Below are 57,671 nucleotides of genomic sequence, written 5' to 3' on the forward strand. Positions count from 1 at the left end.
GTCCTCGTGCCGTCGTTCGCTCCCCTACCTCCTCTCCGACGCCGACGACTTCCCCGAGATCTACGGGCCGGCGACGGTGCATCAGCGCATCATCCCCTTTACGGTCACCTCGCCCGCCGGGGAACTCGCGCAGCGACGCGCCGCGCTCTATTCGGGTCTTTCGATCGGCGGCAAGGTCAAGTCGGCCGACAACATTTGCCTGCAGCGCATCCTCGACTCCGAGTGGGGTCGGGACATGCAGGACTTCCTCACGAAGGTGGAAGGCAGCGCCATGCGCTACTTCATTACCGAACCCAAACTCATTCGCGACCTCATGTTCGAAATGGACGAGCAGTTCGGCGTGCAGAGCACTCTGATCGAAGCCACGCGCATCAAGAACCGCGTGCCCGACAACGGCGCGAAGAAGGATGCGCTCATCGCGAGCTTCGGCCTTTTCCACGACCCGCTCATCGGCTACGCCGAACTGCGCACGGCCTTCGCGCTCAAGTCCGCCCCGAACACGCTCTGGGGCGGCTCCCAGGTGACCATCGGCAACCCGGATCACATCGTCGAAAGTGCCGAGGACATCGTGGACTTTCTGAAGGAAGCTCTCCCCGTCTTCGGCATCGAGGTGCCGCGCTTTGACACGTACTTCCGTCCGGAAGAGCCCTTCATGGCCGAGCCCAACGACACCGATCGCCTCTACTGCACGTCGACGGGCAAGGTGACGACGATTACGGGCGCGAACGCCCCCGCCTTTTTCGACCGCGGGAACTTCACCCTCAACTGAAGTTGTGCGAAGGACGGCGCTTTCCCGAGGAGCGGAGAGCGCCGGAACCGCCTCCCTCGAACACCCGAAAAAAATCCCCGCGGTTTCCCGCGGGTTTTTTTGTGGGCGTTCGGTGCGCGCGATTACATCCCGGCGTGGGGGTTCGAGCTCTGGATCGCTTCCTGACGCACCGGCACTTCCTTTTCACCGAAGAGGAGGTCGGGACGCGTTTCCTTCAGGATCGCTTCGGAGGGAGCGCCCGCCGACTGCATCGAGCAGAAGATCATCGTCTTGTCTTCATAGGGAGCGACGTGGAAGACGCGCTCGATCATGCCGAGTTCGGGCATGGTGTAATTCTGTTCGCGCTGATAGGGCTTCCATTCCTTGTCGTGGTTGGAGCGCTGCATGCGGTTACCGTGCGCGGACTTGTGGTTCGTGTCGACCGCTTCCCAGTCGATCTGGATCTTGTCGACGACCGACTTCCAGTCTTCCTTCACGAGGAGACCCCAGAAGTGCGTGTGCATGTCGGGGGTGCCGAGGTAGCGGATCACTTCGTCGTTGAAGATGTAGCCCGTCACGGTGAGGCCGTCCTGCTTGAAGGGCTTTTCAAAGAGCACCACGTCGAGGGGCACCTTTTCGATTTTCAGATAAGCCATGTCGCCGTCGCGGACTTTGAGGCTTTCGGGAATGTTCTTGTCGGCCGCGACCGCCTTGAAGAAATCGGCGTTGCAGGCCTGGATCGCCTTCACGACGGACGTCTCGGCCGCGTGGGCCGCGGGCATCGCGAGCACGGCGGCCGCAGCCAGGGCCGCAAAGAGGGTCTTCTTCACTTCACTTCTCCTTCGAGTGAACGGGGTTGAATAGCAGCTATTGTCACCCCGCGCCCTTTTCCTTCCCTTAACGCCTCGTCAAAGGGTCGGAAGCGAAGACGGCAAAAACGGCGAAGGCCGCCCGGGGAACTTGGTCCCCGAACGGCCTTCGGACATGAGGAGGTTGGGCGCGTGTTAAGAGGCGTTCGCTTCCGCCTTCTTCACGTTGAAGGTGAAGCGCTTCGTGGGCGCATCCACCACGACCGTGTCGCCGATCGCCGCACGCCCTTCGAGAAGAAGGCGGGCGATCTCGTTTTCGATCTTGTCCTGAATGGCGCGCTTCAGAGGACGCGCACCGAAGTGCGGATCGAACCCTTCGTCGGCGATTTCCGCAACGGCCGCGGGCGTCACCTCAAGGCCGATCTGCTGCTCGGCCATGCGGTCGCGCAACTTCTGCAGCTGAATTTCGGCGATGCGACCGATCTGGTCCTTGCCGAGCGCGTTGAAGACAACGATTTCGTCGATGCGGTTGACGAACTCGGGGCGGAAGTGCTCGCGCACTTCGTCCATGACGGCCTTCTTCACCTTTTCCTGCGGCTCGCCGATCATGTCCTGAATTTCGGACGCGCCGAGGTTCGAGGTCATGACGATCACGGTGTTCTTGAAGTCGACCGTGCGACCCTGACCGTCCGTCATGCGCCCGTCGTCAAGCACCTGCAGAAGGACGTTGAAGACGTCGGGATGAGCCTTTTCGACTTCGTCGAGCAGAATCACCGAGTAGGGTTTGCGGCGAACGGCTTCCGTCAAGTAGCCGCCCTCTTCGTAACCCACGTACCCCGGAGGCGCACCGATCAGACGCGCGACGCTGTGCTTTTCCATGAATTCGCTCATGTCGATGCGCACCATCGCATCGTCCGAGTCGAAGAGGAATTCGGCGAGCGCCTTCGTGAGTTCGGTCTTGCCGACACCCGTGGGGCCGAGGAAGAGGAAGCTGCCGTAAGGACGGTTCGGGTCCGAAAGCCCCGCGCGGCTGCGAAGAATCGTTTCCGCCACGCGCTTCACGGCTTCGTCCTGGCCGACGACGCGCTTTTCGATCGCTTCGCCCATGTGGAGGAGCTTCGCGCGTTCGCCTTCCATCATCTTCGAGACAGGAATGCCCGTAGCGCGGCTCACGACTTCGGCGATTTCTTCAGCACCGACCGAGGTGCGCAGAAGCTTCGGACGACGCGCGGGCTGCTGACCGGCCTCTTCGGCTTCGGCCTTCTTCAGGCGTTCTTCAAGCTTCGGCAGGACGGCGTACTGGAGTTCGGCGAGCTTTTCGTACTGCGCCGTACGACGGTACTCTTCCATCTGGTGACGCACGCGGTCGATTTCGTCGCGCACGCTCTTCGCGCCGAGCGCTTCGCTCTTTTCCTTCTTCCAGACTTCTTCGAGGTCGGAGTATTCGCGCGAGAGCTTCTCGATTTCGTCTTCGAGCGCTTCGAGACGCTTCTTCGAGGCGTCGTCCGTTTCCTTCTTCATCGCTTCGCGCTCGATCTTCAACTGGATGAGGCGACGGTCGAGTCGGTCGAGCGCTTCGGGCTTCGAGTCGATTTCCATCTTCACGCGGGCGGCGGCTTCGTCGATCAGGTCGATCGCCTTGTCGGGGAGGAACCGGTCCGTGATGTAGCGGTGCGAGAGTTCGGCCGCGGCGACGATCGCGGGGTCGGTGATTTCGACGCCGTGATGCGCTTCGTACTTTTCCTGCAGGCCGCGCAGAATCGCGATCGTATCCTCAACGCTCGGCTCGTCGATCATGACCTTCTGGAAACGACGTTCGAGGGCCGCGTCTTTTTCGACGTACTTGCGGTATTCGTCGAGCGTCGTCGCGCCGATCACGTGGAGTTCGCCGCGGGCGAGCGCGGGCTTCAACATGTTGCCCGCATCCATGCTGCCTTCGGTTTTGCCGGCACCGACGACCGTGTGCAGTTCGTCGATGAAGAGAATGATGCGCCCTTCCTGAGCGACCACTTCTTCAAGGAGCTTCTTCAAGCGTTCTTCGAATTCGCCGCGGTACTTGGCGCCCGCGATGAGGCCCGCCATGTCAAGGGACAGCACGCGCTTTCCCTTCAACGAGTCGGGCACTTCGCCGTTCACGATGCGCTGCGCGAGCCCTTCGACGACGGCGGTCTTCCCCACACCGGGTTCCCCGATCAGCACGGGGTTGTTCTTCGAGCGGCGCTGCAGAATCTGCATCGTGCGGCGGATTTCGTCGTCGCGCCCGATCACGGGGTCGAGCTTCCCTTCAAGCGCACGGGCCGTGAGGTCGATCGTGTACTTCTTCAGAGCTTCGCGCTGGTTTTCCGAGTCGGGGTTGTCGACGGGGTCCTTGCCGCGCACGGCGGTGATGGCCGCTTCGAGTTCGGCGCGGCGCAAACCGGCCGCACGGGCGATGCGACCCGCGTCGCTACGGTCGTCCGTAAGGGCAAGCAGAAACATCTCGGTCGAAACGTAGGCGTCCGAGCGCTTCATCGCTTCCTTTTCCGTGAGGTTCAAAACGCTCACGAGATCGCGCGACACCTGAATGTCGCCGCCGTTGCCGGTCACCTTGGGAAGGCGATCGATTGCGGCCTTCGTTTCGCGCGTGAGTTCCGCGACGTTGACGCCTGCGCGCTCAAGGAGGCTGCGACTCGAGCCTTCGTTGTCGGCGAGCACCGCCGCGAGAAGGTGCACGGGCTCGATGTACTGATTGTCGTGTGCCAGGGCCTGCGACTGAGCTTCGCCGAGCGCTTCCTGGAATTTGGTGGTGAGTTTGTCTTGACGCATAAGGGTCTCCCGCGTCGGGTGCGTGCGGAGGACCTGCGGGCCCCGTCCGCCGGAGGCCTTCCGACCCCCGATCGAGCACCTCGACGAATTTCATTTCGTGTTGATATTCATATGGGGGTGTACCTCGCGTTTTCAAGTCGGGAAGACGAAGCGGGGAAACGGCAATATCGACAAATTGTTTCCGGTCGAGGCACGAAAAGCCCGCTCCAGAAACAACCGAACGACCCCGTCGGAAAGAAGAAAACCCCGTGAAATTCACGGGGTTGAGTCATTGAAGATCAAAAATTGATCCTTCGATTTCCGAGGATCAACTTTTGATCCTCAAAAAAAATCCCTCAGTGGAGGAGGCGCCACGTGAAGAGCCCGAGCGCCGTCGCCGCGAAACTTCCCGCGACGTGAAGGGTCGCGTGCGCAAGCGCCCGCCCCGTTTCGCCCGCAAGGAGCATCGAGACGTTCTCGCCCGAGAAGGTCGAGAAAGTCGTTAAGCCCCCCAAGAACCCCGTGATGAGGAAGAGCCTTGCGGCGGGCGGAATCTCGGGGTGCGCGCTCGTCCAGGCGAGCGCGAGCCCGATGAGATACCCCCCGAGGAGGTTGGCGGCCAAGGTGCCGAGCGGTAGCAAATCCGTGCGGGGGTTGAGCGCGTAGGCGAGGAACCAGCGGCCGAGTGCGCCCAGAGCCGCCCCCGAACCCACCGCCAGCACCACGAGCCCGATCGGTCCGTCTTTCGTCACGAACGCGTCCCCCAACGGTCGCGGGCGAGGTCGTCGCTTTCGCGGGCGTCGACCCAGCGTTCGCCCTCGGGCGTCTTTTCCTTCTTCCAGAAGGGCGCTTCGGTCTTCAACCAATCCATGATGAATTCGCACGCCTCGAACGCTTCGCGGCGGTGCGCGGAGGAAACGAGCGCGAGCACGATCTGGTCGCCCACCGCCAGGTCGCCCACGCGGTGAATTACCGTCACGTCGTCGATCGACCACCGGGCGCGGGCCGACTCGATGATGGCACCGAGCGCCTTTTCGGTCATGCCCGGGTAGTGTTCGAGCGACATCGCCGCCACGTCGGAGCCGTCGTTCTTGTTGCGAACGACCCCGACGAAACTCACGATCGCGCCCGACTGCGGATTCGCCGCGCGGATGCGGGCGGTTTCCTCCGAGAGGTCGAAGTCTTCGGGACTCACCCGAATGAACGTCTGCCCGCTCACGATCAGCCTCCCGTCACGGGCGGGAAAAAGGCCACTTCGTCGCCGTCCTTCACGGGATCGGCGTCTTCGGCCATTTCCTGATTCACGGCGCCGCGCACGCGCTTGAGGTTGCCGAAGGCGCTCGCCCAGGGTTCGCCTCGGGCGACGAGCGCCGCGCGCACTTCACCCAGGGTCGAGGCGTCGGCCTCCAGTTCCACGGTTTCGCTTCGGCGCCCCATGGCGTCGCGAAGGCCGGCAAAGTAAAGAACCTCGATTTTCATAAACACACCAAAAAATGTACTGGTAAGAACTGTCGGTTACCGGTACGTACCAGTAATAACTAGTAAGTACTTGCTCTCAGGCAAAGAACTGGCAGAAGGGGTAGTAGGCGACGAGGTCGCCCTTCTTCACGACGGCGCCCGCGGGAATGTCCGCCAGACCGTCCGCCCAGGCGCAGCTCGAGAGCACCTGCGAATTCTGCGTGTGGAAGAGATCGAGCCCGCCCGCATCGTTGCGGCGCACGCGCACGAATTCTTCACGATCCCCCGCCTTCGTCCACTCGAAGTCGGCGCGGATCTGCTGCGGCTTCATGTCGATGTCGGTCATGCCCATGCGGCGCAGGAGATAGGGGCGCGCCATCATGAGGAAAACGACGAAGCCCGAAACGGGGTTGCCGGGGAGCCCGATATAGGGAACGCCGCGCACGTTGCCGAACGCCAGGGGCTTGCCGGGCTTCAACTTCACGCGCCAAACGTCAAGGGCGCCGAGCGCTTCGACGGCGGGCTTCAGGTGGTCTTCTTCGCCGACCGACATGCCGCCCGTCGTCAGGATGACGTCCGCCGTTTCGCTCGCGTGCTCCAGAGCGCGCACGGTCGCTTCGAACGTGTCGGGAATGCTCCCGAGGTCGAACGCTTCGCAGCCGAGCGTCTGCAGAAGGCTGCGGATCATGTAGCGGTTCGAGTTGTAGACCCCGCCCGGGGGCAAGGGTTCGCCCGGCTGTACGAGCTCGTTCCCGGAGAAGAAAATCCCGACGCGCAGCTTCCGATAGACGGTCACGTACGCGCGACCGATCGAGGCCACCGTGCCGATCGCGGCGGGGGTGAGGCGGTCGCCCGCGCGCAGAATCGTCGAACCGACGGCGATGTCGGAGCCGAGGCGCCGCACCCAGGCCCCTTCCTTCGGAGCCTTCGTGAAGCGAACGCCCGCTTCGGTCACCGTCACCTCTTCCTGCGGCACCACCGTATCGGCCCCTTCGGGCACGGGGGCGCCCGTGAAGATGCGGGCGCACGTGCCCGCTTCGACGGGCTTGCCGACCGAGCCCGCGATGATGCGCTCGGCAACGGGGAGCAGGACGGGGTTCGCTTCGGACGCGGCCGCCAAGTCCGCCGCACGCACGGCGTAGCCGTCCATCTGGGAATTGTCCCAGCCCGGCACCGCCATCGGGCTCACGACGTCCTGCGCGAGCACGCGATTGGTCGAATACATAAGAGGAATCGTCTCCACCTCGGCCACGGGCCGGGCGTGGGCGATAATTTTCGCGAGCGCTTCGCTGTAAGTAAGCATCTCCATCCACCTCATCGGGCTTCGCGCGCCGCGCGAAGCTTCAAACAATAGTCGGCGACGGCCTGAGGGTCGTTCGCGTCGAGAACGTCGACCGCTTCGCGCACGGGCGTGAAGGGACGGTCGACGGCAACGGCGACGATGCGCTCGTCCGTCGGATATAGGGGCGTCCTTCGGCCGGAAGCGACCGCGTCGGCCGCCTCCCCGCGAAGGAGCTCGATTTTCGGAAAGTCGCCTTCGTGCTTGAACCCTTCGACGACGACCATGTCCGCGTCGGGCCGCACCCGCGCGAGGAGTTCGTCGAGCGACACGGTTTCGGGGGTCTCGACGAGAATCGCATAGCGTTCGGCCGTACGAAGGATCACTTCCGCCGCACCCGCTTCGCGGTAGCGGTACGTGTCCTTGCCGGGCTTGTCGAGATCGACCCCGTGGTGCGCGTCCTTGAGGGCGGAAACCTTCAGACCGCGCGCCGCGAGGATCGACGCCACGCGGGTGGCGAGCGTCGTTTTGCCCGCCCCCGAAAAACCGACGAACCCCACGGCAAAGGGCGGGGTTCGCGGGGCGCAACGCGTGACCGTCTTAAGGTCGGCACTCTGCGTCATGGTTCTCTTCGATCAGAAGGGTTTGTCGGCAAACTCGGCCACGAACGCCTTGACCGCGTCGAAATCGTTCGGCATGTAGGTCTTCCGGGCGGGTTTCCCCCGCGGATCTTCGAAGCCTTCCGGCACGGGCACGTCGTGCCCCGTCGCCTGACGGATGATCTTCGGGAATTTCGCCGGATCCACGGTCTCAAGGCACAACGTGCGAACGCCCACGGGGTGCAGATAAATGCCGCTGTAGATGGCGTCGGCCGTGTGCGGGTCGACGTACGTGCCGTATTCGACGTAGAGGTGCTCGGTGATTTCGAGGCGGTTCGCGTGGTTCGACGTACCCGACGCAAGGCCCGAACGGCGCACGCGGGCGAATTCCCCGGGCGTGAGTTCGAAAGAGCCCTTCGTTTCGAGTTCCTTCATGAGTTCGGCCGTACGGCGCGCGTTCCGGTCGAGCATTTCATAAAGGAAACGTTCGAAATTCGCCGCACGCGAAATGTCCATCGAGGGCGAGCTCGTCGCGAGCGTTTCGCTCGCGGGACGCGGCGCGTAGACGCCCGTCCGAAGGAAGCGGTCCATCGCGTCGTTTTCGTTCGTGGCGACGATGAGGCGCAGGATGGGAAGGCCCATCTGCTTTGCGGCCCAGCCCGCGAAGGCGTTGCCGAAATTGCCCCCGGGAACGACGAACACCACCTCTTCGCCGACGTTTTCGACGGCCTGAAGGTACGCGTAGAAGTAGTAGACGATCTGCGCGGCGATACGAGCCCAGAGCACCGAATTGACGGCGCCGAGACCGTGCTTCTTCGCGAATTCGCGATCGGAGAGCATGCGCTCGACCATGTCCTGGCAGTCGTCGAACGTGCCGTCGACGGCGAGATTGACGCTGTTGGCGGGCGTGTTGGCGTAGAGCTGCGCGGCCTGCCAGTCGCTCATGCGACCCTGGGGCGAGAGCATCGCGACGCGCGCATTGGGAATCCCCGCGAACGCGTGTTCCGCGGCCGCCCCCATGTCGCCCGTCGTCGCGCCGAGGAAGGTCATCGTGGCGGGCGTCTCGCCCAAGCCGCGCGCGAAGATGTTCGCAAGGAGCGAGAGCGAAATGTCGTCAAAGGAAAGCGTCGGGCCGTTCGAGAGCTCCAGAAGCCCCACGTCGTCGTGCAACCACGTGATCGGCGTCACTTCGCGGGTCGCGATGCGATCGCGCCCGTACGGATAGAACTCCGGCTGGTACGTGTCGCGGCAGAGCTTCCAGAGCGTCGAGCGCTCGAGCTCGGGCCAGAAGAGGTGCATCACCTCCAGCGCCAGCCCCGCGTAGTCGAGACCGCGCATCATGCGGATCTGCTCGAGCGTGAGGCGCGGGAACGCCGCAGGCACGTAAAGGCCGCCGTCCTCGGCACGGCCTTCGAAAAGAATGTCCGAAAAGCGCTTCGGCGACTGTTCGCCGCGCGTCGAAATGTACTGCATGAAATACCCTCCGTCGTTGTTTCTGGCGGATGCCGGCAAGCCGGGCCGCGGCCGCTCGCCCCGTATTCGAAGCGTCGGCGCAGCGTGCGCGCCCGGGTCTTTTCCGCCCATGCTACCCGAAATTTTCCCCAATTCCGACCGGTCCTCCTTCAAAAAGTACCCGCCCCCTCCCTTTGACCGAGAAAAGACGCCCGAAGTCCCCTCCTTTCGAGGGAGGCTTGCCCCAATCCCGAAAGAAACCCGTCTCGACGGGTCGTGCGACCCCCGCGCTTTTCCCGCGGACTCGTAGAATGTTTGACAACGCGAACGGCTCCGGCCGTTTCTCCCCGCACACCGCCAACCATCTTTCGAGGTGTCTATGCCGCTTCCCAAAGCGCCCTCTCAGCCGGCCGATCTTCTCGCCGATTACGGCGAACCCGCCAAACCCGGCAAGCGTCACACGAGAACCGCGACGAAACGCGTCGCCCGCTCCCGCAGTACGGCCGTCGAACCGACGCCCGATACCGCCAAGGCGCTTGACGCGGCAGCGCAGGCGTCCTCTGCCCTTGAAAAAGTCGAGGCTCCCAGGACGGTCGAGCCCGTGAAGTCCGTCGCCGCCGAAGCCGCCGAAGCCGCTCCTCAAACGCCCGCGAAGCGCCGCCGCACGACGAAGGCGCAAAAGGCTGCGACCGGGGCGGTCGAACCGACCGCCGCGAAGGTTGCCGCGAAGGCTCCCGCAAAGGCTCCCGAAACCAAGGCCGAAAAGAACGCTCCGAAGGTCGAAGCGAAGTCGGCCGAGAAGCCCGCCGAGAAGCCTGCCGCGAAGACGGCCGCAAAACCCGTCCCCGCGAAGAAGTCCCGCACCCGCAAGGCGGCCGCCTCCGCCGCGGGCAAGCAAGGCGAGATGCTTGACGTGACGACCGCGCTTTTCGGCACGCCGAGCTTCGTCCAAGCGGATGCCGAGGTCGAAACCCCGGCCGACCCCGTCGTTGCGCCCGTCGAAGAAGCTGCTGCGGCTCCGGTTGTCGCTCCCGCTTCCGCTCCCATGCGAGCCCGCCGTCCGGCGAGCACCCGCAAGGGGCGCGCGCTCATGCCCGAGGACAAACCGAAGCTCTTCGTCCTCGACACGAACGTCCTCATGCACGACCCGCTCTCGCTTTTCCGTTTTGCCGAGCACGACGTCTTCCTGCCGATGACGACGCTCGAAGAGCTCGACAGCCACAAGAAGGGCCTCACCGACGTCGCGCGCAACGCGCGTACCGTGAGCCGCAGTCTCGACGCCCTGATCGAAGCCAACAACGGGAACCTGCACGACGGCGTTCCTCTTGCGCTTCTCGGCAACACGGAAGCCAAGGGGCGCCTCTGGTTCGAAACGAAGGTCATGGCCGCGCCCCTTCCGGAAGCGCTTCCCGCCTTCAAGGGCGACAACTCGATCCTTGCCACCGTGAAGGGGCTCGAAGCCGCCTTCCCCGACCGTGCGGTCGTGCTGGTGTCGAAAGACATCAACATGCGCATCAAGGCAACGACGCTCGGCATTCCCGCCGAGGACTACTTCAACGACAAGGTGCTCGACGACTCCGACATGCTCTACACGGGGAAGATCGAGCTCGAAGCGGACTTCTGGGAGTCGATCGGCGAGGGGCTGCGCTCCTGGCAGGAAAACGACGCCACGAACTACGCCTTCGAAACGGATCATCCCGAGCGCTTCGTCGTGAACGCCTGCCTTACGGTGAAGGGCGACGACAACTTCATGGCGCTCGTGACGGGCATCAAGGGGCGCGAAGTGACGATGCGCCTCATGCGCGACTTCCGCAAGAGCGGCCGCTTCAAGGTCTGGGGCATCAACGCCCGCAACCGCGAACAGAACATGGCGCTCAACCTGCTCATGGACCCCGAAATCGACTTCGTGACGATTCTCGGGCAGGCGGGCACGGGCAAAACGCTCATGACGCTTGCGGCCGCCCTCACGCAGACGATCGACGCACGGCGCTATTCCGAAATCATCATGACGCGTGCCACGGTGAGTCTCGGCGAAGACATCGGGTTCCTGCCCGGGACGGAAGAGGAAAAGATGGCTCCCTGGATGGGGGCGCTTGAAGACAACCTCGAAGTTCTTCACAAGTCCGACGCGGGCGGCGAATGGGGGCGTCAGGCCTCGATGGACATCATCCGCAACCGCGTGCGCGTCAAGTCGATGAGCTTCATGCGCGGGCGCACGTTCCTTCAGAAGTTCGTCATCATCGACGAAGCGCAGAACCTCTCGCCCAAGCAGATGAAGACCCTCATCACGCGTGCGGGTCCGGGCACGAAGATCGTGTGCCTGGGCAACATCGCGCAGATCGATACCCCGTACCTTACCGAAGGGAGCTCGGGTCTTACCTACGTGGTGGAACGCTTCCAGGGGTGGGAGCACGCGGCGACGATCACGCTCACGCGCGGCGAACGCTCGCGTCTCGCGGAATTTGCGGCCGAAGCACTCTGACGACGTAATAACTCGCAAGCCGACCGAGCATACGACCTCCCGAACGGGCCTCCCGTCGGGAGGTTTTTCGTTGTTCGGGCTACGGTCGTGCGGCCGGGACGGTCCATGAAAAACCCCTCCGACGGTCGCGATCCGACGGAGGGGTTTGTTCGTTTTTGCTTCGCTTCTCACACGGAGCGCATGTCGTGCAACCCATGCGCTCCTTGCAAACTCGAAGCCTGCGCCGTTCATCCCGAAGGCGAACGACTCAAGTTCTTGAATTAGAACTTGTGGACGAGGCCGGCCATGACTTCAACCGTGGAGGGGTTGGAGCCCGTCGCAGCCACGGTCTGGTACTGATCCGAAACGTCGTCGCGCGTGTAGGCGGCGGCCGTGTAGACCATCGTGCGCTTCGAGAGGTTGTAGTCGTAGCCCGCAGCAAGGCTCCAGCGCGAAACGTTCATGTCGCTGTCGCGCGTGGATTCGGCATCCATGTAGGCGATCTGAGCCTTGGCCGTGCCGCCGAACGCGGGAACGCCCACGCCGACGTTGAGGCCCCAGCCTTCGGCGCCTTCAAGACCGGAGAAGTCGTAGCCGCCGGTGATGGCGCCCGTTTCCGTGGCGCGCTTCTGGCCGACGCCCTTCGCGTTGTCGAAGTACTGGCCCGAAGCGTAGAGCTTCGCGACGCCGAAGTCGTAGGCACCGCCGAGGGTAACGGCGAGCTGGTCGTCGAGGCTGCGGCCGGCGTCACCAACCTGCGTACCCCAGTTCATCGAATCGACGATACCGACGAGGTAGAGGTTGTTGTTCGTGTAGGTCGCACCGACGCCGTAGTAGCGGTCAACCGAGGACTTGCCTTCCGTACCCTTTTCCGCGCTCGAATTCTGGAACGAATACTGAGCGTGGACCTTGAGGCCCGCAAATTCCGGCGTCACATAGGTGACGGTGTTGTCGAAGCGGGCGAAGCCGTTCGCAAACACGAACTTCTGGCCGACGGAATCCTGCCAGCCGCCCGAGAACGGGGAGGCGCCGCCCATGAGGCCGAACGAGCCGTTCGCGCTCGCCATCTGACCGACGCGGCCGAAGGAGACCGTACCGAAGGCGCCGGAGAGATAGAGCTGGGATTCACGGCCGAAAATCTTGTCGTCGCCGTTGCTGTCGAAGGAGCCGTCGTCGGCATCGAAACCGTTTTCAAGGACGAAGCCCACCTGGAGGCCGTTGCCGAGGTCTTCCTGAGCCTTGAGGCCGAAGCGCGAACCGGAGTTCTGGCCGGACATCATGCGGAAGGAGTCGGAGGCGTCCGTGTTGGCGGCGTCCGTGTCGACATGCTGATAGTTGAAGCCGTAGTCGATGACGCCGTAGAGCGTAACGTCAGCGGCGAAAGCGGAACCGGCAAAAGCGCCGAGAACGGCGGCGGCAGCAAGAGTCTTCTTAAACATAATTCGTTTCCTGAAGAAGTTGGGGACGTATCCCCGTTGTCCGACGGGCGCCTGCGTGCAATAAAGCACCCCTCGAACCGTGCGGCCATCGCGGCAACGAAGCCGCAAGGCCGAAATGTGACCGGAGATCGCTGCGATCGCCGGCATCCGTGTATCGCATCCGCAACGGGGCGACAGGGACATTATTGACAGCGATTTCAAGAGAAGCCGAACAAATGCAAGCTCCGATCGTTCATTTTTCCTGCGTCTTATAGTAATTCCCTGAAAACAAAGGACCCCTACCATTTCCACGAAAAATCCCAATCCCAAACACGAAAAGCCGAAGCGTTGCAAAAATGCAACACATTCGGCTTTTCCAGGGTTTTCCCCCATGCCGAAGACTGCGGGCGCTCGGAATTAGCGTTTGTGCCTCACCGTCCCTCACCGCACTTCGGTCGAACGGACCCGCTCCTCAAGGCGCTGCGCGAGTCCCCCGACGCGCGCCGTACGGCTTGCGACCGCCGTGCGAAGCGTGCGTTCGGAGCCGAAAATCGTCACGGTCCCCTTCGTTCGCGTCACTCCCGTGTACAAAAGTTCCCGCGTCGCAAGACCCGAATCGGGCTTTTCGGGGAGAAACACCGCCACGTGTTCGAATTCCGACCCCTGCGACTGATGGATCGTGATCGCAAACGCCGTTTCGTGCGCGGGAAGAAGCGACGGAGCGATGCGCTTTCCCGTGTCGCCGAAAATCACCGTGCGGCGGGGGCGCGCCGTGAGGGGATCCTCGTCGGGCCCGAAGGGAAGCGGTACGACAATCCCCACGTCCCCGTTGAAGACGCCGAGCACGTCGTCGTTTTTGCGCACGATGACGACGCGCCCCGGGTACACCTCGTCGTCGAAGCGTTCGTCGTAGGCGCCGATTTCGACGAGTTTTGCCTTGACGCGGCTTTCCATGACGCGGTTGAGCGCTTCGACGCTCTGAGGGCCGCGGCGCTGCGCCGCGAGCGGACGAAAGCGCGCGAGCGCCTTCCAAAGGCGCGTCCAGGCTTCTTCCATTTCCGCGTCGCCGACCCCCGGTCGACGCTCGGCCTCGACGTACGCGGCGAGCGCCTCCAGGTAAGGCTGCGATTCGCGCTCGAGCCATTCGAGCGCCGCGCTCGAGAGCCCCGTATCGGGCTGCGGCGCTTCGTCGAACCAGACGGCGGGACGAATGTCGCCCTCGGCCGAGGGTTCCGTGAGGTTCGCGCGCAGGAGTCGCACCACGTCGTCGGGCGCGTCCTTAGCGGCCACACCTTCGTGGTTCACGGCGCGCGCGAGCGACCAGATGACGGTTTTTTCCTTAAAGCGCCGGCTCGTCTTCAATTCCGCGACGTGGCGCGCCAGAGCCCCCGTTGAGGAAGAAATGTCCGCGAACACCGCCCCCGGCCCCACGGCCGCCAACTGGAATTTGTCCCCGAGCACGATCACCCGGGTTTTCGGGGAGACGGCTTCGAAAAGGCGCGCCGCGAGGTGAATGTCCACCATGGACGCTTCGTCGATCACGAGGACGTCGCAGGGCAAGGGGTTCGTCTTCGAGGGACGTTCCCCGGAAGCGGTTTTCGTGACGAGCCACTTGTGAAGCGTTCGTCCTTCGACCACGGCGTCGCTCTTTCCCGCGAGCACCGCCCCCATGCGCGGGAGCAAATGAACAAGCCGGTCCGAAGCGACGCTTTCCTGAATGGACTGCGCCATGCGACTCGTGGCTTTCCCCGTCGGGGCCGCCAGGTAGATGCGCAGATTCGGCTTTTCCGCAAGGAGGCACTCCAGCATCAGAACGACGCTCGTCGTTTTCCCTGTCCCGGGGCCGCCGCAAATCACGGCGAGGTTTTCGTCGAGCGCCTTGCGAACGGCCCCCGCCTGGTGTTCGTCGGCGTGAATCGCGTCCGTGAGGCGGCGCATTTCGGAGAGCACCGCCTCGGAGGGCTTATCGGGCGTTTGGGAGGCAATCCGAACGAGTGCGTCTGCAAGGCTTGCTTCCTGCGCGAAGTAGCGCGCCGCGTAGATGCGCTCGCCGTCTTCGACCCAGGGCGCAACCAGCGTTTCGGGCGCTGTGGCGCACTCGCGTCTGAGGAGCAACCCGAGCGCTTCGAGTTCGTCGAAGAGGCGCTCGAGCCGCTCGTTGGCGGTGTCGCGATCGAAGAGCTCGGGCATCGTCTCGGCGAGCGCTGCCAAAAGGTCTTGGCGGCGTACGCACACGCTCCCTTTGTGCGAGGCCTCGGCAAAGGCGCGCATCAGCGCGTCCGCCGCCAGAGCCGCCTCGTCGGAAAGCGCTCGCCCCGCGCGGCGTTCGGCCATACGCAAAAAGGCCGCCCCGAGAGGGAGGAGTTCGTCCTGCAGAGCACTCGTCGTCGATTCGTTCAACGCTTCTTCCGTCATTTCTTTCGTCTTCGATTCCGTCATAACACGCTCCCTTCTCAATTCGAGCGCGCCCCGGAGCGCCCGATTTCGGCTTCAGCCTTCCGGACCGTTTCTTCCGACCACCCGTTGGCAAAGAGTTCGTCGAGGCACCAAAGAACGGCGGGATGCACTTCGTCGACGACAACGCCTGGGCGTCGTCCGTCGGCGTCGAGCTCGTCCTCGGCCGAGAGCCCGCGCAGAAAGACGTAAATCGCCCCTCCGATCATCGACTCGCGGAATTCGTCGCCCAAGCGCGCCCTGAGGCACCGCCTCAGAGCCACGCCGTAAAGGAGGTACTGAAGGCGGTAATGATGGCGGGTCATTTCGACCGCCATCGCTTCTTCGGTAAAGCCCTCGCGCTCGTCGGCAATGGCGTTGCTCTTCCAGTCGAGAATCCAGAAGCGCCCGCCCGCGCCGAACGCCAAGTCGATGAAGCCCGTGAGGTAACCCGTGAGCGACGCCTCCGTCAAACCCGGCACCGCGTAACGGGGGTCGAGCCTCGCGAGCGCTTCGCCCAAGCGGGCGGCCGTCAAGTTCGACGGCATCGAAAGGAGAAACTCCATTTCGGCCGTGCGCGCTTCGGGCGGGACGTCGCGCAACCGAACCCCGGGCAGAAGCTCCGAATTGAGGACGTCGCCGATCATGCGCGCAACGGCCGCGGCAGCCAAAGGCTTTTCCGCTTCGGAAAATTCCAGCGTCTCCCCGATGACGCGCTCGGCGTGCGCCGTGCGCATCGCGCGAACCGCCTCGGTTTCGGGCGCCATCGCTTGAAAGTCCGCCGTTTCCAAAACGCGATGCAACGCGTCGCCCGCTCGGGGGCCGCGCGGGAAGGTGAGAATCCGATCGGAGAGTTCCAAACGCTTTCTCGGAGCGAAGTGCGCCGCCGCGGGTTCGTCGTCGCCGAGCGTACGGGTAAGGCCCGTGAAGCTCGCCGTACGCCACGCAGCCCAAACGTCGTGCGCGGGCGAGACACCGAAGTCGTCTTCGTCGGGCATCGGACGCGCGGCATCGTACCGTTCGACCTCACCCTGCGCCTTCGCGAGAACGTCGTCGGTTTCACGCCATCGGATACCCTCTGCGCCCGCCAGGTCTTCGATCGCCTGCAGTTCGCGAAGCGCCTCTACGACCCCCACCTGCGTCGGATCCCAGCTGCGGGTGAGCGACCAGAAGAAGGGATTCTTCAGGCGGTTCGCACGCCACTCGGCGCTCCGTTCGCTCTTGCGAATCATCGTCGCCCCGACCACGAGACGGGCCGAGGCGCGCGTGAGCGCGACGTAGCCGAGACGGGTGAGCTCTTCCATCCCCTCTTCGGCCAAGTCGTCCGCTTCGGTGACGGGAACAGGCGAGACTTCCAGTACGGCTTCGCCCGTCTTGGGATTCACCCGCCGGAAGGTGGCGGATTTCTGCTTGGAGTAACCCTTGTGCGCGTACGGCCAATAGACGATCGGGTACTCCAGGCCCTTGCTCGAATGAATGGTTTCCACCGTCACGAGGTTCGCGTCGCTCTCCAAGCGCATCTTCGCAGCTTCGTCGTCCTTCGTGTCGGTCATCTTGCGCTCGAACCAACTGATGAGACCCGCAGGCGTCTGGTAGCGGCGCCCCGCTTCGTGAAGGAGTTCGACGAGATGCGCGTAGTTCGCAAGGCGTCGCTCGCCGAGCCGCACCGGAAGGAGGCGCTCGGCCAAGTGTTCGCCCGTCGTCACGGATTCGACGGCCGCCGCGACCCCGCGCTGCATCCAGAGTTCCCGCGCCGCCTCGAGCCGCTCGCGCACGGCAATGCGGCGCGCTTCGTCGTCGGCGCGCACGTCGGCAAGCGTCTCGCCGAAAAGGCGCGTCGTGCGGACGGCCTTCATGAGGCGCTCGTCCGCGGGGGCCGAGACGGCGCGAAGCAAGAGGAGCAATTCCATCGCTTCGTCGGTCGCAAAGACGCTCTCCTGCGAGGAGATGCGAACGCGAATGCCTAGCTTTTGAAGTTCCGCAATGATGCCGCGGGCTTCGTCGCGGCTGCGAACGAGCACCGCCACGTCGCGCGCTTCAAGGGCGCGCATCGGGCGCGACTTCCCGTCGACATCAAGCGTCTCGCACACGAGCGACGCGTCGTCCTTCTCGTCTTCCCACGGAAGGAGCGCTTCACCCGCGCGCCCGCGTTCGACCCAAAGCTTGATGTCGAAGGCGACCGCCCGGTCGAGTTCGCCGTCGTTTTCGTCGGCGGATCCGAGGGGCTCGGTGCGGCCCCAGATTTCAAAGGGAAGCGCGGGAGAGAAGTCCCCGTTTTCTTTCACCCAAAGCCCCGCGCGACGTCCGCTCGCGTCGACGCTTCGGTATTCGAGCCCCGGTCGCATGAAGGGCGTCCCCGCCCCCGGACGCGAATAAAAGGCGTTGAGCGCTTCGACAAGCGGCTTCGACGAACGGAAGTTGGTCGAGAGCCGCGGCAGACGCCCGTCGGGCACTCCGCTCACGACGGCGCGCGCACGCAGGTAGGTGTTGAGGTCCGCCGAACGGAATCGGTAAATCGCCTGCTTCGGGTCGCCCACGAAAAAGAGCGACCGTCGAAGGCGCTCCTCGACGGAAAGGCCCGACAGAAAGAGCTTGTCGAAAATCGCAAACTGGATGGGGTCCGTATCCTGAAATTCGTCGATCAGAACGCCGCGGTAGGTGCGTCGGATCCCCGCCGTGAAGTGTCCGTCCGTGTCGGCCGCGATCGTCCGCCACATGCCCGTCAGCATGTCGTCGAACGTTTGAATGCCGCGACGGGCTTTCTCTTCGGCCACGCGCTCGGGCATTTCGGTCACGAACCGCTCGAAGGCCGCGTTCACGGCGGGCGACGTGTCGTCGTCCGCAGGGGCGGCCCGATGCCGCACGAGGTCGGCGGGCTGCCCGTCGAGCGCCCTCAGGATTCGCTCCCAGCTTTCCGTGCGCAGAAGCGCCCGTCGATCGCCCTCGTCGGGAAGGCGATCGAGTTCGCGCCGCAGGAAGTCTTCGACCGCGTCCGAAAAGACGTCGCCGTCGTCGTCCGACAGCTCTTCGGAGAGATTCCCCGACGCCGTAAAGGCGTGGTTCTTGAGCATCTTCTGGCAGAAGGCATGAATCGTGAGGATCGACGCGTTGTCAAATCCCGTGAGGCTTGCCCGCACGCGCGCGCACGCGGTCTCCCGATCGAGCCCCGCCGCCTCCCAGGTCCTCACCTGCCGTACGATCAGATCGTCCGTTTCCTCTTCGGTTTTTTCGCCGGAGAGGTAAGCGCTCGCTTGCGCCAAATGGTGCTGAATTCTTGCGGAGAGTTCCGCCGTAGCCGCGCGGGTGAAGCTCACGACGAGGAGCTTTTCGATCGAGAAATCGAGTTCCGCGACGAGTCGCAAAACGAGGTGCTTGATGGAGAAGGTCTTACCCGTGCCCGCAGACGCTTCCAAAAGGGTCGTACCGAGAAGCGGCGCCGACTCCACGTTGAAGACGTCGTCCGCGGGTCGAGCGGGCGCGTCGGCTGCAGGCTCCGGATCGGCCCCCGCCGCATACGCGCCCGTGAGGTCGATGTCGTCGACTTCCCCGTCGGAGCCCGCAAGCTCTTCGTCGGTGAGTCCCTCCCAGGCGCCGTCCATGAGTTCCCGAAAGTATTCGGGAGGCGCAATCGCCTCGTGCGCTGCCGAAGCACCGAGCGAAGCGTCGAACGACACTTCGGGCGGCATCTCCTCGATCGGCAGGTCTTCGATCGGCAAATCGTCAAGCGACAGCTCTTCGCAGGCCGAAGCTTCGAGCGAAGCCGCTTCGCAATCATCCCGAAACACGGGGGCCTTGGATTTCCGTTCCGTCATAGTTTTTCGGAACCGTTGAGGGCGTGAAGCGCCCTCAGCGGTCCCTCTCCTCCGTGATTTCAGTTCGTCGATTCGGGTTCTTCGTCGGCACCCGCACCGAGCGGAAGCCCCATGGCGGCGAGAAACGCCCCCAGGCGAGCGGCAACCTCCGCGGGGTCGTCCCCCGCGACCGCCAAGGATTTGAGGGCGTCGATTTCGTTTTCGCGACGCCGCTGCGCCTCCCCTGCGTCTTCGCCGCGCCAAAGAATGCGGGTGGCGGCGCCGCCCGCGACTTCTTCGATGCGCTTTGACTTCGCATCCAACCCGAAGACAAACGGCGCGTCGTCCGCTCCCTGAGCAGCCCGACGTTCGAGAGCGAGCAGGGGCGAAGCGAGCGCTTCTAGGAGAACCTTTGCCTCCGCGGGCGTGAAATTCGGCATTTTCAAAAGACCGTCCGCACCGGGCGGAGGCGCCTTCGGTTTCGAGCGCGTGGTTTTCGTGGGCTTTTTCTCCGCGGCGGGCGGGCAGACCACGACGGTATCGAGCTCCATCCCCGCCGCGCGGCAGATCGCATGGTCGATGAGGAGCTTGAAGAAAGCCCCCGACGTGATTTTTGCTTCCGAGACCGCGCGGCGCACGGCTTTGAGTCCGCCCTCTTTCGTACGGTAAAGGTCTCCCTGACGGTGTTCGATCGTGAGGCCCGAGGCGAGCTTCACCGACACCGCGGGGTCGTCCAGCTTTTCAAGACCCGAGACGGTCGTGCGCCAGCGCGAAGCAACGCTCTCCGCCGTATCGAGTTCGTCTTCGACCGACCACTCGCGGATCCCCGCGGCGCCGAACCGACCGTCAAGCGCCCAGCGTTCGCGAATCGATTCGAGCGTTTCACCCGCAAGGAGCGCGCCGAGCGCTTCGTCCTTGCGCTGCCACTTCGAGAGGCCGTCCGACGGCGTGAACATCGACAGGGGTTCCGTTTCGGAAAGCTTCGGGTACCGCACGTCGCACAAGGAAAGCGTCGTCGTCGCGGGCTTCGCCCACCAAGCCTTGAGAAGCGTCGAAGGCAACCCTTCGCGTCGCCACTCCCCGACGATCTCAAGCCCCGTGTCCGCAAAGGCCCGTTCGTCGGCACGGTATTCGCAGGCATCGGCCGCGCGGAGCGCCGCCAAAAGTGCCGCATCGTGGCTGCGCCAACCCGGACCGCGCGTGTCCGACGGCGCGAGGAACGCGTCCGGCGAATAGCGGTTGAGGGGAATTCGTTTCGTGAGCCTTGCGCTCAGGGTCTTGAGACGCTCGTCGTCCTCTTCGAGAGAAAGAATCCAGGCGCGCAGTTCCTCCGCAACGACGGAGGGCAGCCGCTCGGCCGTTCCCGTCCCCGCCACGTAGGAAACGTAAAAGCGCGATCGGGCGGCAAGCAGGAGATCGAGAAAAGCGTTTCGGTTGTCGATGCGCGAGTCGCGGTCGCCGCGCCGGGGCGCGGCCCCCATCAGGTCGAATTCTTCGCGTCGCGTCGTACCCGGGAAAGCGCAGTCGTCGTTCAAGCCCACGAGTGCGATCACCTTGTAGGGAAGCCCTCGCAGCGCCGTCATGCTCGTAAAGGTCACGCAATGGGTGGGCTTCCCCGCCGAGGCCGTCCCTTCGACGCGGCCCGCAAGCGCGGAGAGGAAAAGCTCGAACGAGACGCGAATCGGCTCGACTTCGTCGGCCGTTTCCATTTCGCCCGCCAACTGCACGATCGCCGTACGCAGGGGCGCAAAGAGCCCCGTCGCGTCACTCGGGAAAAAGACCGTGAGCGCATCCGTCATCCATTCGACCCACACGGCGGGCTCGTGTTCGCCCTCCGTACGGCGTCGGAACGCTTCGAGGTCCGCCGCCGCGCGCGCAAGCGCTTCGAGCAGTTCGGGGCGGTCCACCACCGACACCCAACCGTCCGCCTCCGACCCGCGCACCGGAATCACGTCGCCCCAGGGGCTCTTTGCGGCGTCCGGAAGGAAGTACCCGAGCGCAAGCCGCTCGACGGCGCGCGCGAGCGTCATGTCCTTCACCGTGCCGTAAGTCGCGGGGTCAATGGCCGCCAGGTGTTCGTCCGAGAGCCCGAAGCGGAAACCCGCGGCCTTGAGCCAATCGGAAAGGATCGAGAGGTCTTCGACCGCAAAGCCGTAGCGGCGCGCCACGAGCGGAAGCGACAGCCACGCAAGGAGCGCTTCGGAGCGCACGCGCCCCGTCAGCAAGCGACCGAGCTCAAGAAGCGTCTCGCCCGGCGAGTCCGCTTCCACGGCACGCATCCCCGTTGCGCGCCATTCGATGCGACGCCCCGCGGGAAGGCTCCCGAAGACGCGCTCCACGAGCGGCAACAGAGCCGAGATGTCGGGCGTCACAACGAGGACGTCGTCGGGAGTCAAGGGCTCATCGTCGTTGCGGGTCGATTCGAAGAGCGTCTGCAACCATTCGGCAAGGCCCTCCAATTCGCGCACGGCCGTGGGCGCGGCCGCAAACCGCACCGAGTCGTCGTCGGCCGCAAGGAGTTCGGGGAAGGCCTCCCCCGTCTTCGCGTCGTGCGTCACGCGCGTGGGATCGAGCAACAGGATCGAATCCTGAATGCGCCGCAGAAGCCTCGGGTCGTTCGCCTCGAGGTAGTAGCTCTGCATCTCGACGTCCGTTTCGACTTCGAGGTCCTGAGGACGACGGAAGTACCGCGCCATGAAGGCGTCGTACGTCGTTCGCGTGCGATCGATCGCACGGATGGTGTCGGGACCGCCCTCGTCCGCTGCCGAATCCTCGGCTTGCGCATTCCGGTCGTCCGACTGCGTGAAGCGCCACAGACGATCGATGTTCGCGCGGGTGCTTCGTCCGTTGTCGGCAAGAATCGGATGACCGATTTCGCGGTGCTCGTCGCCGCGCACGGCAAATAGCCGTCGCGGAACGAGGTCGAACCAGTATTCGCTCGACGGGTTGAGAAGGTAAAACCAGATTTCGCGACCCGACGTCGCATAGGCCTTCAGGATCGGGAGCATGAGGGGCGGAACGACGAAGGGGACGAAGACGTGCAACGCCCCCGGCATCGCCACCGCACGGCCGTCTTCGAACGTCAGACGCCGCTCGTCGGGGCGCACGTTTTCGATCCGCGCCAGAGTCCCCGGGAAGGCTTCGAGAAAGCGCCGTCCCTGCCAGCGGGGATTTTTCGAGAGTTCCCCCCAGAGGTCGCGCTGCCACGCCCAGTCGGGGTGCGCTTCGAGCGCGCGGTCTTCGCGCCGGCGGTTTTCGTCGCTCTCCACCCCCTTCATCGCTTCGGCATGAAGCCCCAACCACGAGAAGATCCAGTCGAGTCGATACGTGGCGTAGGAAACGAAGAGCCCCGAGATGCGACGCGCGAGCGCGTAGATGTCGCGGTCGGTCTTTCCCTTGAGGTAATTTTTCAGGCGTTCGTGCCCCGGGGCCTCCCGAAAGCTCTCCGGGCCCGTGCGACGCAGAATCGCCCAGATCATCCACTCGGCTTCGTTCCCAACGACGTTCGCAAGAGGCTCCTTCGAGAAAAAGCCCATCCAGGTCGAAAGCGTCATGAAGTCGAGCCCCGCACAGACGGCGTCCTTGCGGGCGACGGCGCGCTGCACGTCGAGCGCCACTCCGACCGAGGGCGTGATGATCGGCACGCGTTCGAACGCCCGCTCGAAGAGCGTCGAGGGATTTTTAGCCGGACCCACGGCGAGCGCTTCGATGTTGTGCAGAAGGACGGCGCGAAGCACCTCGTAGCTGTTACTGTAGACCGTATGAATCATGGAAGCTCGACGGGCGAAAAGTGAAAAAAGCGGCCGCACCCGACGGGAGCGACCGCTTGGCAGTCTGTGACGCTCGACCCGCCGGGGGATCGATCCATCATAGCGACACCCTGCGTCACACGGTGACGCAAAAAAACGCGCACTCAACCGAGCACGAGTTTGACGGCGAAAAAGTAAAAGACGAGACCGACGATCGTGTTGCCGATCCGCCCGAAGACCGGGCGGCGGCCGAAGAATTTCAGAAGCGGCTGCCCGATCTGCGCGAGGCTCGTCATGTAGCAGACGCTCCAGAACTGGAGGATCAGCGCGAGAACGAGAAAGGCGAGCGCCGGATGCCCCTTCGACGCGTCGATGAACGGCATGAAAAAGGAGAGGAAAAAGAGAATCGCCTTCGGGTTCGTGAGTGACAACGTGAGCGCCGTCCTAAAGGCTGCAACGCCCGTCAGCACGTCGCGCCACGGCGCTTCCTTTCCCGGCGTTTCCACGGCCACCCCCGCTTCGTGCGCGAAGACCGGGCGCCAGGTGCCCCAGAGAACGCGCGAGGCGAGGTACGCGAGGTAAGCCGCGCCCGCGAGCTTCACGGCGAAAAAGATCCCGGGGTTTGCGGCAATGACGGCCGCAACGCCGAGGTAGGTGGCAAGCATCAGGACGGTATCGCCGAGAAAGACACCGCACGCGCCCGCAAGCGCGACGCGCGGGCCCGACGTGATGCCCGTTTTAAGCACGAAGATGCTGTTGGGGCCGGGACAAAGAACGATGAGAAGCGAGCCGAGCGCGTACGTACCGACGTCGACGACACCGATCGATTCGAGCATGGTGAGGGAGAAGCGAGAAAGAAAAAAGGAAAATCGTCGGGAGGCTCTCTTTCGGAGCCTCTCCGAAGCCAAACACCGGACCGGCCGCGCGCCCTCAGGCGGTGAAATAGACGAGCAGCAGAACCCCCGTCATCGTGAAAGCGAGCGCGATCTTGAGGACGGTTCCCGCAATCATACCGATCCAGGTGGCCATACCAACGCGTCCCGCATGGAGAAGATCGCGTTTCGCCCAAAATTCACCGATCGCCGCACCGACAAGCGGCCCGAAAAGGAGCCCGAAAAGCCCGAGGAACATCCCGATCACCGTACCGATGATCGATCCCACGATCCCCGCGCGGCTTGCGCCCGCGCGCTGAGCGCCCGCCGTCTGCGCGAGCGAGTCGACCGCGACGCCGATCACGGCGAGCACCGCGAGAAAGGCGATCGTCTTCCAACCCACCTTCTCGAAGTCGTCCGCCCAACCGACGAGCCAGGCGCCTCCGGCGATCATCGGGAGCCCCGGAATGGCAGGAACGACCGTTCCGGCAAAACCCGCGGCGATGAGTACGAAAGCGCCCAGCCAGCAGGCGAGCGCAAACCAGTCGAACGTCGTCAGCCATTCCATGGAAATTCTCCTCTCGTTTGCTGTCGTCGGAAAGCGGCGGTCAGCTTTCGATGCCGCCCCAGTAACCCTCGTCGGCGGTGGGCTCGAACCGGGTGTTGCCGCCCATGAAAGTCATGCGCAACGTACCGATGGGGCCGTTACGTTGCTTAGCGATGATGATTTCGGCCGTGTTCTTGTCGGGGGTGTCCTTGTTGTAGACCACGTCGCGGTAAATGAACATGATGATGTCGGCGTCCTGCTCGATGGCGCCCGATTCGCGAAGGTCCGACATCATCGGACGGCGGTCCGAGCGGCTGTCGACGCTTCGGTTCAACTGCGAGAGGACGATGACCGGCACGGAAAGCTCCTTCGCGAGCCCCTTGAGACCGCGCGAAATTTCGGAGAGTTCCTGCGCGCGGTTGTCCGAATCGCGCCGGCCCTGCCCCTGCATGAGCTGAATGTAGTCGACCACGATGAGGCCGAGCGGCCCCGCCTGGTTGACGAGGCGTCGGGCGCGGCTCGAGAGTTCCGAAATCGTGAGCCCCGGCGTGTCGTCGATATAGACGGGCTTATTTTCCAACCGATGGACGGCCGCCGTGAATTTGTCCCATTCCTCGTCGCTCAGGTGGCCTTTCCTCAGGTTCTGTGCGTCGATGCGCCCGACCGACGAGATGAGACGCTGCGCGAGCTGTTCGCTCCCCATTTCCATGGAGAAGACGGCCACGGGCAGCTCCTGGTTGATCCCGACGTTCTCGGCGATGTTGAGCGCGAGCGAGGTTTTCCCCATCGAGGGTCGACCCGCGAGAATGATGAGGTCGCCCCGCTGCAGGCCCGCCGTCACGTTGTCAAGGTTGCGGTACCCGGTCGAGACCCCCGTCACGTCGGACGAAGACCGGTTGTTGTAGAGCTCGATGATGCGTTCCGACACGTCGCGCACGAGGTTCGACATCGAGCGAAAGCCCTTTTGCGTGCGGGAATTGCGCTCGTTGATGGCGAGCACATCCTTTTCCGCCTCGTCGAGAATGTCACGCGTTTCGCGGCCCTCGGGCGCGAGCGCGTTCGTCACCATCTTGTCGCCCACGACGATCAGCTGTCGGAGGACCGCCTTGTCGTGCACGATCTCGGCGTAGCGGCGGATGTTCGCGGCCGAGGTCGCATTGTTCGCGAGTTCGGCGAGGTACGCAAAGCCCCCCACTTCCGCGTCGAGCCCCGAGGACTTCAACGCCTCGAACACCGTCACGCAGTCGGCGGGCTGGCCGAGCTGCACGATCTTCATGATGTGCTCGTAGATGAGCTTGTGGTCGCGGCGGCAGAAGTCGTCGGGCGAAATGACGTCGACGATGCTGTCAAGGGCCGAATTTTCGATCATCAGGCCGCCGAGGATCGATTGTTCGCTCTGAATGCTCTGCGGAGGACGCCGTACAGCCGCGGCTTCGTCGTTAAAGTCGGACATGGTGAGAACCTATATGTGGGGTGCCCGAGCACGAGCATCCTAGGGAACGAGGGTTGAATTGTACTGCGCGCGCTCGAACGGGCTCGGGGCCCGTCGTTCGATTCTAGTCGGAACGCGAGCGCGAACGCCCTCGCAGGAGACCGACACGTGCGGCCGGCCCCAAAAGAAAAACGGCCCTCGCAAGGAGAGCCGTTTTTCATCGGTGTCGGAAATTCCGAAGCGATTAGGCTTCCGGAACGACCTTGACCGTCACGTCGGCCGTGATGTCGGTCATGAGACCGATCGTGATCACGTATTCGCCGGTCGCCTTGATGGCGCCGAGCGGCGTGCGAACCTGCGACTTCTTGATCTGGAAGCCGAGGGCGTCGACCGCTTCGGCGATGTCGGCGTTCGTGACCGAGCCGAAGAGGCGGCCGTCAACGCCGCACTTCGAGGCGATCGTGATTTCGGCGCCGTTGAGCTTGCCGGCCACTTCCTGAGCGGCGGCGATGCGTTCGGCCTGAGCCTTTTCAAGTTCGGCGCGGCGCGTTTCGAATTCGGCGATGGCAGCCTTCGTGGCGCGCTTGGCGTGGCCCTGGGGGATGAGGAAGTTACGGCCGTAGCCGTCCTTCACCTTGACGATGTCGCCAAGGTCGCCGAGGTGCGTGATCTTTTCGAGCAGAATGACTTGCATTTTGTTGACTCCTCAGCGCGGATTACTGGTTGTCCGTGTAGGGAAGGAGGGCGAGGAAGCGGGCGCGCTTGATCGCGGTTTCGAGCTGACGCTGGTAGTGCGCCTTCGTACCCGTGAGGCGAGCCGGCATGATCTTGCCGTTTTCCTGGATGAAGTCGCGAAGCGTTTCGACATCCTTGTAGTCGATCTGTTCGACGTGTTCGGCCGTGAAGCGGCAGAACTTCTTACGCTTGAAAAGCGAATTTTGCTGGTTCGAACGGCGAGGCTTGCCCTTGCCCTTAGCACCAAAAGCCATGTTGAGCTCCTTAAATGTATTCCGTTATGTGTACGATCAGTCGACGGGTCTTCAGCGAACGGGGGGCGAGAAAGCCCTTCACCGTAATTTCGGATCCGAGCGGCAAACGGTTGAGTTCGCTCGCACATTTCCCGAATGAAACGGCCGGAAAGTCGTATTCGAGCTTTCTCGGTCGATCCGCTTCGAACACCTCGCCGCGAAAATGAAATTCGCCTTCGAAGGCTTCAATCCCGGCGGGGGTGTAGCGGACTTCCTCGCGTGCAACAAGCGTTGCGCGTATTTCGAGTCGGTTCACTCGGTCGGAATCCTCTGAAGACCGTCTCAATTAGGCCTGGGCTTCCTGGGCCGCGGCGGTGGCGGCTTCGGCGGCAACCTTGCGGGCCTCTTCCTTCTCGACGACCTTCATCATCGGAGAGGGAGCCGTTTCGGCCTTCTTCGTCTTGACCGTGAGGTGGCGCAGGACGGCGTCGTTGAAACGGAAACCGTTCTCGATCTCAGCGAGCGTTTCGTGGCCGCATTCGATGTTGAGGAGAACGTAGTGAGCCTTCACGAGCTTTTCGATCGGGTAGGCGAGCTGACGACGGCCCCAGTCTTCGATGCGGTGGATCGTACCGCCCTGTTCGGCGACGAGGGTCTTGTAGCGTTCAATCATCGCGGGGACCTGTTCGCTCTGGTCGGGGTGCACGATGATGCAGATTTCGTAGTGACGCATTTAGCCTCCTTGCGGAAAAAGCCGCCCGGAGCGTCTATTCCGGTGCAGCAAGGACAGAAAGGACGCGATTGTAGCCGAAATTTTCAGGCGCCGCACGAAAAACCGTCGGTTTTTTCGCAGGGCGCCCGTTCGTCGGCTCCGATCGGCGTCCGTCAGAATTCGGGAGCGCTCGGGCCTTTCTTCCCCCAGCGGCCGATGCCGGCCGCGCGGCGCTGACGGGCGGATTCGAAAAGGCAGATCCCGGAAGCGACCGACACGTTGAGACTTTCGACGGCACCCGTCATCGGGATGCGCGCGAGGTCGTCGCAGCGCTTGCGGGTGAGCTGACGAAGCCCCTCGCCTTCGGCGCCGAGCACCCACGCAAAGGCCCCCGTCTGCACGAAGTCGTCGATCGTCTTTTCGGCTTCGCCCGCCGTACCCACGACGGTCACGCCCGCGTCGCGCAGTTCGACGATCGCCGACGCGAGGTTCGTCACCGTCACGACGGGCACCGTTTCGGCGGCCCCCGCGGCGGCCTTCGCAGCGGCGGGCGTCATGTGGGCCGAGCGGTCGCGCGGCACCACGACCGCCTGAACGCCCGCGGCGTCCGCCACGCGCAAGCACGCGCCGAAGTTGCGCGGGTCGGTGACGCCGTCAAGGATGAGGAGCAGCGTCTCGGGCGTGATCTCGTCCAAAAGATCCGCGAAATCGAGTTCCGCTTTCTTTTCTTCGGCAAGCGCCACGATCCCCTGGTGCGGCACGTCGGGGGCCATCCCCGTCAGGCGGCCGTCGTCGGCGTTCATCACGCGGATGCCCGCGGCGATGAGTTTTTCGCGCATTTCGCGCATGCGCTTGTCACGACGGGCGGGGTCGACATAAACGGCGGAAATCGATTCGGGATCCATTCGAAGGCGCGCGCCCACGGCGTGGAACCCGGCGAGAACGATACTGCTCACTGCGGATAAACCTATGAAAATTCGGGGTGGACCAAATGAAAAGCCGGCTTTTCTCAAGCCGGCTCCTGATTTTAGACGGTTTGGCTCCCGCGGGGAGCTCGGGGACCCGACTTTCGGCGGGCCGCCCCCCCCTCGAACGCCCTTCGAAGGCTTACCGCCAATCGTCGTCGTCATCCTCGTCGAAATCCTCGATATCGTCGTCGAAGTCGTCGAAGTCGTACCGATCCCAGCGACGGCGACGGCCGCGCCCCTGCCCCTTGATGACGTGGCGCGTGAGGTTCGACTCGAGAACGAAGCTGATGCGCCGCTCGCGCATGTCGATCGTTTCGATACGCACGCGCACCCGGTCGCCGATTTTCACCTGGCTCATCGACTCGTACGAGGTCATCGTCATTTCGGACTCGTCGTACTCGTAGTAGCCCCAGCCGAGGTTGGAGATGTGCACGAACCCTTCGATCGGCATCTCTTCGAGCGTCACGAAGATCCCCGCTGGAATCATGCCCGTCACCGTGGCGGTGTAGTTGCGCCGCCGGTGCTTCTGCATGAAGTCGCACTTGAGGTAATTCATCACGTCGCGCGACGCGTCGTCGGCGCGGCGTTCCGCGGCCGAGGTGATGATGCCGAGGCGCGCCCAGGCGTTGCCGCGCTCTTCCTTCTTCGTCTTCGCGGGCGCCTTGGGAGCGTCGGGGTTGCTCCCGAGCTTGCGGGCGTGGTAGCCCGACATGAGCGCCGTATCGTCGAAGGCGAGTGCGGGCGTGTAGGGCTTTTTCGCGAGAATCCCTTTGATCGTGCGATGGAGCAAAAGGTCGGGGTAGCGGCGGATGGGCGACGTGAAGTGCGCGTACGCCGGGTACTGCAGACCGAAGTGACCGATGTTCTCGGGCTGATACTGAGCGCGCGACATCGCGCGCAGGATCGCCGTCTGAACGGGAGCATTGTCCTTCGTTTCCCGAATGAGTTTCGCCATCGCTTCGGCCCCCGTCCCCTCAAGCTTCACGTTGAAGGTCTTGAGGACCGTGTTGAGCGTCCGGAGTCGGTCGGGTTCGGGCTTCGGGTGGACTCGGAAGAGGGTCGTTGCTTTCTTCCGGAGCACGAAGTCGGCCGCGGCCACGTTCGCCGTCAGCATGCACTCTTCGATCAGGCGGTGCGCGTCGTTGTGTTCGCGAACGGCAAAGCCCGAAATGACACCCTTCTCGTCGAAGAGCGCCTGACTTTCCTGCGTCTCGAAGTCGAGCGCCGAGCGGCGCTCGCGCGCGGCGCGCAGCACCTTGTAGAGGTCGTAGAGGCGCTTCAGGTCGTCCAACCGTTCGCCCACCGCTTCAAGCCCTGCGGGGGTGCCCTGCAACGCGCCCCACACGTTCGTGTAGGTAAGACGCGCGTGCGAATGAATGACCGCGGGGTAGAACTGGTAGGCGGTCGTCGTCCCTTCGCGGTCGACGATCGCGTCGCACACCATCACGAGGCGGTCCACGTCGGGATTGAGCGAACAGAGACCGTTCGAGAGCTTTTCGGGGAGCATCGGCACGACCGACGCGGGGAAGTAGACCGAGGTCGAGCGCATCTGCGCGTCGCGGTCAAGGGCGCTCCCCGGCTTCACGTAGTGACTCACGTCCGCAATCGCCACGAGGAGACGCCACCCTTCGGGAACTTCCGTGCAGTAGACCGCGTCGTCGAAGTCGCGGGCGTCTTCGCCGTCGATCGTCACGAACGGAATGTCGGTGAGGTCGACGCGGTGCAAAAGGCTCCGGCCGTCCACCTCGTCGGGAAGGGCGTCGGCTTCCGCGAGCGTTTCGGGACTGAATTCGGTCGGCACGCCGTGCTCGGCCGATGCGATCGCCACTTCGCCGAGCGGATCGTCTTTGCGGCCGACGCGACGCACGAAGCTCACCGGCAGAGGAAAGCTGGACGTTTCGGGGTTGAGCGCCTCGTCCTTGAGCGCCACCTCGATCACGTCGGTGCGCAGATTCGTGTCTTCGGGCACCTCGCTCTGTGCGATCGAGAAAACGAGCGGACAGAAGGGATTGACCGAAACGAGCTGCACCCGTTCGCCCTTCATGCGTTCGCCCTCGCGACGACGGCAGACGAAATGCGTGGGGCCGCGACGACGAAGTTCGCCCACGCGCCAGCTGCCCGAAGCTTCGCGAAGCTCGTAGACGTCCCCCGGAAGAACAATTCCCCGACGGTACGCCGGGATCGGCACTTCCAGATCGGGCTTCGTCTGCGACATGACGACCATCTGTTCGTAGGTGCGCGCGCCCTTAACCACCCCCGTCAATACGGGCGTTTCGGGGTGGCGGAACCAGTTCTCCGACGGACTCATGAATCCCTCGGAATTGAGCGCCACGACGATGCCGTTGGCAACGCCCGTGGAGATGCCCAGTTCGCGGGCCAGGCGCTTCTTGGCCGACGTAAAGGAAATATCCGTCTTCAGTTGCGTAAGGAATTCGCGTCCGCGTTCGACGTCCTCGGGACGGACCGTGACCGGTTCGGGGGGACGGGCAGTACTTTTCTTCTTCTTGGCCATGAGGTGTTCCTTGGTCGCAGATACGGCGCGACCTTCGCTGGAAATTCTAGAGATACCCGCGAAACATGTCGGGGTGTCGGACCAAATTTCGTTGCCGCCCGCTTAGAACCCGTACGCGGGCGGCGCGAAATATTTTTCAGAGCACTCTTGACAAATCAAAAAATCGTCGGCATAATTCATTTCCTCAGTGCCCGGATGGCGAAATTGGTAGACGCACCAGCTTCAGGTGCTGGCGGCCGCGAGGCCGTGGAGGTTCGAGTCCTCTTCCGGGCACCACAGAATTCAAGCCCATCGATCTTCGGATCGGCGGGCTTTTTCATTTCGCCCCAAGGCAACTTCGGTGCGAAGAACGAACGGGGGCCCCGACAATGCGCGTCGTCGGGGCCCCCGTCTTTTAAGCCCGATCGATTACTTGGCGTTGAAGGCCTTGTTGAGGTCGATCGGCATCGCCTGGTAACCCGAGGTGTTCTTCAACTGAATTTCAAGCGAGGGCTCCGTAGCGCCCCACTTGAATTCGTCGATGTACGGGTTCGGAGCGGATTCGAAGGCGCCCGTCTTGAAGTTGTAAGAAGCACCCGCCGTGGCCGAATAGACGAAGACGGAATCCTTGTCGTCCTGGTATTCGGTGAGCGACGTGACGGGGCTGTACCAGTCGTGGCCGCGTTCTTCGCCGTACTGCCAGATCTGTTCGACCGTCATCTTCTTCTGGTCGATTTTGTAAATGACCGCACGGCTGTACTTCATTTCGGGCAGAGCCGGCTGCTCCATCCCGCGGGCGTCGCCGTTGTCGAAGACCGAGAGGTAGAAGATGTTCTTGTCGGACTTGGAGTCGATGCGCCAGCCGGTGTGCTGCGTCCAGGTCCAGTCGAAGCCCCCTTCGCACTTGGAGCCTTCGCACTTGATGGGGTTGCCGTCCTTGTCGATCGGCGTGAGGATCTTGTCCTTGAACTCGGCCTTCCAGCCTTCGGGCGACCCCATGATCCACTTCACCTCTTTGTCGCGACCGATCTTGATGAGCGCGGACTGGTGGCGCGACGAGATGATGATCGAGTCGTCGGTCGGGTCGTAGTCGACGGAGTTGACGTGCACCCAGTTGCGACCGGCGCCCGAACCCACGATGTCGCCGAAGTGATCGCTCGCGTCCTGCTTGGCGAGCTCTTCCGCACTGAGCGTCTGACCCGCCTTCGAGGCGTCGATGTTGAGGCAGACGGCCCCCTGGTCGAGCACCTTCAGAACGACGTCGCGGTACGGGTCGAGAATGTCGAAGAGACGCCATTCGTCGACGACCACGCCGTTTTCATCCACTTCGATGATCACGTCGCGGACCGTGCGCACGTGCTTGCCGTCGGGGCGCTTGTAGTCGGACGAGGCGACGCGCACGAGGTAGTTGCCGTTTTGCATCGGATCCATCGCGTGCGAGAAGTCGTTGTAGCCGTCGGGAAGTCGGTGATTCCAGATTTCGCGGCCCATCAGGTCGTACTTGACGTAGCGCTGGCCGTAACCCCAGGTGAAGGCGCCGTCCTTGTTCTGACGGAACCCCATCATGATCCCGGCCTTGTAGATGTCGTTGAAGTCGTAGATCGTGGCGGGATCCATGTACCAGCGGATTTCGCCCGTCGTGTCGATGATGGCGTTTTGCGGGTAGCGATTCCATTCGAGGGCGCCGCCCATCGGGTTGTTCCAAACCGCGCGGGTTGAGTCGGCCGGGGCCGCAATCATGTTGTTGACGAGGATGAGACGATCCTTGAATTCGGGATCGACCTTCTTGACTTCCGCCTTGAAGAAGGAGTCGGTGACGCCGGCGTAGCCCGCCTGCTGAAGCGACACGGGCTGCGCGTAGATCTTATAGGTTTCCTTCACCGGTTCGGATTTCCCGGAGAGCGTGCGGGTGTAGCTCACCTCAACGGTGTTGCGGTAGCCGCCGTACAGGCCGAACACGGGAATGCCGCCGTGGGTGCGCGCCTGCGCGTCGCTCACCTTGTATTTGATTTCCTGGCCGCCCTCTTTCGGCACGATGCGCACCGTGATGTCCGTGAGGACGTAGCCGCCGTTGCGGATCACCGCCGTGAGCGGGGCGATCTTGTACGGATTCATGATGACGGCGCCGATTTTGCCCGAGGTCGGGTACGTCACGTGAGGGCCGGAAGAGCCGCCCACGGCAAAGGCCGCACCGGCAAAAAGGAAGGTAGTCGTCGCGGCAACGAGCGAGAGACGCAAATTCATGAGGATCTCCTGGTGGGGTTGAAGGGCGCCTTGGGGCGCCTCTTTCGGAACGCCTCCCTCCGATGCGGGGTCCGAAGTCCGCACTCGCGGGCTTCTCGCCGCACGCGCTCGGCGGTCGACGGGAGGCCGTCCGAACATGTCCTCCAGGTTAAAAATCCGGGCTTTTGCGCACAATGATCTTTTTCGCCGATAATTTTGCAAATTCCTCAAAAGCGAGTTGTTCGCGATGTCCTCTCTCTGCTCCCGTTCCAAGGCGTCCCGCTCGGGCGGCGCCGAGACCGTCCCGGAAATCGTCCCGACCGATGCCCGTGCGCGGCTGCGCGAGCTCTCCTTCAACGACCTGAGGCTTTTCGTACACCTCTACGAGAACCGCTCGTTGCAGCTCGCGGCGGCAAAGCTCGACCTCAATCTTTCGACCGCTTCGCGTCAGCTCAAGCGCATTCGCGAAGCGCTTGGCGACGAACTCTTCGTGCGCTCGAACCCGGGGCTCCATCCCACGCCGCGCGCCGAAGTCCTCTACCCGACCGTGCGCGCGATTCTGGGGCTCTCCGAAGAGCTCGTGCAAAGCGACGTCTTCGTCCCTTCGGAACTCACCCGAACCTTTCGCATCGGCGCCGTCGACAATGCCGTCTTCTCGGTCATGCCCGAAGTGATCCGCGAGTTTTTCCACTCGGCGCCCAACGCCTCGATCGAGGTGATGCAGCTCCCTCAGCAACTCTTCGAGGCGCTCGCCCGGGGCGAAATCGACCTTGCGGTTTTTCCGTCCACGCGCCCCATTCCCGCGAACTTCCATTCGATGAAGCTTTTTCCCGAAAGTTACGCCCTCTGCGTACGCGAAGACCATCCGCTCGCGAAGCGCTACCGGGAAACGGGCGAACTCACGCGCGAGGAAATTCACCGCTACCGCAAGATCGTCATCAGCAACCGCGGCGCGGGGGAGCGGCCGCTTTACTGCCTCGACGAAACGACCTTCCTCGGGCACGACGAGCAGGCCCGCGCGATCACGATGCCCTGGTTCCTCACGGTGCCCGGGCTTCTCGAACGCACGGACTTCACGGCGGTGCTGCCCCTCGGCACGGCGCTGCGCCTGCAAGAATCGCTCCGTCATCCGCTCGCCGTGATCCCCTGCAACGCGCAGCTCGAACACGTGCGCGTTCCCGATCGGGACGCGCACGAGCGGGTTCCGAACGACGCCGCACAACCCGGCGTGCGCTCCGGCGTGCACTCCGCCGAGCGGCCAGCCTATTACACCCGCATCATCTGGCACGAGCGCGTGCACCGGGATCCCGCGGTGGAGTGGCTGCGCGGACTCTTTGCGATTTACGCCGCTCCCGTCGCGGACGCTCTGGCCGCCGCATCGAAAGGTTGAAAGGCTGAGAAAGGACTGAAAAAGGGCTCAAAAAAAGAACCGGCGCCCGAAGGCGACCGGTTCTTTTCATTTTCAGCTCTCTCGACTCTTCACGACCGCTTCCCCGTCGGGGGAAAGCGGTCGGAATGCGTCAAGGCGTGCGGGCGATCAGCGCTTTTCTTCGTGAAGCACCGGCGCCACTTCGCACTTCAGCACGAAGGTGAGCACGTAGTAGAGCGCGGCACCCACGATCATGGCGACCGCAAGGCCCATGTTCGACGTGGCGAAGACGCTCTTTTCCATTTCTTCCGTGAGGAGGAAGCTCACGACCTTGGCGATGTAGGGGTCGGACGAGGTGATCGTGCCGAGACCGATCAGGCTTGCAACGGCGAGCGAAAGGAGCGCCGTCCAGCGGTAGTTGCGACCGCCTTCGCCGTAGGGAAGCGCCATACGGACGTCCCAACCGAGACGCTTCTGACGCAGGAGGTCGACCATTTCAATCGCACCCCACGAACCCATGATGACGGAGATCGCGGCGAGGAACGACTGGAAGGGAGCGACGAAGGAGTCGGAAACGAAGAGAAGGTAGAACGTACCGAACGCGATGATGAGGGCGTTCAGAACGGTCGACTGCCAGCGCTTCAACGGAGCGCCCATCGCCATGAGCGCAAGACCCGACGAGTAGATCCCCGTCATGCCCGCGGAGACGAGCGAGACGATGATCACGATCGAGAAGGGAACGTAGAACCAGAAGGGGAGAATGCCCGTGAGCGCCGCGAGCGGTTCGCGGTTGGCGCGCTCGAGGAGTTCGGGGTTCCCGACCGAGAGCATCACGCCGAGGATGAGAAGGACCGAAACCGGAACGGCGATGCCGCAGGTCGTCCAGAGGATGACGCCGCCCGCCTGCGTCTTGCGCGGGAGGTAGCGCGAGTAGTCGCCGCCGTAATTGAGGAAGCCGAGACCCACCATCGTCATCGAGAGCACGATCGCACCGACGAAGGTACCCCAGTTGCCGGTCTCAACCGTGTTGAGCGCCGAGAAGTTGATTTGCGGGATGAAGAAGAAGAGGTAGGCGAGCGTCATGAGACCCGTCACCCAGGCGATGCCCTTCTCGAGCTTGATGATGAGCTGGTGGCCGTACACGGCACCGAACACCGTCAGAACGAGAATCACGAGGAAGGAGACGAGAATGCAGGCGTCCGTCGGATAGCCGTCGGCCTTCGCGAACGCGGGCGCGAGCTTCGTGACGAGGTCCGCAAGCGTCGTGGTCGCCATCGAGAGAAGCGACACCTTCCAGCCCATGTTCGCCACGTACCCGAAGAAGGTCGGGATCTTGTTGCCGTGGTAGCCGAACGCGAAGCGCGACTGTACGAGCGTGGGAAGACCCGTACGGACGCTGCCGACGGCGAGGATGCCCACGAACGAGCACGAAAGGAAGTACCCGATCACGCCCGCGGCGATCGCCTGCCAGACCGAGAGGCCGAGACCGAAGACGTAGATGCCGAGCGTGATGCCGAAGATCGAAATGTTCCAGGAGAACCAAACGGGAAAGAGGTCGGAGGGCTTCCCGTAACGTTCGCTGTCCGGAACCGGGTTCACCCCGTTCACTTCGATTTTTGTCGTTTCAGACATGGTGTGTTGCGTTGAGTTGAAAAAGAAGTTGATGGAGGCCGCTCGAAGAGGGCGTTGAAGTGCCGCTTCGGGCGTCCGCGACGTGGAAATCGGGCTCGCCCCTTACTTTTCCGTAAGAAGCTCGCCGCGCGTGGGCGCCGTGGCGGCGCCTTCGCATCCGGTGACGTAGCTTGCCACGGCGTTGGCAAGCAGCACGCTTTCGTCGAGCGTGAGGCCGCACATGAGCCCCGCAATGACGCCGCCCGTGTGGGCGTCCCCGGAGCCGATCGTGTCAACGACCTGAACGGGGAAGCCCGCGATGCGGCGCGCTTCGCCCGCATCGGCGACGATCGCACCGCGACCGCCGTCCGTCACGACGGCGGGGCGCCCGGTGCGCTCCGCAAGCCACAGGGCCGCTTCGGAGACGTCGGATTGGCCCGACATCTTGCAGGCCTCGTCGGCGTTGACCGTGAACATGGCGCCCATGTCGTAGAAAGCTTCGAGCCGCTCGGGATCGAGCTCCAGAACGCGGGGACCCGGATCGAAAACGACCACGGCGTCGGGACGGCGACGCTCGAGCACGTCGAGCATCACGCGACCGTTCTCGCCCTCGACCTGGTAGCCCGAGACGTAGATGTAGTCGTAGGAGGCGATGTCGAAGGCGTCGAACCATTCGGCCTTCATCTGCCGTTCGATCCCGAACATGGAGATGAAGGTGCGCTCGCCGGAGTGTTCCGCCAAGGAGAGGCACCAGCCGTTGTCGACGTTCCCCGGCACGTTGTGCTGCGGATAGCCGCGTTCGGCAAACGTCTTGCGGACGATGTCGGCAAAAAAGCCCGTGCCGATCGGCATGAAGGCTTCGAACGGCAGGTCGAGCTTCCAGAGGACGTCCGCCACGTTGAAGGAGCATCCGCCCACCACGGTCTTACGGTAGTCGCCCTCGATGTCGGCCCCGGACTTCGGCATCTCGTGAACGTTGATCACCATGTCGACGAAGGCGCTTCCGATGATGAAAACGCGCTTCTCGGGCATGAGGGTGCAGACGATGTCGTGAAGGTCACGCATTCGGAACCTCCGCGGCGTCGAGCGTGAAGGTTTTGCGGGCGGCGACGATGCGCTCGGCAAGCGCGCGGAAGTCGAGGTCGTTCGTCTTTTCGAGGTACTCGATCCAATCGGCGGGGAGCCCCGAGAGGCCCGCCTTCGCGCCGCAGATCGCACAGGCCATGGCACCCATCGTGTCGGTATCCCCGCCCATATTCGCGCACATGATCGCGGCTTCCTTCGCGTCGCGGCACACCCAGGCGACCGCAAGCGCCGCGGTCACGGATTCGCTGGTCATCGTGCCCGTGCCGAGGAAGTCGTAAATGAAGCGGCTCGCTTCGTCCGCGTCCTTCCATTCGCGCGCGGCGTAAAGCGTGCGGAAAGCGTCGAAGCGCGTACGGATCGACGCCGCCCAGGTGGGCTCGCCCTTCGCGGCCGCCACCGGGTGGATGCGGTTCATGTCGTCGACGATCTCGTCCCAGCTGCGGCCCGCAACGGCCGAGGCGACGGCCTGCGCGACCATGGCGGCCCCCGAAATCGCCACGTCCGTCGCGTGCGTGACAACGCTCACGCGTCGCACGGTTTCGGCGAGCTTTTCGGTTTCGTCGTAGGCAACGAGGCAGCCCACGGGAGCGATGCGCATCGCGGCGCCGTTCGTCAGGGACTGCTTCGTGTAGGGCGTCGCGTCTTCGCCGCGGCTGTGCGCGAGGAGCGAAGCCTTCGACGAGGGCCCGAGCAGATTGATTTCGAACCCGTTCATCGACTTCACCCAGTCGATCAGGCGGTCGGCAAGCACGCGCACGGGCGGAACCGTACCGGCTTCGAGCAGCGCTTCGAGAACGACGAAGGCCTGCGCGGAGTCGTCCGTGTAGTGACCCGCCTTGAAGTAGCAGGCGACGATATTGTCTTCGGCGCCGTCCAGAAACGTATCGATCCAACCGTAGCGGTCGCGCACCTTTTCGCGCGGCCAGAGTTCGCCCGGAACCCCAAGGGCGTCGCCGAGCACCATGCCGGCAATCGCACCGGCGATCCGGTCCTTCAGGATCTCTCGATCGGTCATCGTTCACTCCAAAGGGACGGTCTTTCGGCGCCCCCCGGCGTCCGCACCCGTCCGTATATTCGAAAGGAGCGAATTGTATCGAAAATTGTCGCCGTTTTCCGAATAATCACGACGTTGCAACGCGGTGTACGGGGTCGGTCGGCTCCCATCGGCCGATACGTCGCCGACGCTCCTCTACAATGAGGTCGTTTCCACACGGATTTCACGCGTTTTCCAGGCACCGGAGGCGACCCGCATGCTGTTTCCCGACCGCTACCGCTACTCGATCGAACTCGAACCCGAGGGGACGTACCGCTTCGTCTTTCCGGAACTTCCCGAAATCAAACTCTCGACGCGCACGCTGCGCGAAGGGCGGGAGCGCCTTCACGAGGTCGTTCTCGACGCGCTCGAGGCCCGCCTGCGGGAACAAAACCCGCCCGAAGACCGCGCGCCGCGCGCGGGCGAAGGGGTCCTGAAGCTCGCTCCCACGTACCGAGCCAAACTCCTTCTCATCGAGGGCATGAACGAGACGAACGTATCGGCCGCCGAACTCGGGCGCCGTCTCTCGATCGCGCCCCAGGAAGCGCATCGCATACTGAAATTCCGTCACCCAACGAAAATCGACGCGCTTGCCGCGGCCCTCAAAGCGATCGGGCTCGAATTGAAGCTTACCGTCCTTCCCGTCGAGCGTCGCACGAACGCAGAGAGGTATCTGAAGATCGACTTCCGAAAGCTGCCCGAAGAGCCGGAAAAAACCTCAGAGCCTGAAGAGTCCTAAGTGCCCGAAAAACAGAAGGCCGTCCGAAGAACCGGACGGCCTTTTGCATTTTTCGATGCGCCCCGCAAGGGCTCTTTCGAGCCCTTCGGGAGCAACATGTTTTGGGGGTTACACCTTTGCGGGAGTCGACTTTTCGATGTCGACCTTCGCCACGGGCGCATCCACCTTGCGCAGATTGATTTCGAGCTGGTTGTAGGGGACCTCAATGCCCTCTTCCTGGAAGCGTTTCAAAATCGCCGTCGAAATCTGCGTGCGCAGGCCCGCCGTGCCGTTCACGGGGTCCGCACACCAGAAGCCGAGCTTCAGGTTGATACCCGAAGCGCCGAAGCTGTCGACGTAGGACCAGCCGCGGCGCCCCTTCACGATGCGGGGACGCTCGCGCATGCCTTCCTCGAGCATGATTTCAAGCGCGCGCGTGATGTCCGCGTCGTAAGCGATCGAAATGTCGATGTACTGCACGACGGGCTCGTCCGTGTAGGAGTAGTTGCGCACGGCGCTCGTCACAAAGCTTTCGTTCGGCACGACGCACTCGACGCCGTCGTTGTTGCGAACGACCGTAAAGCGCGTGTTGATTTCGGTCACGCGACCGCGGAAGTTCGCCACCTCGACGAGGTCTCCGATCTTCACCGAGCGGTCGAGCAGAATGATGAAGCCCGAGATGTAGTTCGAGGCGATCTTCTGCAAGCCGAACCCCAAACCGACGCCGACCGCGCCGCCGAAGACGGAAAGGACGGTGAGGTCGATCCCGACGGAGCTCAGACCCATGCAGACGGCGATGATGAAAAGAAGGATTCGAACGACGCGGGCGAGCGCCACCTGCACGTTCTTCGAAAGACCCTTCGAGGACTCGATGAGATTTTCGGCGATATCGGCCATCCAGTTGGCAATGCCGAGCGAAAGGAGAATCGTCAGAATCGCAACGAAAACGGTCCAAAGCGTGACGTTCCCGCCCCCGAACGGAATGCGCGTTCCCTCCATGAACTCGATCGCATGCCCGAGGATGCCGAAAAACTGCAGGACGACGAGAATCCAGAAGCCGATGCGCAAGAAGCGCTTCACGCCCGGGGTCAGCACCTTCGTGCCGAAGAGGAGGCTCGCGAACTGAAGGATGACGGAGAGAAGCGCGAAGGCGTAAAGAAGGTTGTAGGCGACGTTGCAGAAAATGAGGCTCTCGCCCTTGAAACCGAGCCCCTTCGTCATCGCGAAGGCACCGATAGCGACGATCGAGCCCGAAATGAAGCTGAAGGAAATGCCCGCGAGAAGCTCCTTCATGAACTGCACGAGCTTCACGCCCATGCGTTCGAGGAAGGTCGGATCCTCCTTGTGCGCGAGCGCGTCGATGCTCGAAATCGAGAAGGCGAGCGCGCGGCTGTTGACACGACGCGCCAGGATGAAGCCCGCGACGACGGCAACGATCACGATGCCGAACTGCAGGGCGATGTTGTCGTAAGTGAGCGACCCCCACCAGTTGGTGGCGATCTCGTTGATGGTCAGTGCGTCGGGCGTCGGGTCGACGAGACCCTGAAGGATCTGCGAGCCCGTCGCTTCGGAAGCGGTCAGAACCGCTGCGGTAGTCGTTTCGGTCGGCATGGTGTCGAGAGAAATCGTGTGTGTGTTGTAGGAAGATTCGCGAAGCGCTCGTTTTTGTCTTAATTCGCGCTTTTCCCAAGCGCGGCGGCTTCGCAAGGCGAGCGAATTCTAAGCGATTCCGCAAGCTCCCCCTAGCGTAAACCCTCCCCCGCCGAAAGGAAAGGCCCTTCGGCGGATTGCAAAAAAAATCCCGACGCACCGCTAAGCAGATGTCGTCGGGATTTTCTCTTGCCTCACGGCCCCTACGGGCGTCGGACTCAGCAGCCCTTGGCGGCTTCCTTCGCCTTCACGCGGGCGATGAGCGCTTCGGGGCCGAGCGCGTCGTAGCACTCGAAGGGCTGGTGGATCCAGGGATTGTCTTCGAGGTATTCGACGTACCAGTCGGGCTTCAGCACCGAGTGGGCCTTGTACCAGAGCACGGCCACGCGGATTTCGGTGATTTCGGGGTAGCGGTTCTTCAGGTGGGCGACCACTTCCTTGATCGTCTTGCCGGAGTCGACCATGTCGTCGACGAGGAGGACGCGCCCCTTGAGTTCGCTCACGCCCGTGATGCAGTCGGCGATGTCGAGGTCGCTCTGCACGGTGCCTTTGGCTTCGCGGTAGGAGCTCGTCGCGAGAATCGCGAGGGGCATGTCGTAGACGCGACTGAAGAAGTCGCCCGGACGCATCCCGCCGCGCGAGAGGCAAAGCAGGCTGTCGAACGCCCAGCCGCTTTCGGCGACGTTGCAGACAAGCCGTTCGTTGAGGTCGATGTATTCGTCCCAGGTGTAAGCAATATCGGACATGGTGCTTGGCTTCGGTAGAGAAAAGACGGCGTCCGCACGAGCGGCCGGCGCTTTCGAAAGAAAGGAAGAAGGGGGTGCGCCCCTGAAATAAACAAAGGGCGGCGGACCTTTACCCGTCGCCCTTTCGCCCGTTACGGGGGCGTTATTTTAACCCGCAAACGGATCGGCGTGCAAAATCGTCTGCTCGCGATCGGGACCCGTCGAAACGAGGGTGATCGGGGCGCCCGCAACCTCGGAGAGGCGTTCGAGGTAACGGCGGGCGGATTCGGGGAGGTCTTCCCACTTCGTCACGCCGTAGGTGCTTTCCTTCCAGCCCGGGAATTCTTCGTAGATCGGTTCGCACTGCGCGACCGCATCCGCGCCCGAGGGCATGATGGAGAGCGTCTTGCCGTTGTAACGGTAGCCCACGCCGAGCTTGATCGTTTCGAAGCCGTCGAGCACGTCGAGCTTCATGATCGCCAGGCCCGTGATGCCGTTGATCTGAACGGCGCGGCGCAGCGCGGCACCGTCGAACCAGCCGCAACGGCGGGGACGACCCGTCACGGCGCCGAATTCGTTGCCCTTCTGACGGAGCGCTTCGCCCACGTCGTCGTGGAGTTCGGTCGGGAAGGGACCTTCGCCGACGCGCGTGCAGTAGGCCTTCGTGATGCCGACGACGAAGTTGAGTTCGTGCGGACCCACGCCCGCGCCCGCGCAGGCCGAGCCCGCGACGGTGTTCGAGGAGGTGACGTAGGGGTACGTGCCGTGGTCGATGTCGAGCATCGAGCCCTGGGCGCCTTCGAAGAGGAACTGCTTCCCGGCGGCCATCTGTTCGTGGAGTTCTTCGGAGACGTCGCAGACCATCGGGCGGAGACGTTCGGCGTAGGAGAGCGCTTCGGCGATCACCTTTTCCGGATCGAGCGGTTCGGCGCCGAGGAACTTCTCGAGCGTGAAGTTGTGCAGCTTCATCACGGCACGCACCTGTTCGGCGAAGCGTTCCGGATGGAAGAGGTCCGCCACGCGCACCGTGCGGCGGGCGATCTTGTCTTCGTAAGCGGGACCGATGCCGCGACCCGTCGTGCCGATCTTCTTGTTGCCGAGAGCGGCTTCGCGCGCGTGGTCGAGCGCCACGTGGTAGGGCATGATGAGCGGAGCGTTTTCGGAAACACGCAGACGCTTTTCAACGTTGGGAACGCCGATCGCGATCAGTTCGTCGACTTCGCGGAAGAACGCTTCGGGCGAGAAGACGACGCCGTTGCCGAGGTAGCAGACGCTCGTCGCGTGCATGATGCCCGAGGGGATGAGGCGCAAAATCGTCTTCTTGCCGTTGATGACGAGCGTGTGGCCCGCATTGTGGCCGCCGTTGAAGCGAACGACGCCGTCGGCTTTTTCCGTCAACCAGTCGACGATCTTGCCCTTGCCTTCGTCGCCCCACTGAGCGCCGACAACGACTACATTCTTGCCCATTTCTAACGTTTCCTTGGAACTTAAAGTTGATGAAACCGGATATCGAGCGGCGTCCTCGCGCGGTTGGTTCCGAAAACCCACGCGCCGGTCAGCCGAAAACCCCAAAAAAAGAACGGCCGATCACAACGAAACGGCCGTTCGGAGACCGGTCCGCGTAAAGCGGACCGCTTTACAAACGCACAATAGCACGGTCGGACGACCTTCGTCCGAATCGCCGGCGGAAAAAACCGACGTTCAGGTCGTTTCGACTGCGCCGATGCGCCCGATTCGGGGCCTCAGCCCGTCATCCAAAGCACGATCGTGACGCCTGCGGCCACGAAGACCGCGCCGGCGGCGCGAAGCGTTTCGGGGCGCGCGCGGGCGATTTCGCTCACGGTCTTTTTCCAGACCTCGGGTGCCGTGAGAGGCAGCAGTCCCTCGATGACGAGCACCCAACCGAGCGCGGCGATCATGACCTCCCAGGGCTTCATTTCTGCGCTTTGTCCTTCATGAAGCCGAAGAAGTCGGCGTTCGAATCGACCACCATCACGTCGCTCTTATCGGCAAAGCTCTGCTTGTAGGCTTCAAGCGAGCGGTAAAAGCGCGCGAATTCGGGGTCGTTGCCGAAGGCTTCGGCATAGATGCGGGCGGCCGCGGCGTCCCCTTCGCCCTTGATCTTCTGGGCGTCGCGGTACGCCTGGGCGAGAATCACCTCGCTCTGACGGTCGGCGTTGGCGCGGATGCGTTCGGCCTGAGCGGCGCCCTTCGAGCGCTCTTCCGAAGCGACGCGCTTGCGTTCGGCCTCCATGCGGCGGTAGACCGACTCGGAAATTTCGGGCGTGAAGTCGACGCGCTTCATGCGCACGTCGACGATGTCGATGCCGACGTCCTTGACGCGCGCCTGAAGGAGGGTCGAAATTTCGCCCATCGCCTTTTCGCGCTCGGCCGACGTGATCTGGTTGACCGTGCGCTTGTTGACGGTGATGTTGAGCACGTCGCGCAAGAGGGCCGAGACGCGGTCCGAAGCGGCGCGTTCGCTCCCCTGGAAGGACACCCAGTAGCGGCGCGGGTCGCCGATGCGCCACTTCACGAAGGTGTCGATCATGAGGTTTTTCTTCTCGCTCGTTTGCACGAGATCGGCCCCCGAGGCGTCGAGCGTCAGGATGCGCTTGTCGAGGTAGACGACGTTCTGGAAGGGAGGAGGCAACTTGAAGTGCAGCCCCGGTTGGTCGACGACCGTACGGAGTTCGCCGAGCGCGAACACCATGGCGTACTCGCGCTCGTTCACCGTGTAAAGGCACAGGCGTGCGGCGCCCGCAAGCACCGCAAGAGCAATGACGATGTTGATGATGCGTTTCACGTTGTCAACCTTTCAAATCAGCGGAGGCGCGATCGGATGTCGCGGAGGTCGGCGGCGGGTTCCGTTTCGTAGTGCGCCGAGGCGGTGTTCGACGTACCGGTCGTCGACGCGGCGGCGGTCGAGGGCGTCGTACCGATTGCGCCTTGAGCGTCGAGCGCTTCCGTTTCGGCGGCCTTCTTCGTCGTCGAGACGATCTTGTCGAGCGGGAGGTAAAGGAGATTGTTCCCCGAGTCGCTCCCCACGTAGATCTTCGAGACGTTCGAGAAGACTTCGCGCATCGCGTCGATGTAGAGGCGGTCGCGCGTCACTTCGGGCGCGGCCTTGTATTCGGCGTAGACCGACTTGAAGCGGTCCGCGTCGCCCGCGGCCGTTTCCACGACGCGCGCCTTGTAACCCTCGGCCTCTTCCTTGAGGCGCGAGGCCGTACCCTGAGCCTTCGGGAGCACCGCGTTCATGTACGCTTCGCCGAGGTTGATCGAGCGTTCGCGGTCCTGACCCGCCTTGACGGCGTCGTTGAAGGCCGCCTGAACGGGCTGCGGGGGCTGAGCGTTCTGAATCGCAACGCTCATCACCTCGATCCCGGTCGAATAGCGGTCGAGCATCGACTGCATCGACGCCTTCACGGCTTCGGCGATTTCGGCCTTCGATTCGAAGAGGATGCTGTCCATCGTCTTGCGACCGACCACTTCGCGCATGGCCGACTCCGCGGCCTGCACGACCGACGTGTCGGGCGCGCGCGTATTGAAGAGGTAGTCCCTCGCGCCCGTTTCGGGCTTGATGCGGTACTGGACCGTGAACTGCACGTCGACGATGTTTTCGTCGTCGGTGAGCATGAGCGCTTCGCGCAGACGGTTCGAGCTTGCGGAGCCGCCGATTTCGGTCGTGCGTACGCTGCTGACGTCAACGAGCTGCACGCTCTGCACGGGCGCGGGCATGTGCCAGTGAAAGCCCGGCATGGTCGATTCGGCATAGCGACCGAACGTCGTCACGACGCCCGTCTGCCCTTCGGGCACGATGTAAAAGCCCGAAGCGGCCCAACCGGCAACGACGAAGGCAAGGAAAACGCCCGCTCCGAACCCGGAGCGCTTCTCGCCTCGGCCGCCGCCCGAGCGGCGTTCGCGTTCTTGGGCACGTCGGAAGGCCTCGAGGGGAGAGACGCGCTCGGACTCGCGGTGCGGTTCGGGACGCACGCGCGGACCCGCGGCGGGATCCTCGTCGCGGTCGTCGCGGCGACTGCGGTCGTCCTCGTACGAAAAGTCGTCGCGCGACTTCAGTTGCGAGCGCAGATCCTCGCGGCGACGGTTCTCGTTGCGAGAGCCCATCGCGTCGTTGATCATGTCGGTGAAATTGCGCCAGAGACGGTCGAGTTCGTCCCCTTCGCCGTCATCGCGATTGTCGCGGTTGCCGCGATCGTTGCGATGGTTGCGCGCACTGCGCGACGCGTCGTCGCGGTCGTGGTAGTCATCGCGACCCGTATTGCGCCCGCCCGCGGGCGTTTCTTCGCGACCCTCGTCCTTTTTCGTGTCTTGCGGCTCGTCGGAACCGCGGCCCCAATGGGGGTCATTGAGCGACATGGATGCTGTTCTCCGATTGTCCGGTGGGCGATTCGACACGCTCGTCGGCGCGGAAGCGTCCCGGTTTTTCCGATCAGGAAATTGTATCGAATGCCGTGTCGGGATATGTTCTTTCGCAATGATTCGCAAAGAAAATCCCCCTCTCGCATACCCGAATCCCGAGCGCATCCCGTCCGTTTTCGGCTTGAGTCCGACCTTTCGGACGGATCCGAACGTGTTGGCTCGCAAAACCTACCTCTCTTTTTGCGGATACCCCTGATGTACCGAGAAAAACAAGCTCCCGGACCGTCAAACCCGATACGACAGATTCCCTACGCATCGACCACGGCATCTCCGTAGGATAGAGAACTTGGAGGTTACAAATGTAACGTCTTCGACATTGATTACAGAGGAAACCTTATGTCCGACACCCCCTCCCAGCAGGCCGCCGCCTCTGAAGAGAACCCCAAGGCGGGTATCGGGGCCTACATTGCCCTGGCCTTCGCCATCATCTATTTCTCCGGCGTCTTTTACAACATGCCCGAATCTCAGCAATGGCTCGGCGCATTCGACTACACGACTTTGATCGGCAAATTCGGCACGATCGCCGAGTCGAAGAACAACTTCACCGGTGCAGGCGGCCTCAGCGCTCGTGCGGGCTTCCTCTTCTCGCTCTCCCTCGTTCCGGGCGTCATGCTCGCCATGGGGCTCATCGAGGTGCTCGAGCACTACGGTGCTCTGCGTGCCGCTCAGGTGCTCCTTACCCCGCTCCTTCGTCCGCTCCTCGGCGTTCCCGGCAAGACGGGCCTCGCGCTCATCACCGACCTTCAGAGTACCGACGGCGGCGCCGCGATCACGCGTGCCCTTTACGACGAAGGCCACATCACGAAGCGCAACCTCGTGACGATCTGCGCCTGGCAGTATTCGGGCGCGGGCTGCATCAGCAACTACTACTCGACCGTTTCGGCCCTCTTCGGCATGTTCACCTGCGCCGTCTGGGTTCCGATGGTCGTCATTCTTTGCTTGAAGTTCGTGGGCGGCATGTTCATCCGCTCGCTCTTGCATACCGTCTACAAGAAGGATTTCGAAAATGAGCAGTAATTCCACCGAAACGAAGAGCAACAACCCGTTCGACATCTTCATCGTCGGGACGAAGAAGGGTCTCAACATCGGCCTCTACAGCCTGCTGCCCAACGTGCTCATGGCGTTCGTGCTCACCTACATGCTGCAGCTCTTCGGCGTGATGAAGTTCCTCGGCGAAAATTTCGGCGGCGTCATGGGCGTCTTCGGCCTTCCGGGCGAAGCCCTCTCGGTTCTCCTGGCAACGTGGCTCTCCTGCGGTGCGGGCGTCGGCGTGGCGGCGAGCCTCGCCGCGAGCGGCACGCTCAACGGTCACGACATCACGATTCTCGCGCCCGCCTTGATTCTGATGGCTTCGCAGATTCAGTACATGGGACGTCTCCTCGGCGTTGCGAACGCGCCCAAGAAATATTGGCCCGTTCTGATGCTCAACAGCGTTCTCATGGCCTGCATCGGCATGATCCTCATGCGCTTCTTCGCCTGATCGACCGATCAGCGACCGCCGGCCTCTTCGGGGACCGGCGGTATTTTTTTTCTTCCGGAATCCACGAACCATGACCCTGCTCAACGACTACCTCAAGGACCTCGAGCCGCTCGTCAACCTCGACTGCGGCACCTCCAACCGTGCGGGCGTGACGCGCGCCGCGGAAATCATGAAGGGCTACTTCGAGTCGATCGGCTTCACGTGCGAACTCGTCGACCTCGGCCCCGCCGTCGGCAAGGGGCTCCTTTGCCGCAACAAGCCCGAGGCCGATCACTACGACGTGATGATGAACGGCCACCTCGATACGGTCTTCCCCGACGGTACGGCGGCGGAGCGTCCCCTGCGCGTCGAAGGCGACCGCGCCTACGGGCCGGGCTGCTCCGACTGCAAGGGCGGGGTGCTCGCCGCCTACTACGCCTGCAAGACGGCGGACCCGAAGGACCTCGAACGTTTGTCGATTTGCTGCGCCTTCAATCCCGACGAAGAAACGGGTTCGAAGGCCTCGACCGCCTGGCTCTGCGAGCACGGAAAAAAGGCGCGCAACGTGCTCGTCTTCGAAGCGGCCCGTGCGGGCGGTGAACTCGTGCGCTCCCGAAAGGGCGTCGCAAGCTACCGCGTCACCTTCAAGGGCGTCTCTTCGCACGCGGGCAACAACCCCAAGGACGGCCGCAACGCCAACATCGCCGCGATGCGCTTCGCGCTCGCCGCGTACGGTCTTGCGGACGACGCGCTCGGCACGACCGTGAACCCGGGCGTCATCCACGGGGGCACCGTCTCGAACGTCATCTCGGACCGCTGCACGATCGAAATCGATACGCGCTACTGGTTCGACGAGCACCACGAGTCGCTCGACCGGGCGCTTCGCGAACTGGTCGACTCGACCTGGGTCGAAGGCGTCACGCAGACGATCGAAATGCTCAACCGTTCGCCCGCCATGCCGCTCTCGCCCGACACGAAGGAACTCGTGGCGAAAATCACCGAAGCGGCCCGTCTCGAAGGATTCGAAGCGACGTGGATCGACGCGGGCGGCGGCTCCGACGGCAACCACATCGCCGCCATGCGCGTGCCCGTGATCGACGGCTGCGGCCCTGCGGGCGGCGGTTTCCACTGCGACAAGGAGTTCCTGCGGCTCGACACGGTCGAAGAACGCATCCGCATGGTGCGCCGCTTCTTCTCGCTCGTTTGAGCGCTCGGGCAAGGTGTGAAAGGAAAGCGGCGGGAAGCCTCCCGACCGCTTTCCCCGTCCCCCGAAACTCCGACGACTCCCTTGCGGGCGCGTCGGAGTTTTTCTTTTTCCGTTTTCCGACGCTCTTTTCCCGTGCGGGACCGACGATTCGGGGCGCTCGGACTATACTCGGTCACGCTCAAACACTCTCTTCCCGGAGGCTCTATGACGATGCCCTTTACCGTGCCCGTGACGCTTCACGGGCGCATTTGCGAAACGCCCGACACCTGGACGATTCAGCTCGAAACCCCGAAGACGTTCCGCCCCAAGGCGGGCCAGTTCGTGATGGTCCCGATCGGCGACACGGGGCTCGTTCGCTGCTGGACCGTTTCGTCGACCTGCGGCTCGTGCGAATTTACGACGCTTACCGTCCGGTGCGTTCCGGAAGGCAAGGGTTCCAACTGGATCACGAAGGAGGTCCCCGTCGGCGCCCGCTTCTCGATTTCGGAACCGATGGGCGACTTCGTCGTCGATGAGAAGGATCCGGGCCCGTTCCTTCTCATCGCCGCCGGGATCGGTGTGACGCCCGTCATGTCGATCGCGCGCGAACTCCTCATTCACCGTCCGGGCACGCCCGTTACGGTCCTCTACTGCGCGCGCAATCAGGAGTCGGTCGTCTTCGATAAGCTCTGGCGCACGCTCGCCGAGTGCCGCGAAGAGCTCACGTTCGTGCCCTTCGTGAAGGAGGATCCCCTTCCCGGCGAACCGACGGGGCGCCTCACGGCCGAACGCATCCTCGAATTCTGCCCCGACGTCGCGAACCGCACCGTCTATGCGTGCGGGAGCGCGGGCTTCATGAATTCCATGGCCGAAGCCGTCATCGGCCTCGGGTGCGACCCGAAGCGCGTTCACACCGAAGCGCTTCTCCCCTGAGACCGAACGTCGCCTTTCTCTCGACACCCGTACCGTCGACACTCCTATGCCGCACCCGAATATCCCCGGGCGCGGCTTTCCTTTCCCGGCTTTTCCTTTCCGGCTTCCCCATGTCCGCCTTTTTCCCTCGTCCCTCCCGCCCGTGGTGGGCGGAAATCCCCCGCGAACACCACGCCACCCGCCTCTCCTTTTTCATTGCGGGCTTTTTCATGGCCGTCTGGGCCTCGCTCGTTCCTTTTGTCAAAACGCACCTCGGCCTTGACGAAGGAAGCTTCGGCCTTTTGCTCCTCGCCCTCGGCCTCGGAGGCCTGATCGCCATGCCCGCAGCGGGCGCCTGGGTCGCGCGTGCGGGCGCACGGCGCGTGCTGGCGTGTTCGGTTCCCGTCTGCGGCACGCTCCTCGCGGCGCTCGCTCTCACGCTGTGCCTTCCCCTGGAAGCCGCATCCCTCACCGGGGCACTTGTGACGGGCGTGGGGCTCCTTCTTTTCGGCATGGCCTTCGGCGGGATCGACGTCGGGATGAACGTGCATTCGGTGGTGGTAGACGCACGGAGCCCCAAGCGCCTTCTCTCGGGCTTTCACGCGCTCTACTCCGTGGGCGGCGTTGCGGGGGCGCTTGCGATGACGGCGCTACTCAACCTCTCCTTTTCGCCCGTCGCGGCGGCGGTGCTCCTCACGGCCCTGTTCGTTCTCCTCTGGTTCCGGATCGGTCGCTGGGTGATCGAAGACGCGGGCCGCGAAGAAAAAAGCGGCGAAAAGACGCCGCTCTTCGTCATGCCGCGCGGCGGCGTTCTCTTTCTCGGCGCCGTCTGCTTCATCCTCTTTCTGGCCGAAGGGGCGGTACTCGACTGGTCGGGGCTCTTTCTCACGGAAACGCGCGGGATGAGCTTGGAGAATGCCGGCCTTGGCTTTGCCTTTTTCTCCGTCGCGATGACCGTGATGCGCTTTCTCGGCGATCGCCTGATCGCCCGGATCGGACCGCGTGCGACCGTGCGAGCGGGGGCGCTGCTTGCGGCGGCTGCGATTCTTCTTGCGGTCGGGGTCGAATCGGGTGCGGCGGCGCTCTTTGCGTTCTTTCTGCTTGGCGTGGGGAGCTCCAACATCGTTCCGATCGCCTTTGCGGCGACCGGCGAACAAAAGGAGATGCCGATGGCTCTGGCTCTTGCGAGCGCGACGACCCTCGGCTATGCGGGGCTATTGACGGGCCCGGCGTTGATCGGCTTCGTCGCGCACCGTACGAGCCTTTCCACGGCGTTCGTCTGCGAAGCGGTGCTGCTCCTTGCGGTTGCGCTCGCGGCGGGACGCTTCCGCGCGAAATGAGTTTCGGACGCACCCGATAAAAACGACCCGCCTTTCGGTGCGAAGGGCGGGTCGTTCTATTTCTCGGATTCGACTTCGGAGTCGAGCCCGAGCGGTCGATCTCAGAAAATCAGAGGAGCGCTTCGAGCGCGTGGAGTTCCTCTTCCGGGGTCTTCGTCGCGTGTTCGGCTTCAAGCTCCTCTTCCCAGGGTTCGGGCGCGCGCGGCTCGTTCGGATTTTCTTCGCGCCACTTGGCGGAAAACTCTCCGATCGCACCGCGCAACAAATCGAGCCCTTCGCCCGTCAAGGCCGAAAGAAACACCGCCTTGGGCGTTCCGTCGGGATGACGCACGATTTCGGGAGCGAGGTTCGCGCGGTCGATCTTGTTGTAGACCAGAATCACGGGGATCGTGTCCGCTTCGATTTCTTCGAGAACGGCGTTCACTTCGCGAATCTGGTCTTCGCGCACGTTCGAGGAAGCGTCCACGACGTGCAGGAGCAAATCCGCGTGCACGGTTTCGTCGAGCGTCGACTTGAAGGCTTCGATCAGCTGATGCGGGAGCCCCCGGATAAAGCCCACGGTGTCGCTCGCAACGACCGTCTCTTCGTCGCTGATCCAACAGCGGCGCGCCGTCGTATCGAGCGTTGCGAAGAGCTGGTCGGCCGCGTACGAACTCGCACGCGTAAGTTTGTTGAAGAGCGTCGACTTCCCCGCGTTCGTATAGCCCACGAGCGACACGGTGAGGGTGTCGCCGCGCGTGCGGGCGCGACGCTGCGTGCCGCGCTGGCGCGCGAGCTTTTTCAACTGATCGCGCAGCTGCTTCACGCGCACGCCGATCATGCGGCGGTCGAGTTCGATCTGCTTTTCGCCCGGGCCGCCCGTTTTGGAGAGCCCCCCGCGCTGACGCTCCAAGTGCGTCCAGCCGCGCACGAGGCGCGTCGAGAGATGTTCGAGGCGGGCGAGCTCGACCTGAAGACGCCCTTCGCGGCTTTTCGCGCGGGCGCGGAAGATGTCGAGAATGAGCTGCGTGCGGTCGAGCACGGGTTTGTCGATCGTGCGCTCGATGTTGCGCTGCTGAGCGGCCGAGAGTGCCACGTCGAAGACGACGACGTCGGCACCGCTTTCTTCGGCAACGGTCTTCAGCTCCTCGATCTTCCCGGAGCCGAGGTAGGTCGCGGGATCGGGTTTGTCGCGCTTGGCCTGCATGAGACCGCAGGGCTCGAGCCCGTCCGAGGTAACGAGAAGGCGAAGCTCTTCGGCCGAATCCGTGTAGTAGTTTCGGCCCATGAGCACGGAGACAAGAAAGGCGCGCGAGGCCTTCTCCTCGCGCGTCTCATCGATCTGGAAGACGGCCAGTTTAGTTCTCCGACGAGTTGGCGGCGTTCGAGGCGACGGTGACCGAGCGGGTCGGCACGACGGTGCTGATCGCGTGCTTGTAGACCATCTGCGTCACGGTGTTGCGCAGAAGCACCACGTACTGGTCGAAGGATTCGATCTGACCCTGGAGCTTGATGCCGTTGACGAGGTAGATCGAAACCGGGATGTGTTCCTTGCGGAGCGTGTTGAGGAAGGGATCCTGCAGGAGCTGCCCTTTGTTTGTAGCCATAGTTATTATTCTCCGGCCGTTCGGGACCGTGCCGAAACGGCAAAAAGCCTTGTTGTTTTTTTCGCGGATTCGGGCGACCTTGCGGTCGACCCGAGCTCCTCGCGGGGGACGGGCGTCGCCCTCGGAGCAACGCCCGAAACGGTTCAGGTCAATCTTAACACCGCCCGTTCACTTTCCCCCGTCGTTGCGGGGGAAATCCGTTAACAAACGTTCCCCGAAAGCGTCGAACGGTCAGCGCTTTTCGTCCGATTTGACGAAGGGGTTTTCCTTCGTGCGGAATTCGATGCGAAGAGGCGTGCCCGCCAAGTCGAACTTCTCGCGGAAGAAGCTTTCGAGGTAGCGGCGGTAGCTCTCGCCGATATCTTCGAGCGCGTTGCCGTGAATGACGATGACGGGCGGGTTCGAGCCCCCCTGATGGGCGTAGCGGGGCTTCGGACGACCGCCGCGGGCGCGCGGGGGCTGCTGGCGTTCGACCGCTTCGATGAGGGCGCGCGTGAGTTTCGGCGTCGAAATCTTGCGGTAGGCGGCCGCGTGCGCTTCGTCGACCGCACGCATCAAGTGATTGAGACCGTTACGCTTCAGGGCGGAGATGCGGATCATGCGGGCCCAGCGCAGGAAGTGGAGCTTGCGCTCGAGTTCGAGCGAGAACATTTCGCGCTCGTACCCGTCCATGAGGTCCCACTTGTTGACGGCAACGACAAGCGCACGGCCGCTCTCAAGCACGTAACCCGCGATGTGCGCGTCGTGGTCGGCGATGCCGTTCTTCGCGTCGATGACGAGAATGACGACGTTCGCGTCTTCGATCGCCTGGAGGGTCTTCACGACGGAGAACTTTTCGATCGCTTCGAAGACCTTGCCCTTCTTGCGAAGACCCGCCGTGTCGACGAGCTCGTAGGGGCGGCCTTCGTACTCGAAGTCGACCTTGATCGCGTCGCGGGTCGTGCCGGGCATGTCGAAGGCGATGAGGCGTTCTTCGCCGATCAACGCGTTGATGAGCGTCGACTTCCCGGCGTTCGGGCGCCCGGCGAGCGTCACCTTGAGGCGCTTCGGCGCATCGGGATCCGTTTCCTCTTCGTCGTCCTTCTCTTCGGGGAAGGGTTCGAGCGCGAGGTCGATCACCGCGCGCACGCCCTGACCGTGAGCGGCCGAGATGAGGTAGGGTTCGCCGAGGCCGAGTTCGTAGAATTCCGCCTTCGCGATGTCCGAGAGGCCTTCGGCCTTATTGACGAGGAGCTTCACGGGGCGGCCCGATTCGCGCAGGTGCTGCGCGATGCGCGCGTCGTGCGGCGTCAGACCCGCACGGGCGTCGCACACGAAGAGAACGACGTCGGCCTCTTCGATCGCGAGTTCGGCCTGACCGGCCATCGCCTTGACGATGCCTTCGCTCTTCACGGGCTCGAAACCGCCCGTGTCGACGACGATGTAGGGACGCGGACCGATGCGACCCTGACCGTACTGACGGTCGCGGGTGAGGCCCGGATAATCGGCGACGATGGCGTCGCGGCTTCGCGTGAGTCGGTTGAAGAGCGTCGACTTGCCGACGTTCGGACGACCAACGAGTGCAACAACAGGAAGCATAGGTTCTCAAAAAATCAAAAGGCCGGGGCGGTGGTTCGGTCACGCACGCCCCGGCGGTCAATTCGAAAAAGAAACGGCTCGACGGGGAGCCCGACGGTTATTCGCCGAGCGGTTCCTCGACGATGTGCGCGACGTCGCCTTCGATCGTCTGGAAGATCGCACCGTACCCGTACTGCGCGGCGGGCGAAGTGATCGCACCCGAGAGCGACGTGCGCGCGACCGCTTCGCCCGTGGCGGGGTTGAGGAATGTGACGTACCCTTCGTAGTCGCCCACGGCGAGCGTCGAACCGACGCGAATCGGGGTCGACACCGAGCGGTAAAGCATCGTGTCGTTCACCCAGGCTTCGCGACCGTTCGTGCGGTTGAACGCGTGAACGCGACCCGCGTCGTCGACTTCGTAGACCATGCGGGCGTCGGCCACGGGGCCCGTCACCGCATCGACGGGCGCGGCCCAGACCGTGCGGCCGTTTTGCGTCTGCATGCAAACGACGTTCCCCTGGAAGGTGGCCGCACACATGAGTTCGTTGTCGACCCAGGGACGACCCACGACGTCGATCAGTCGTTCGACCTCGGTGATCCCCTTGGCCTGACCGATCACGGCGTCGAAGACCACCTTGCCGTCGTTGGGGTTGAGAGCGAGCAGACGGCCGTTGGCCTGACCGATCAGCACGCCCGCGGGCGACCAGGTCATCTGCGAGAAGACCTTGAGCGTGAGCGCGGGCACCTGGCCCTGGTAGCGCCACACGCGGGCGCCCGTGATGAGGTCAAACCCGGTGATGCGCGTGTCGGACGACTTCACTACGACGCGACCCGCGCCGACCAAGGGCGGCACGTCGATGTCGGACGAAAGCGTCGCGCTCCAGACGAACTTCCCTTCGGCGTCGAACACTTCGACTTCGCCGCGTTCGGTCCCGACCGCCACGTAGTTGCCGTCCGTACCGATGCCGGCCGTGATGCGGCCCTTGGCTTTCGCGCGCCAGACCACGTCGCCCGTCTGACGATCGAGTCGGTAGATCTCGTCTTCGCCCGCCGCATAGACGGCGTTGTCCGTCACGGCCGGAGCGAGACTGCGCGAAGCGCCTTCGCCCACGTTGACGCGCCAGAGCACGCGAGCCGTCGTCTTCGGCGTGATGTCCTGAAGTTCGGCGGGTTCGTGCGTATCGGACGAAGAAAAGAGACCGCAGCCGGCGAGCGGCAGCGTAAGAAGCGCGGCCGCCGCGAGGCGGGTCAGCACATGGTTGAAAGACATGCTCGAAATTCCTTGCGAACGTGGGCGGCGCGTCGCGCGGGCTCCTCGAAAGGGCGGCGGAAAACGTTCGGAACGATCCGAGCCGTCCTCGCCGGGGCGCGGCGCCGTCGGTTGGCCGTCATTGTACGGGGCCCGATGCTCGGGCGTGAAGCGGGAGGGGGACTTTTTCGGCGTCCCGAGTCCCTCTTCCCCACGAAAAACGCCCGTCCGGGCAAAGGGCGGGCGATTTTCGAAGCGGCGCGCCCGACGGGACGGCCGCTTGAGTGCGGTCGATCAGCCTTCGACCGTCGGGAGGGCGCCCAGCTTGTACTGCACGACGCGAACGATCGGATCGTTCTTGTCGGCGACCTTCATGAGCTCTTCCCAGGCAGCGCGGGCCTTGGCAACGTCGCCCTTGGCGCGCCAGATGTCGCCCTGACGATCGAGCACGATCGACTTCTGACGGGGTTCGGGCTTCGCGGCGTCAAGAAGCGCGAGCGCGTCGTCCAACTTCCCTTCGTCGTAGTAGACGCCCGCAAGACGCACGCGCGCGATCGTTTCGTATTCGGGGTGGTTCGACTTTTCGATCACCCACTTCAACTTTTCTTCCGCGGCGGCGAAGTCGCCCGAGCCGAGCGCGGCCTGCGAGGCGACGAAGGCGGCCAAGGGCGCGTAGATCGTGGAGCCGTAGGAAGAAATCAGACCCGAGGAGAGCGACGCGACGTTCTTCGCGTCGTTGTTCGCCACGGCGTGCTGCAGCTGCACGTAGGCGCCCGCCGCCGAAGCCGTCTGATTGCGCTTGTACCACTGCCAGCCGTTCCAGCCGGCGAAACCGAGACACACGACGCAGACGGCGGCCGTCACGGGGGTACCCCACGTGTCCCACCAGGCTTTCATCTGATCGATACTTTCCTGCTCTTCCAAGTCGTAAGCCATTGCTTGACGCTCCTAAGTTCGTTGTCGGCGATGCGGGCGATCAGGCGCGCATCGTTGCAAGCGCCGCCGCCACCGCCTTCGGGGCGTCGGCCAGCGCCACGCGGGTTTGTTCGGCAAAGGGAACCGTGCGGCCGTCGTCGTATGCGCGAAGCGCCTTGACGGAAACGGCGCCCTCGGCGAGTTCGTCCTCGGTCGCAAAGACCGCAAAGTCGGCGCCCGAGGCGTCGGCTTTCTTCATCTGACTCTTGATGCTGCCGCTGCCCGGGTGCACGATCACGCGCACGTTGAGGTCGCGCATCGCTTCGGCAAGAAGGAGGGCCTTCGTCTGCGTGTCGCCGCCGTGGTGAATGACGTAGACGTCCGTCTGCGTCTTCACGGGCACGTTGCCGACTTCGCGGATGAGTTCGATCACGCGCTCCATCCCCATGGCAAAGCCCACGCCCGGAGCCGGACGACCGCCGAGCATTTCGACGAGCGGGTCGTAACGACCGCCGCCGCAGATCGTGCCCTGGGCGCCGAGCTTGTCGGTAATCCACTCGAAGACGGTGTGGTTGTAGTAGTCGAGACCGCGAACGAGGCGCGGGTTGATCGTGTATTCGATCCCGGCGGCGCTCACGAGTTCTTCGAGGCGATTGAGGAAGCCGCGGCTCTTTTCGCCGAGGAAGTCGAGAAGACGCGGGGCCGCGTTGACGAGTTCCTGCATCTCGGGGTTCTTCGTGTCGAGAATGCGAAGCGGGTTCGTGTAGAGGCGGCGAAGCGCGTCTTCGTCGAGCTCGGCCTTGTGGTCCTCGAAGTAGCGGATGAGCGCGTCGCGGTGCGCCTGACGTTCGTCGAGCGCGCCGAGCGTGTTCATTTCAAGCTTGACGGGACCCACGCCGAGCGCCTTCCAGATGCGCGCGAGCATGACGATCATTTCCGCATCGACGTCGGGCCCTTCCATGCCGAGGGCTTCGGCGCCAAGCTGATGGAACTGACGGTAGCGGCCGCGCTGCGGGCGCTCGTGACGGAACATGGGACCGCAGTACCAGAGACGCTGGTTGGTGCCGTAAAGGAGATTGTGTTCGTTCACGGCACGCACCACGGCGGACGTGCACTCGGGGCGCAGCGTCAACTGGTCGCCGTTCATCGAGTCGACGAAAGAGTACATCTCCTTTTCGACGATGTCGGTCACTTCACCGACACCGCGCGTGAAAACGCGCGTGTTTTCCAGAATCGGCGTTCGGATTTCCTGGTACCCGTAACGCTCGAGGACGTCGACGGCCGTCTTCTGAACGAACTGCCAGAGCGCGGCATCCTGCGGGAGCATGTCGTTCATGCCCTTGACGCCCGTGAATTTTTCCTTCGCCATTGTCGAAACCTTCGTTGGATGCGGGATCGCTCTATCGCGAATCCTCTGATTTTTATGAAATTTTATTGTGCGTACGTGGTTCGCACGAATTCTTCAATCATAGCCTGAAAGCGTTCCGCCATGTCGGAACCCTTGAGGCTCGCGACCTTGACGCCGCGAATGTAGACGGGGGCGACGGGGCTCTCGCCCGCTCCGGGGAGACTGATGCCGATGTCGGCCTGACGGCTTTCGCCGGGGCCGTTCACGACGCACCCCATGACGGCCACCTT

47 protein-coding genes and 1 tRNA gene (2 of these 48 only partly in view) are annotated in these 57,671 nt (G+C 63.4%); 10 read left to right on the plus strand and 38 right to left on the minus strand.

The features are described 5' to 3' along the window. On the plus strand, positions 1-769 hold the 3' portion of the coding sequence (locus S6FBBBH3_RS09865; RefSeq protein ID WP_120177570.1) for a hypothetical protein. The gene continues 536 nt to the left of window position 1, outside the view; only the last 769 of its 1,305 coding nucleotides appear in the window; its start codon lies off the left edge, out of view; its stop codon occupies positions 767-769. A gap of 122 nt (positions 770-891) precedes the next feature. Here S6FBBBH3_RS09865 and S6FBBBH3_RS09870 read toward each other — a convergent pair whose 3' ends face one another. From S6FBBBH3_RS09870 to thrC, 8 genes are all read right to left on the minus strand, one after another. Continuing rightward, the gene (locus S6FBBBH3_RS09870) at positions 892-1,578 is read right to left on the minus strand and encodes a hypothetical protein (RefSeq protein WP_120177571.1); all 687 of its coding nucleotides are present in this window, start codon (positions 1,576-1,578) and stop codon (positions 892-894) included. Positions 1,579-1,752: 174 nt separating this feature from the next. After that, complete coding sequence (clpB, locus tag S6FBBBH3_RS09875) at positions 1,753-4,362, minus strand: ATP-dependent chaperone ClpB (protein WP_120177572.1); 2,610 nt, start codon at positions 4,360-4,362, stop codon at positions 1,753-1,755. Between the two features lie 335 nt (positions 4,363-4,697). Continuing rightward, positions 4,698-5,093, minus strand: coding sequence for a fluoride efflux transporter CrcB (crcB, locus tag S6FBBBH3_RS09880; protein WP_232008783.1), 396 nt, complete (start codon positions 5,091-5,093; stop codon positions 4,698-4,700). Next, positions 5,090-5,560, minus strand: coding sequence for a molybdopterin synthase catalytic subunit MoaE (moaE, locus tag S6FBBBH3_RS09885; protein WP_120177573.1), 471 nt, complete (start codon positions 5,558-5,560; stop codon positions 5,090-5,092). Before moaE ends, crcB begins: the two co-directional genes overlap by 4 nt. Before the next feature lie 2 nt (positions 5,561-5,562). Further along, positions 5,563-5,820 (minus strand): molybdopterin converting factor subunit 1, encoded by a 258-nt coding sequence (moaD, locus tag S6FBBBH3_RS09890; protein ID WP_120177574.1) that lies wholly within the window; start codon positions 5,818-5,820, stop codon positions 5,563-5,565. 76 nt (positions 5,821-5,896) lie between these two features. After that, the gene (locus tag S6FBBBH3_RS09895; RefSeq protein WP_120177894.1) at positions 5,897-7,102 is read right to left on the minus strand and encodes a molybdopterin molybdotransferase MoeA; all 1,206 of its coding nucleotides are present in this window, start codon (positions 7,100-7,102) and stop codon (positions 5,897-5,899) included. Positions 7,103-7,113: 11 nt separating this feature from the next. Next, positions 7,114-7,701, minus strand: coding sequence for a molybdopterin-guanine dinucleotide biosynthesis protein B (mobB, locus tag S6FBBBH3_RS09900; protein WP_120177575.1), 588 nt, complete (start codon positions 7,699-7,701; stop codon positions 7,114-7,116). A gap of 12 nt (positions 7,702-7,713) precedes the next feature. Then, entirely contained in the window at positions 7,714-9,150 is a 1,437-nt protein-coding gene (gene thrC, locus S6FBBBH3_RS09905; protein ID WP_120177576.1) for a threonine synthase, read from the minus strand. Between the two features lie 358 nt (positions 9,151-9,508). Between thrC and S6FBBBH3_RS09915 the strand changes: the two genes are divergently transcribed. Further along, positions 9,509-11,611: a PhoH family protein gene (locus tag S6FBBBH3_RS09915; RefSeq protein ID WP_232008784.1), complete on the plus strand. Its 2,103-nt coding sequence runs from the start codon at positions 9,509-9,511 to the stop codon at positions 11,609-11,611. Between the two features lie 260 nt (positions 11,612-11,871). Here the strand turns inward: S6FBBBH3_RS09915 and S6FBBBH3_RS09920 are convergent, their stop codons facing one another. The 13 genes from S6FBBBH3_RS09920 to S6FBBBH3_RS09980 all read right to left on the minus strand — a co-directional run bounded on the left by S6FBBBH3_RS09920 (position 11,872) and on the right by S6FBBBH3_RS09980 (position 30,992). Next, a complete protein-coding gene (locus tag S6FBBBH3_RS09920) occupies positions 11,872-13,029 on the minus strand; it encodes a porin (RefSeq protein ID WP_120177578.1) in 1,158 nt (385 codons plus the stop codon). Between the two features lie 420 nt (positions 13,030-13,449). Further along, positions 13,450-15,447: an exodeoxyribonuclease V subunit alpha gene (gene recD / locus S6FBBBH3_RS09925; RefSeq protein WP_120177579.1), complete on the minus strand. Its 1,998-nt coding sequence runs from the start codon at positions 15,445-15,447 to the stop codon at positions 13,450-13,452. Between the two features lie 14 nt (positions 15,448-15,461). Then, positions 15,462-19,253 carry a UvrD-helicase domain-containing protein gene (locus S6FBBBH3_RS09930; RefSeq protein WP_120177580.1) on the minus strand — a complete coding sequence of 1,264 codons (3,792 nt, stop codon included), beginning with the start codon at positions 19,251-19,253 and terminating at the stop codon, positions 15,462-15,464. 59 nt (positions 19,254-19,312) lie between these two features. Then, on the minus strand, positions 19,313-23,002 hold the full coding sequence (locus S6FBBBH3_RS09935; RefSeq protein WP_120177581.1) for an exodeoxyribonuclease V subunit gamma: 3,690 nt from the start codon (positions 23,000-23,002) through the stop codon (positions 19,313-19,315). Positions 23,003-23,145: 143 nt separating this feature from the next. Beyond that, complete coding sequence (leuE, locus tag S6FBBBH3_RS09940; protein WP_120177582.1) at positions 23,146-23,817, minus strand: leucine efflux protein LeuE; 672 nt, start codon at positions 23,815-23,817, stop codon at positions 23,146-23,148. 94 nt (positions 23,818-23,911) lie between these two features. Continuing rightward, complete coding sequence (locus S6FBBBH3_RS09945; RefSeq protein WP_120177583.1) at positions 23,912-24,421, minus strand: DUF456 domain-containing protein; 510 nt, start codon at positions 24,419-24,421, stop codon at positions 23,912-23,914. A gap of 40 nt (positions 24,422-24,461) precedes the next feature. Continuing rightward, positions 24,462-25,853 carry a replicative DNA helicase gene (gene dnaB / locus S6FBBBH3_RS09950; RefSeq protein WP_120177584.1) on the minus strand — a complete coding sequence of 464 codons (1,392 nt, stop codon included), beginning with the start codon at positions 25,851-25,853 and terminating at the stop codon, positions 24,462-24,464. Positions 25,854-26,076: 223 nt separating this feature from the next. Continuing rightward, positions 26,077-26,526 carry a 50S ribosomal protein L9 gene (rplI, locus tag S6FBBBH3_RS09955; protein ID WP_120177585.1) on the minus strand — a complete coding sequence of 150 codons (450 nt, stop codon included), beginning with the start codon at positions 26,524-26,526 and terminating at the stop codon, positions 26,077-26,079. A 22-nt stretch (positions 26,527-26,548) separates the two neighbouring features. After that, positions 26,549-26,821: a 30S ribosomal protein S18 gene (rpsR, locus tag S6FBBBH3_RS09960; RefSeq protein ID WP_120177586.1), complete on the minus strand. Its 273-nt coding sequence runs from the start codon at positions 26,819-26,821 to the stop codon at positions 26,549-26,551. 10 nt (positions 26,822-26,831) lie between these two features. After that, positions 26,832-27,116, minus strand: coding sequence for a primosomal replication protein N (gene priB, locus S6FBBBH3_RS11470; protein WP_120177587.1), 285 nt, complete (start codon positions 27,114-27,116; stop codon positions 26,832-26,834). A 30-nt stretch (positions 27,117-27,146) separates the two neighbouring features. Beyond that, the gene (gene rpsF, locus S6FBBBH3_RS09970; protein WP_120177588.1) at positions 27,147-27,533 is read right to left on the minus strand and encodes a 30S ribosomal protein S6; all 387 of its coding nucleotides are present in this window, start codon (positions 27,531-27,533) and stop codon (positions 27,147-27,149) included. Positions 27,534-27,685: 152 nt separating this feature from the next. Continuing rightward, positions 27,686-28,468 carry a 23S rRNA (guanosine(2251)-2'-O)-methyltransferase RlmB gene (rlmB, locus tag S6FBBBH3_RS09975; protein ID WP_120177589.1) on the minus strand — a complete coding sequence of 261 codons (783 nt, stop codon included), beginning with the start codon at positions 28,466-28,468 and terminating at the stop codon, positions 27,686-27,688. Positions 28,469-28,619: 151 nt separating this feature from the next. Further along, complete coding sequence (locus S6FBBBH3_RS09980; protein WP_120177590.1) at positions 28,620-30,992, minus strand: ribonuclease R family protein; 2,373 nt, start codon at positions 30,990-30,992, stop codon at positions 28,620-28,622. Between the two features lie 189 nt (positions 30,993-31,181). Between S6FBBBH3_RS09980 and S6FBBBH3_RS09985 the strand changes: the two genes are divergently transcribed. Next, positions 31,182-31,268 (plus strand) — tRNA-Leu (locus S6FBBBH3_RS09985). 132 nt (positions 31,269-31,400) lie between these two features. On the opposite strand, the gene S6FBBBH3_RS09990 is transcribed toward S6FBBBH3_RS09985, so the two are convergent. After that, entirely contained in the window at positions 31,401-33,215 is a 1,815-nt protein-coding gene (locus S6FBBBH3_RS09990) for an aryl-sulfate sulfotransferase (protein WP_120177591.1), read from the minus strand. A 226-nt stretch (positions 33,216-33,441) separates the two neighbouring features. Between S6FBBBH3_RS09990 and S6FBBBH3_RS09995 the strand changes: the two genes are divergently transcribed. Next, the gene (locus tag S6FBBBH3_RS09995; RefSeq protein ID WP_120177592.1) at positions 33,442-34,584 is read left to right on the plus strand and encodes a LysR family transcriptional regulator; all 1,143 of its coding nucleotides are present in this window, start codon (positions 33,442-33,444) and stop codon (positions 34,582-34,584) included. Between the two features lie 147 nt (positions 34,585-34,731). On the opposite strand, the gene S6FBBBH3_RS10000 is transcribed toward S6FBBBH3_RS09995, so the two are convergent. The 3 genes from S6FBBBH3_RS10000 to S6FBBBH3_RS10010 form a co-directional block, all read right to left on the minus strand. After that, the gene (locus S6FBBBH3_RS10000) at positions 34,732-36,195 is read right to left on the minus strand and encodes a purine-cytosine permease family protein (protein ID WP_120177593.1); all 1,464 of its coding nucleotides are present in this window, start codon (positions 36,193-36,195) and stop codon (positions 34,732-34,734) included. A 102-nt stretch (positions 36,196-36,297) separates the two neighbouring features. Next, on the minus strand, positions 36,298-37,239 hold the full coding sequence (locus S6FBBBH3_RS10005) for a PfkB family carbohydrate kinase (RefSeq protein WP_120177594.1): 942 nt from the start codon (positions 37,237-37,239) through the stop codon (positions 36,298-36,300). After that, positions 37,232-38,275, minus strand: a complete 1,044-nt coding sequence (locus S6FBBBH3_RS10010; RefSeq protein ID WP_120177595.1) for an ADP-ribosylglycohydrolase family protein — start codon at positions 38,273-38,275, stop codon at positions 37,232-37,234. Before S6FBBBH3_RS10010 ends, S6FBBBH3_RS10005 begins: the two co-directional genes overlap by 8 nt. Before the next feature lie 235 nt (positions 38,276-38,510). On the opposite strand from S6FBBBH3_RS10010, the gene S6FBBBH3_RS10015 reads away from it, so the two are divergent. Continuing rightward, positions 38,511-39,032: a hypothetical protein gene (locus S6FBBBH3_RS10015; protein ID WP_120177596.1), complete on the plus strand. Its 522-nt coding sequence runs from the start codon at positions 38,511-38,513 to the stop codon at positions 39,030-39,032. 108 nt (positions 39,033-39,140) lie between these two features. Here S6FBBBH3_RS10015 and S6FBBBH3_RS10020 read toward each other — a convergent pair whose 3' ends face one another. From S6FBBBH3_RS10020 to hflK, 6 genes are all read right to left on the minus strand, one after another. Further along, entirely contained in the window at positions 39,141-40,622 is a 1,482-nt protein-coding gene (locus tag S6FBBBH3_RS10020) for a mechanosensitive ion channel family protein (protein WP_120177597.1), read from the minus strand. 257 nt (positions 40,623-40,879) lie between these two features. After that, positions 40,880-41,407 carry a phosphoribosyltransferase gene (locus S6FBBBH3_RS10025; RefSeq protein ID WP_120177598.1) on the minus strand — a complete coding sequence of 176 codons (528 nt, stop codon included), beginning with the start codon at positions 41,405-41,407 and terminating at the stop codon, positions 40,880-40,882. 147 nt (positions 41,408-41,554) lie between these two features. Continuing rightward, positions 41,555-42,853 (minus strand): adenylosuccinate synthase, encoded by a 1,299-nt coding sequence (locus tag S6FBBBH3_RS10030; RefSeq protein WP_120177599.1) that lies wholly within the window; start codon positions 42,851-42,853, stop codon positions 41,555-41,557. A 275-nt stretch (positions 42,854-43,128) separates the two neighbouring features. After that, positions 43,129-43,323, minus strand: a complete 195-nt coding sequence (locus S6FBBBH3_RS10035) for a DUF2065 domain-containing protein (protein WP_120177600.1) — start codon at positions 43,321-43,323, stop codon at positions 43,129-43,131. Continuing rightward, a complete protein-coding gene (gene hflC / locus S6FBBBH3_RS10040) occupies positions 43,320-44,192 on the minus strand; it encodes a protease modulator HflC (protein ID WP_120177601.1) in 873 nt (290 codons plus the stop codon). Before hflC ends, S6FBBBH3_RS10035 begins: the two co-directional genes overlap by 4 nt. Before the next feature lie 17 nt (positions 44,193-44,209). Then, entirely contained in the window at positions 44,210-45,766 is a 1,557-nt protein-coding gene (gene hflK / locus S6FBBBH3_RS10045; RefSeq protein WP_120177602.1) for an FtsH protease activity modulator HflK, read from the minus strand. 399 nt (positions 45,767-46,165) lie between these two features. On the opposite strand from hflK, the gene S6FBBBH3_RS10050 reads away from it, so the two are divergent. From S6FBBBH3_RS10050 to S6FBBBH3_RS10070, 5 genes are all read left to right on the plus strand, one after another. Beyond that, entirely contained in the window at positions 46,166-46,846 is a 681-nt protein-coding gene (locus S6FBBBH3_RS10050; protein ID WP_120177603.1) for a nucleoside recognition domain-containing protein, read from the plus strand. Continuing rightward, positions 46,836-47,309: a YjiG family protein gene (locus tag S6FBBBH3_RS10055; protein WP_120177604.1), complete on the plus strand. Its 474-nt coding sequence runs from the start codon at positions 46,836-46,838 to the stop codon at positions 47,307-47,309. The genes S6FBBBH3_RS10050 and S6FBBBH3_RS10055 overlap by 11 nt, the downstream gene beginning before the upstream one ends. 70 nt (positions 47,310-47,379) lie before the next feature. Continuing rightward, on the plus strand, positions 47,380-48,495 hold the full coding sequence (locus S6FBBBH3_RS10060; RefSeq protein WP_120177605.1) for a M20 family metallopeptidase: 1,116 nt from the start codon (positions 47,380-47,382) through the stop codon (positions 48,493-48,495). Positions 48,496-48,699: 204 nt separating this feature from the next. Continuing rightward, positions 48,700-49,407 carry a ferredoxin--NADP reductase gene (locus S6FBBBH3_RS10065; RefSeq protein ID WP_120177606.1) on the plus strand — a complete coding sequence of 236 codons (708 nt, stop codon included), beginning with the start codon at positions 48,700-48,702 and terminating at the stop codon, positions 49,405-49,407. Between the two features lie 110 nt (positions 49,408-49,517). Then, the gene (locus S6FBBBH3_RS10070) at positions 49,518-50,726 is read left to right on the plus strand and encodes an MFS transporter (RefSeq protein ID WP_120177607.1); all 1,209 of its coding nucleotides are present in this window, start codon (positions 49,518-49,520) and stop codon (positions 50,724-50,726) included. A gap of 109 nt (positions 50,727-50,835) precedes the next feature. Here the strand turns inward: S6FBBBH3_RS10070 and hflX are convergent, their stop codons facing one another. The 7 genes from hflX to ispG form a co-directional block, all read right to left on the minus strand. Further along, entirely contained in the window at positions 50,836-52,047 is a 1,212-nt protein-coding gene (gene hflX, locus S6FBBBH3_RS10075) for a GTPase HflX (protein ID WP_269460469.1), read from the minus strand. Between the two features lie 16 nt (positions 52,048-52,063). Next, positions 52,064-52,312 carry an RNA chaperone Hfq gene (gene hfq / locus S6FBBBH3_RS10080; protein ID WP_120177609.1) on the minus strand — a complete coding sequence of 83 codons (249 nt, stop codon included), beginning with the start codon at positions 52,310-52,312 and terminating at the stop codon, positions 52,064-52,066. 231 nt (positions 52,313-52,543) lie between these two features. Next, positions 52,544-53,890, minus strand: coding sequence for a ribosome biogenesis GTPase Der (gene der / locus S6FBBBH3_RS10085; protein ID WP_120177610.1), 1,347 nt, complete (start codon positions 53,888-53,890; stop codon positions 52,544-52,546). Positions 53,891-53,987: 97 nt separating this feature from the next. After that, positions 53,988-55,139 (minus strand): outer membrane protein assembly factor BamB, encoded by a 1,152-nt coding sequence (gene bamB, locus S6FBBBH3_RS10090; RefSeq protein WP_120177611.1) that lies wholly within the window; start codon positions 55,137-55,139, stop codon positions 53,988-53,990. A gap of 273 nt (positions 55,140-55,412) precedes the next feature. Beyond that, on the minus strand, positions 55,413-56,054 hold the full coding sequence (locus tag S6FBBBH3_RS10095; protein ID WP_120177612.1) for a YfgM family protein: 642 nt from the start codon (positions 56,052-56,054) through the stop codon (positions 55,413-55,415). A gap of 40 nt (positions 56,055-56,094) precedes the next feature. Continuing rightward, positions 56,095-57,402, minus strand: coding sequence for a histidine--tRNA ligase (gene hisS, locus S6FBBBH3_RS10100; RefSeq protein ID WP_120177613.1), 1,308 nt, complete (start codon positions 57,400-57,402; stop codon positions 56,095-56,097). Between the two features lie 62 nt (positions 57,403-57,464). Next, positions 57,465-57,671, minus strand: the 3' portion of a protein-coding gene (ispG, locus tag S6FBBBH3_RS10105) for a flavodoxin-dependent (E)-4-hydroxy-3-methylbut-2-enyl-diphosphate synthase (RefSeq protein ID WP_120177614.1). Its footprint extends 1,038 nt past the window's final position; the window shows 207 of its 1,245 coding nt (coding positions 1,039-1,245); the start codon falls outside the window, past its right edge — the gene reads right to left on this strand; the stop codon is at positions 57,465-57,467.

The sequence above is a fragment of the Sutterella megalosphaeroides genome, from assembly GCF_003609995.1.
GTDB lineage: Bacteria > Pseudomonadota > Gammaproteobacteria > Burkholderiales > Burkholderiaceae_F > Sutterella > Sutterella megalosphaeroides.

Bases quoted from the DNA above. Each gene is read 5' to 3' on its own strand.
- S6FBBBH3_RS09915 (WP_232008784.1), top strand. From the start codon at position 9,509: ATGCCGCTTCCCAAAGCGCCCTCTCAGCCGGCCGATCTTCTCGCCGAT.
- S6FBBBH3_RS10065 (WP_120177606.1), top strand. From the start codon at position 48,700: ATGACGATGCCCTTTACCGTGCCCGTGACGCTTCACGGGCGCATTTGC.
- recD (WP_120177579.1), bottom strand. From the start codon at position 15,447: ATGACGGAATCGAAGACGAAAGAAATGACGGAAGAAGCGTTGAACGAA.
- S6FBBBH3_RS10070 (WP_120177607.1), top strand. From the start codon at position 49,518: ATGTCCGCCTTTTTCCCTCGTCCCTCCCGCCCGTGGTGGGCGGAAATC.
- S6FBBBH3_RS10050 (WP_120177603.1), top strand. From the start codon at position 46,166: ATGTCCGACACCCCCTCCCAGCAGGCCGCCGCCTCTGAAGAGAACCCC.
- moaD (WP_120177574.1), bottom strand. From the start codon at position 5,820: ATGAAAATCGAGGTTCTTTACTTTGCCGGCCTTCGCGACGCCATGGGG.
- S6FBBBH3_RS10030 (WP_120177599.1), bottom strand. From the start codon at position 42,853: ATGGGCAAGAATGTAGTCGTTGTCGGCGCTCAGTGGGGCGACGAAGGC.
- S6FBBBH3_RS09935 (WP_120177581.1), bottom strand. From the start codon at position 23,002: ATGATTCATACGGTCTACAGTAACAGCTACGAGGTGCTTCGCGCCGTC.
- S6FBBBH3_RS10025 (WP_120177598.1), bottom strand. From the start codon at position 41,407: ATGTCCGATATTGCTTACACCTGGGACGAATACATCGACCTCAACGAA.
- S6FBBBH3_RS09980 (WP_120177590.1), bottom strand. From the start codon at position 30,992: ATGGCCAAGAAGAAGAAAAGTACTGCCCGTCCCCCCGAACCGGTCACG.
- S6FBBBH3_RS10005 (WP_120177594.1), bottom strand. From the start codon at position 37,239: ATGCGTGACCTTCACGACATCGTCTGCACCCTCATGCCCGAGAAGCGC.
- clpB (WP_120177572.1), bottom strand. From the start codon at position 4,362: ATGCGTCAAGACAAACTCACCACCAAATTCCAGGAAGCGCTCGGCGAA.
- leuE (WP_120177582.1), bottom strand. From the start codon at position 23,817: ATGCTCGAATCGATCGGTGTCGTCGACGTCGGTACGTACGCGCTCGGC.
- S6FBBBH3_RS10095 (WP_120177612.1), bottom strand. From the start codon at position 56,054: ATGGCTTACGACTTGGAAGAGCAGGAAAGTATCGATCAGATGAAAGCC.
- S6FBBBH3_RS10055 (WP_120177604.1), top strand. From the start codon at position 46,836: ATGAGCAGTAATTCCACCGAAACGAAGAGCAACAACCCGTTCGACATC.
- S6FBBBH3_RS10015 (WP_120177596.1), top strand. From the start codon at position 38,511: ATGCTGTTTCCCGACCGCTACCGCTACTCGATCGAACTCGAACCCGAG.
- hflK (WP_120177602.1), bottom strand. From the start codon at position 45,766: ATGTCGCTCAATGACCCCCATTGGGGCCGCGGTTCCGACGAGCCGCAA.
- S6FBBBH3_RS09990 (WP_120177591.1), bottom strand. From the start codon at position 33,215: ATGAATTTGCGTCTCTCGCTCGTTGCCGCGACGACTACCTTCCTTTTT.
- mobB (WP_120177575.1), bottom strand. From the start codon at position 7,701: ATGACGCAGAGTGCCGACCTTAAGACGGTCACGCGTTGCGCCCCGCGA.
- rplI (WP_120177585.1), bottom strand. From the start codon at position 26,526: ATGCAAGTCATTCTGCTCGAAAAGATCACGCACCTCGGCGACCTTGGC.
- rpsF (WP_120177588.1), bottom strand. From the start codon at position 27,533: ATGCGTCACTACGAAATCTGCATCATCGTGCACCCCGACCAGAGCGAA.
- S6FBBBH3_RS10060 (WP_120177605.1), top strand. From the start codon at position 47,380: ATGACCCTGCTCAACGACTACCTCAAGGACCTCGAGCCGCTCGTCAAC.
- hfq (WP_120177609.1), bottom strand. From the start codon at position 52,312: ATGGCTACAAACAAAGGGCAGCTCCTGCAGGATCCCTTCCTCAACACG.
- S6FBBBH3_RS10035 (WP_120177600.1), bottom strand. From the start codon at position 43,323: ATGAAGCCCTGGGAGGTCATGATCGCCGCGCTCGGTTGGGTGCTCGTC.
- S6FBBBH3_RS10000 (WP_120177593.1), bottom strand. From the start codon at position 36,195: ATGTCTGAAACGACAAAAATCGAAGTGAACGGGGTGAACCCGGTTCCG.
- S6FBBBH3_RS09945 (WP_120177583.1), bottom strand. From the start codon at position 24,421: ATGGAATGGCTGACGACGTTCGACTGGTTTGCGCTCGCCTGCTGGCTG.
- S6FBBBH3_RS09920 (WP_120177578.1), bottom strand. From the start codon at position 13,029: ATGTTTAAGAAGACTCTTGCTGCCGCCGCCGTTCTCGGCGCTTTTGCC.
- bamB (WP_120177611.1), bottom strand. From the start codon at position 55,139: ATGTCTTTCAACCATGTGCTGACCCGCCTCGCGGCGGCCGCGCTTCTT.
- S6FBBBH3_RS09995 (WP_120177592.1), top strand. From the start codon at position 33,442: ATGTCCTCTCTCTGCTCCCGTTCCAAGGCGTCCCGCTCGGGCGGCGCC.
- S6FBBBH3_RS10020 (WP_120177597.1), bottom strand. From the start codon at position 40,622: ATGCCGACCGAAACGACTACCGCAGCGGTTCTGACCGCTTCCGAAGCG.
- thrC (WP_120177576.1), bottom strand. From the start codon at position 9,150: ATGCAGTACATTTCGACGCGCGGCGAACAGTCGCCGAAGCGCTTTTCG.
- rpsR (WP_120177586.1), bottom strand. From the start codon at position 26,821: ATGGCTTTTGGTGCTAAGGGCAAGGGCAAGCCTCGCCGTTCGAACCAG.
- hisS (WP_120177613.1), bottom strand. From the start codon at position 57,402: ATGGCGAAGGAAAAATTCACGGGCGTCAAGGGCATGAACGACATGCTC.
- S6FBBBH3_RS10010 (WP_120177595.1), bottom strand. From the start codon at position 38,275: ATGACCGATCGAGAGATCCTGAAGGACCGGATCGCCGGTGCGATTGCC.
- S6FBBBH3_RS09930 (WP_120177580.1), bottom strand. From the start codon at position 19,253: ATGACGGAACGGAAATCCAAGGCCCCCGTGTTTCGGGATGATTGCGAA.
- dnaB (WP_120177584.1), bottom strand. From the start codon at position 25,853: ATGTCCGACTTTAACGACGAAGCCGCGGCTGTACGGCGTCCTCCGCAG.
- S6FBBBH3_RS09895 (WP_120177894.1), bottom strand. From the start codon at position 7,102: ATGCTTACTTACAGCGAAGCGCTCGCGAAAATTATCGCCCACGCCCGG.
- der (WP_120177610.1), bottom strand. From the start codon at position 53,890: ATGCTTCCTGTTGTTGCACTCGTTGGTCGTCCGAACGTCGGCAAGTCG.